Origin of the sequence: Mycobacterium sp. RTGN5, from assembly GCF_033804465.1 — a bacterium.
Classification (GTDB): domain Bacteria; phylum Actinomycetota; class Actinomycetes; order Mycobacteriales; family Mycobacteriaceae; genus Mycobacterium.
This window is the reverse complement of the sequence record NZ_JAPZLA010000005.1, coordinates 115,109-172,443: the sequence shown is the minus strand read 5'-3', so window position 1 is coordinate 172,443 and position 57,335 is coordinate 115,109. Positions and strand designations below refer to the sequence as shown.

General features: G+C 67.1%; 56 protein-coding genes and 1 pseudogene (2 of these 57 running past the window's edge). 16 read left to right on the top strand and 41 right to left on the bottom strand.

Annotated elements, in window-relative coordinates:
- The 6 genes from SLQ31_RS23025 to SLQ31_RS23000 all read right to left on the bottom strand — a co-directional run.
- Window positions 1–896: the 5' portion of a VWA domain-containing protein gene (locus SLQ31_RS23025; RefSeq protein ID WP_319436430.1), read on the bottom strand. The gene continues 112 nt to the left of window position 1, outside the view; 896 of the gene's 1,008 nt are visible here — the first part of the coding sequence; it begins with the start codon at window positions 894–896; its stop codon lies off the left edge, out of view.
- Entirely contained in the window at window positions 893–1,837 is a 945-nt protein-coding gene (locus SLQ31_RS23020) for a DUF58 domain-containing protein (protein ID WP_319436429.1), read from the bottom strand. Before SLQ31_RS23020 ends, SLQ31_RS23025 begins: the two co-directional genes overlap by 4 nt.
- Window positions 1,834–2,952, bottom strand: coding sequence for a MoxR family ATPase (locus SLQ31_RS23015; RefSeq protein ID WP_319436428.1), 1,119 nt, complete (start codon window positions 2,950–2,952; stop codon window positions 1,834–1,836). Before SLQ31_RS23015 ends, SLQ31_RS23020 begins: the two co-directional genes overlap by 4 nt.
- A gap of 174 nt (window positions 2,953–3,126) precedes the next feature.
- Window positions 3,127–3,819, bottom strand: a complete 693-nt coding sequence (gene ripB, locus SLQ31_RS23010) for an NlpC/P60 family peptidoglycan endopeptidase RipB (RefSeq protein WP_413642807.1) — start codon at window positions 3,817–3,819, stop codon at window positions 3,127–3,129.
- Between the two features lie 13 nt (window positions 3,820–3,832).
- A complete protein-coding gene (gene ripA, locus SLQ31_RS23005) occupies window positions 3,833–5,290 on the bottom strand; it encodes an NlpC/P60 family peptidoglycan endopeptidase RipA (protein ID WP_413642805.1) in 1,458 nt (485 codons plus the stop codon).
- 190 nt (window positions 5,291–5,480) lie between these two features.
- Window positions 5,481–6,044 carry a DUF6676 family protein gene (locus SLQ31_RS23000; protein ID WP_319436427.1) on the bottom strand — a complete coding sequence of 188 codons (564 nt, stop codon included), beginning with the start codon at window positions 6,042–6,044 and terminating at the stop codon, window positions 5,481–5,483.
- A 191-nt stretch (window positions 6,045–6,235) separates the two neighbouring features.
- Between SLQ31_RS23000 and acnA the strand changes: the two genes are divergently transcribed.
- Together acnA and SLQ31_RS22990 are read left to right on the top strand one after the other, a co-directional pair.
- The gene (gene acnA, locus SLQ31_RS22995) at window positions 6,236–9,082 is read left to right on the top strand and encodes an aconitate hydratase AcnA (RefSeq protein WP_413642803.1); all 2,847 of its coding nucleotides are present in this window, start codon (window positions 6,236–6,238) and stop codon (window positions 9,080–9,082) included.
- A gap of 6 nt (window positions 9,083–9,088) precedes the next feature.
- Entirely contained in the window at window positions 9,089–9,655 is a 567-nt protein-coding gene (locus tag SLQ31_RS22990; RefSeq protein WP_319436425.1) for a helix-turn-helix domain-containing protein, read from the top strand.
- A 20-nt stretch (window positions 9,656–9,675) separates the two neighbouring features.
- On the opposite strand, the gene SLQ31_RS22985 is transcribed toward SLQ31_RS22990, so the two are convergent.
- From SLQ31_RS22985 to SLQ31_RS22915, 15 genes and pseudogenes are all read right to left on the bottom strand, one after another.
- Window positions 9,676–10,071 (bottom strand): ester cyclase, encoded by a 396-nt coding sequence (locus SLQ31_RS22985; protein ID WP_319436424.1) that lies wholly within the window; start codon window positions 10,069–10,071, stop codon window positions 9,676–9,678.
- Between the two features lie 63 nt (window positions 10,072–10,134).
- On the bottom strand, window positions 10,135–10,323 hold the full coding sequence (locus tag SLQ31_RS22980) for a helix-turn-helix domain-containing protein (RefSeq protein WP_163750543.1): 189 nt from the start codon (window positions 10,321–10,323) through the stop codon (window positions 10,135–10,137).
- Window positions 10,324–10,419: 96 nt separating this feature from the next.
- On the bottom strand, window positions 10,420–12,048 hold the full coding sequence (locus SLQ31_RS22975; protein ID WP_319436423.1) for an ABC-F family ATP-binding cassette domain-containing protein: 1,629 nt from the start codon (window positions 12,046–12,048) through the stop codon (window positions 10,420–10,422).
- An 18-nt stretch (window positions 12,049–12,066) separates the two neighbouring features.
- Window positions 12,067–12,927, bottom strand: a complete 861-nt coding sequence (locus tag SLQ31_RS22970; protein WP_319436631.1) for an enoyl-CoA hydratase — start codon at window positions 12,925–12,927, stop codon at window positions 12,067–12,069.
- On the bottom strand, window positions 12,918–13,277 hold the full coding sequence (gene trxA, locus SLQ31_RS22965; protein ID WP_319436422.1) for a thioredoxin: 360 nt from the start codon (window positions 13,275–13,277) through the stop codon (window positions 12,918–12,920). Before trxA ends, SLQ31_RS22970 begins: the two co-directional genes overlap by 10 nt.
- A gap of 64 nt (window positions 13,278–13,341) precedes the next feature.
- The gene (locus tag SLQ31_RS22960) at window positions 13,342–14,457 is read right to left on the bottom strand and encodes a 12-oxophytodienoate reductase (RefSeq protein WP_319436421.1); all 1,116 of its coding nucleotides are present in this window, start codon (window positions 14,455–14,457) and stop codon (window positions 13,342–13,344) included.
- 44 nt (window positions 14,458–14,501) lie between these two features.
- Window positions 14,502–15,140, bottom strand: a complete 639-nt coding sequence (locus SLQ31_RS22955) for a hypothetical protein (RefSeq protein WP_319436420.1) — start codon at window positions 15,138–15,140, stop codon at window positions 14,502–14,504.
- The gene (locus tag SLQ31_RS22950) at window positions 15,137–15,706 is read right to left on the bottom strand and encodes a hypothetical protein (protein WP_319436419.1); all 570 of its coding nucleotides are present in this window, start codon (window positions 15,704–15,706) and stop codon (window positions 15,137–15,139) included. Before SLQ31_RS22950 ends, SLQ31_RS22955 begins: the two co-directional genes overlap by 4 nt.
- A 9-nt stretch (window positions 15,707–15,715) precedes the next feature.
- Window positions 15,716–16,063 carry a metal-sulfur cluster assembly factor gene (locus SLQ31_RS22945; protein WP_319436418.1) on the bottom strand — a complete coding sequence of 116 codons (348 nt, stop codon included), beginning with the start codon at window positions 16,061–16,063 and terminating at the stop codon, window positions 15,716–15,718.
- The gene (gene sufU, locus SLQ31_RS22940; protein ID WP_319436630.1) at window positions 16,060–16,509 is read right to left on the bottom strand and encodes a Fe-S cluster assembly sulfur transfer protein SufU; all 450 of its coding nucleotides are present in this window, start codon (window positions 16,507–16,509) and stop codon (window positions 16,060–16,062) included. The genes SLQ31_RS22945 and sufU overlap by 4 nt, the downstream gene beginning before the upstream one ends.
- Before the next feature lie 2 nt (window positions 16,510–16,511).
- Window positions 16,512–17,756, bottom strand: a complete 1,245-nt coding sequence (locus tag SLQ31_RS22935; RefSeq protein ID WP_319436417.1) for a cysteine desulfurase — start codon at window positions 17,754–17,756, stop codon at window positions 16,512–16,514.
- Window position 17,757: 1 nt separating this feature from the next.
- Window positions 17,758–18,528, bottom strand: coding sequence for a Fe-S cluster assembly ATPase SufC (gene sufC / locus SLQ31_RS22930; protein WP_319436416.1), 771 nt, complete (start codon window positions 18,526–18,528; stop codon window positions 17,758–17,760).
- A gap of 2 nt (window positions 18,529–18,530) precedes the next feature.
- Complete coding sequence (sufD, locus tag SLQ31_RS22925; RefSeq protein ID WP_319436415.1) at window positions 18,531–19,721, bottom strand: Fe-S cluster assembly protein SufD; 1,191 nt, start codon at window positions 19,719–19,721, stop codon at window positions 18,531–18,533.
- Window positions 19,722–21,164, bottom strand: coding sequence for a Fe-S cluster assembly protein SufB (sufB, locus tag SLQ31_RS22920; RefSeq protein ID WP_319436414.1), 1,443 nt, complete (start codon window positions 21,162–21,164; stop codon window positions 19,722–19,724).
- A gap of 30 nt (window positions 21,165–21,194) precedes the next feature.
- Window positions 21,195–21,939, bottom strand: a pseudogene (locus SLQ31_RS22915) (helix-turn-helix transcriptional regulator); the annotation flags it as partial.
- Window positions 21,940–22,012: 73 nt separating this feature from the next.
- On the opposite strand from SLQ31_RS22915, the gene mptB reads away from it, so the two are divergent.
- The 4 genes from mptB to SLQ31_RS22895 all read left to right on the top strand — a co-directional run bounded on the left by mptB (window position 22,013) and on the right by SLQ31_RS22895 (window position 26,480).
- Window positions 22,013–23,737 (top strand): polyprenol phosphomannose-dependent alpha 1,6 mannosyltransferase MptB, encoded by a 1,725-nt coding sequence (mptB, locus tag SLQ31_RS22910; RefSeq protein WP_319436412.1) that lies wholly within the window; start codon window positions 22,013–22,015, stop codon window positions 23,735–23,737.
- Complete coding sequence (locus SLQ31_RS22905) at window positions 23,734–24,666, top strand: ABC transporter ATP-binding protein (RefSeq protein WP_413642797.1); 933 nt, start codon at window positions 23,734–23,736, stop codon at window positions 24,664–24,666. The genes mptB and SLQ31_RS22905 overlap by 4 nt, the downstream gene beginning before the upstream one ends.
- The gene (locus SLQ31_RS22900; protein WP_319436411.1) at window positions 24,663–25,439 is read left to right on the top strand and encodes an ABC transporter permease; all 777 of its coding nucleotides are present in this window, start codon (window positions 24,663–24,665) and stop codon (window positions 25,437–25,439) included. Before SLQ31_RS22905 ends, SLQ31_RS22900 begins: the two co-directional genes overlap by 4 nt.
- Window positions 25,440–25,550: 111 nt before the next feature.
- Window positions 25,551–26,480, top strand: coding sequence for a heme A synthase (locus tag SLQ31_RS22895; RefSeq protein WP_319436628.1), 930 nt, complete (start codon window positions 25,551–25,553; stop codon window positions 26,478–26,480).
- Here the strand turns inward: SLQ31_RS22895 and SLQ31_RS22890 are convergent.
- The gene (locus SLQ31_RS22890; protein ID WP_319436410.1) at window positions 26,430–27,380 is read right to left on the bottom strand and encodes a hypothetical protein; all 951 of its coding nucleotides are present in this window, start codon (window positions 27,378–27,380) and stop codon (window positions 26,430–26,432) included. The two genes, SLQ31_RS22895 and SLQ31_RS22890, sit on opposite strands and share 51 nt — an antisense overlap.
- 18 nt (window positions 27,381–27,398) lie before the next feature.
- On the opposite strand from SLQ31_RS22890, the gene SLQ31_RS22885 reads away from it, so the two are divergent.
- Window positions 27,399–28,373 (top strand): quinone oxidoreductase, encoded by a 975-nt coding sequence (locus SLQ31_RS22885; protein ID WP_319436409.1) that lies wholly within the window; start codon window positions 27,399–27,401, stop codon window positions 28,371–28,373.
- Between the two features lie 32 nt (window positions 28,374–28,405).
- Here the strand turns inward: SLQ31_RS22885 and SLQ31_RS22880 are convergent, their stop codons facing one another.
- On the bottom strand, window positions 28,406–29,332 hold the full coding sequence (locus SLQ31_RS22880; RefSeq protein ID WP_319436408.1) for a heme o synthase: 927 nt from the start codon (window positions 29,330–29,332) through the stop codon (window positions 28,406–28,408).
- 248 nt (window positions 29,333–29,580) lie between these two features.
- Between SLQ31_RS22880 and tkt the strand changes: the two genes are divergently transcribed.
- Genes tkt through SLQ31_RS22850 form a run of 6 tightly spaced genes read left to right on the top strand, consistent with a single transcriptional unit; the run spans window position 29,581 to window position 36,474 of the window.
- Window positions 29,581–31,674, top strand: a complete 2,094-nt coding sequence (gene tkt, locus SLQ31_RS22875) for a transketolase (protein WP_319436407.1) — start codon at window positions 29,581–29,583, stop codon at window positions 31,672–31,674.
- 30 nt (window positions 31,675–31,704) lie between these two features.
- Window positions 31,705–32,823, top strand: coding sequence for a transaldolase (gene tal / locus SLQ31_RS22870; RefSeq protein ID WP_319436406.1), 1,119 nt, complete (start codon window positions 31,705–31,707; stop codon window positions 32,821–32,823).
- On the top strand, window positions 32,820–34,400 hold the full coding sequence (gene zwf / locus SLQ31_RS22865) for a glucose-6-phosphate dehydrogenase (RefSeq protein WP_319436405.1): 1,581 nt from the start codon (window positions 32,820–32,822) through the stop codon (window positions 34,398–34,400). Before tal ends, zwf begins: the two co-directional genes overlap by 4 nt.
- Window positions 34,401–34,431: 31 nt before the next feature.
- A complete protein-coding gene (opcA, locus tag SLQ31_RS22860) occupies window positions 34,432–35,343 on the top strand; it encodes a glucose-6-phosphate dehydrogenase assembly protein OpcA (protein WP_319436404.1) in 912 nt (303 codons plus the stop codon).
- Window positions 35,340–36,083 carry a 6-phosphogluconolactonase gene (pgl, locus tag SLQ31_RS22855; RefSeq protein WP_319436403.1) on the top strand — a complete coding sequence of 248 codons (744 nt, stop codon included), beginning with the start codon at window positions 35,340–35,342 and terminating at the stop codon, window positions 36,081–36,083. The genes opcA and pgl overlap by 4 nt, the downstream gene beginning before the upstream one ends.
- Window positions 36,084–36,087: 4 nt before the next feature.
- Complete coding sequence (locus SLQ31_RS22850) at window positions 36,088–36,474, top strand: ATPase (RefSeq protein WP_319436402.1); 387 nt, start codon at window positions 36,088–36,090, stop codon at window positions 36,472–36,474.
- On the opposite strand, the gene SLQ31_RS22845 is transcribed toward SLQ31_RS22850, so the two are convergent.
- The 7 genes from SLQ31_RS22845 to ppc form a co-directional block, all read right to left on the bottom strand.
- Window positions 36,471–37,514, bottom strand: a complete 1,044-nt coding sequence (locus tag SLQ31_RS22845; protein WP_319436401.1) for a dihydrodipicolinate reductase — start codon at window positions 37,512–37,514, stop codon at window positions 36,471–36,473. The genes SLQ31_RS22850 and SLQ31_RS22845 overlap by 4 nt on opposite strands.
- A gap of 10 nt (window positions 37,515–37,524) precedes the next feature.
- A complete protein-coding gene (locus SLQ31_RS22840) occupies window positions 37,525–38,112 on the bottom strand; it encodes a TetR/AcrR family transcriptional regulator C-terminal domain-containing protein (protein ID WP_319436400.1) in 588 nt (195 codons plus the stop codon).
- Between the two features lie 13 nt (window positions 38,113–38,125).
- Entirely contained in the window at window positions 38,126–39,862 is a 1,737-nt protein-coding gene (locus SLQ31_RS22835; protein ID WP_319436399.1) for an N-acyl-D-amino-acid deacylase family protein, read from the bottom strand.
- A complete protein-coding gene (locus SLQ31_RS22830; RefSeq protein ID WP_319436398.1) occupies window positions 39,859–40,353 on the bottom strand; it encodes an SRPBCC family protein in 495 nt (164 codons plus the stop codon). The genes SLQ31_RS22835 and SLQ31_RS22830 overlap by 4 nt, the downstream gene beginning before the upstream one ends.
- Complete coding sequence (locus tag SLQ31_RS22825; protein WP_319436627.1) at window positions 40,353–40,982, bottom strand: nitroreductase family protein; 630 nt, start codon at window positions 40,980–40,982, stop codon at window positions 40,353–40,355. The genes SLQ31_RS22830 and SLQ31_RS22825 overlap by 1 nt, the downstream gene beginning before the upstream one ends.
- 267 nt (window positions 40,983–41,249) lie before the next feature.
- Entirely contained in the window at window positions 41,250–41,663 is a 414-nt protein-coding gene (locus tag SLQ31_RS22820) for a DUF309 domain-containing protein (protein ID WP_319436626.1), read from the bottom strand.
- Between the two features lie 94 nt (window positions 41,664–41,757).
- Window positions 41,758–44,565, bottom strand: coding sequence for a phosphoenolpyruvate carboxylase (gene ppc, locus SLQ31_RS22815; protein ID WP_319436397.1), 2,808 nt, complete (start codon window positions 44,563–44,565; stop codon window positions 41,758–41,760).
- A 130-nt stretch (window positions 44,566–44,695) separates the two neighbouring features.
- Between ppc and SLQ31_RS22810 the strand changes: the two genes are divergently transcribed.
- Complete coding sequence (locus tag SLQ31_RS22810; protein ID WP_319436396.1) at window positions 44,696–46,060, top strand: HNH endonuclease signature motif containing protein; 1,365 nt, start codon at window positions 44,696–44,698, stop codon at window positions 46,058–46,060.
- Window positions 46,061–46,118: 58 nt separating this feature from the next.
- Here the strand turns inward: SLQ31_RS22810 and SLQ31_RS22805 are convergent, their stop codons facing one another.
- On the bottom strand, window positions 46,119–46,565 hold the full coding sequence (locus SLQ31_RS22805; protein ID WP_319436395.1) for a MarR family transcriptional regulator: 447 nt from the start codon (window positions 46,563–46,565) through the stop codon (window positions 46,119–46,121).
- A 72-nt stretch (window positions 46,566–46,637) separates the two neighbouring features.
- Here SLQ31_RS22805 and SLQ31_RS22800 point away from each other — a divergent pair, with 72 nt between their 5' ends.
- Window positions 46,638–47,576 (top strand): zinc-binding alcohol dehydrogenase family protein, encoded by a 939-nt coding sequence (locus tag SLQ31_RS22800; RefSeq protein ID WP_319436394.1) that lies wholly within the window; start codon window positions 46,638–46,640, stop codon window positions 47,574–47,576.
- Between the two features lie 4 nt (window positions 47,577–47,580).
- On the opposite strand, the gene secG is transcribed toward SLQ31_RS22800, so the two are convergent.
- Genes secG through SLQ31_RS22770 form a run of 6 tightly spaced genes read right to left on the bottom strand, consistent with a single transcriptional unit; the run spans window position 47,581 to window position 53,125 of the window.
- On the bottom strand, window positions 47,581–47,814 hold the full coding sequence (secG, locus tag SLQ31_RS22795) for a preprotein translocase subunit SecG (protein WP_319436393.1): 234 nt from the start codon (window positions 47,812–47,814) through the stop codon (window positions 47,581–47,583).
- A 30-nt stretch (window positions 47,815–47,844) separates the two neighbouring features.
- A complete protein-coding gene (tpiA, locus tag SLQ31_RS22790) occupies window positions 47,845–48,630 on the bottom strand; it encodes a triose-phosphate isomerase (RefSeq protein ID WP_319436392.1) in 786 nt (261 codons plus the stop codon).
- A gap of 7 nt (window positions 48,631–48,637) precedes the next feature.
- Window positions 48,638–49,858: a phosphoglycerate kinase gene (locus SLQ31_RS22785; RefSeq protein ID WP_319436391.1), complete on the bottom strand. Its 1,221-nt coding sequence runs from the start codon at window positions 49,856–49,858 to the stop codon at window positions 48,638–48,640.
- A gap of 5 nt (window positions 49,859–49,863) precedes the next feature.
- On the bottom strand, window positions 49,864–50,886 hold the full coding sequence (gene gap / locus SLQ31_RS22780; RefSeq protein ID WP_319436390.1) for a type I glyceraldehyde-3-phosphate dehydrogenase: 1,023 nt from the start codon (window positions 50,884–50,886) through the stop codon (window positions 49,864–49,866).
- 51 nt (window positions 50,887–50,937) lie between these two features.
- Window positions 50,938–51,687, bottom strand: coding sequence for an ABC transporter substrate-binding protein (locus tag SLQ31_RS22775; protein WP_319436389.1), 750 nt, complete (start codon window positions 51,685–51,687; stop codon window positions 50,938–50,940).
- Window positions 51,674–53,125, bottom strand: a complete 1,452-nt coding sequence (locus SLQ31_RS22770) for a glycosyltransferase (RefSeq protein WP_319436388.1) — start codon at window positions 53,123–53,125, stop codon at window positions 51,674–51,676. Before SLQ31_RS22770 ends, SLQ31_RS22775 begins: the two co-directional genes overlap by 14 nt.
- Window positions 53,126–53,196: 71 nt before the next feature.
- Here SLQ31_RS22770 and SLQ31_RS22765 point away from each other — a divergent pair, with 71 nt between their 5' ends.
- The gene (locus SLQ31_RS22765) at window positions 53,197–53,868 is read left to right on the top strand and encodes an MOSC domain-containing protein (RefSeq protein ID WP_319436387.1); all 672 of its coding nucleotides are present in this window, start codon (window positions 53,197–53,199) and stop codon (window positions 53,866–53,868) included.
- Here the strand turns inward: SLQ31_RS22765 and whiA are convergent.
- The 4 genes in view from whiA to uvrC are tightly spaced (at most 23 nt apart) and all read right to left on the bottom strand, a layout consistent with a single transcriptional unit that may run on beyond the window.
- Window positions 53,865–54,842: a DNA-binding protein WhiA gene (gene whiA / locus SLQ31_RS22760; RefSeq protein WP_319436625.1), complete on the bottom strand. Its 978-nt coding sequence runs from the start codon at window positions 54,840–54,842 to the stop codon at window positions 53,865–53,867. The two genes, SLQ31_RS22765 and whiA, sit on opposite strands and share 4 nt — an antisense overlap.
- Complete coding sequence (yvcK, locus tag SLQ31_RS22755; RefSeq protein WP_319436386.1) at window positions 54,839–55,912, bottom strand: uridine diphosphate-N-acetylglucosamine-binding protein YvcK; 1,074 nt, start codon at window positions 55,910–55,912, stop codon at window positions 54,839–54,841. Before yvcK ends, whiA begins: the two co-directional genes overlap by 4 nt.
- A complete protein-coding gene (gene rapZ / locus SLQ31_RS22750; RefSeq protein ID WP_319436624.1) occupies window positions 55,909–56,799 on the bottom strand; it encodes an RNase adapter RapZ in 891 nt (296 codons plus the stop codon). Before rapZ ends, yvcK begins: the two co-directional genes overlap by 4 nt.
- Window positions 56,800–56,822: 23 nt before the next feature.
- Window positions 56,823–57,335: the final stretch of an excinuclease ABC subunit UvrC gene (gene uvrC, locus SLQ31_RS22745; protein ID WP_319436385.1), read on the bottom strand. It continues 1,488 nt past the right edge of the window; only the last 513 of its 2,001 coding nucleotides appear in the window; the start codon falls outside the window, past its right edge — the gene reads right to left on this strand; the stop codon is at window positions 56,823–56,825.

Sequence of the window (57,335 nt, the reverse complement as noted above, 5' to 3'; positions counted from 1 at the left end):
CCGATCTGGTCCTGCAGCGAGGTGAAGACCTCCTTGAGCTGCTCCAGGCTCGACGCGGTGTAGGCGTTGCCGCCGGAGAGTTCGGCGATCTTCTTGAGCATCTCGTCGTCGACCGGGACGGGCTGGCGCTGGTCGTTGATCTCGACATAGCCGTACGGCGTGCCGAACGACACCGTGGAGATCGGCACGCCCTGATCCTTGGCCGTGCGGGCGGCGGTGAACGCGCCCTTCGGGTTGTCCGGGTTGGACGGCACGGTTTCCTTGCCGTCGGACATCAGCACGATGCGGGCCGGCGGCGGGGTGTCGCCGCCACCGATGACGGCGCCGACGGTCGCGATGGCTTGCAGCGAGGTGAAGATCGCCTCGCCGGTCGCCGTGCGGTCGGCCAGTTGCAGCTTGTCGATCGCGTTCTTGGTGGCCTCGCGGTTGGTGGTCGGCGACACCAGCACGGTGGCCGTGCCGGCATAGGCGATCAGGCCCAGGTTGATGCCAGGGGTGAGCTGGTCGGCGAACTGCTTGGCGGCCTCCTGCGCGGCGGCCAGCCGGCTGGGCTCGACGTCGGTGGCGCGCATCGACTGCGAGACGTCGATGGTCAGCATCACCACGGCGCGGTTGCGCGGGATACGCACATCGTGGGTCGGTCCTGCCATCGCGATGGTGAGCAACACCAGCGAGGCGATCAGCAGGATGGCCGACAGGTGCCGCCACCGGGTGGGCCGTTTGGGCGCAACGCTTTCCAGCAGTTCCATGTTGGCGAAGCGCAGGATCCGCTTCTGCCTGGCGTACTGGACGACGACGTAGAGGCCGACCAGTCCGGCAATGACGAGCAGGAAAAGAAAGAACCACGGATGTTCGAAGCCGGATAGCGTCATCGGCCCGAGCAACGGGAAAGTCATTGGCGGCCCGCCATGGCGCCGCGTCGACGGGACGCGACGAACCGCACGATGTCGGCGATCCAGTCGCGGTCGGTGCGCAGGGTCATCATCGGCGCGCCGCAGCGGCGGAAGGTGCGCGCCACCTCCTCACGGTGCACCGTGGCGGCCCGGGCGAAGTCGTCGCGCAGCTGCTCGTCGATGGTGAACTCGCGGGTGGCCCCGGACTCGGTGTCCTGCAGGACCACGTCACCGACCGGGGGCAGTTCGACGTCGCGCGGGTCGAGGACCTCGATGCCGAGGACTTCGTGGCGGGCGGCGATCGCGCGCAGCTGACGCATCCAGGTGATCGGGCCGAGGAAGTCACTGATCACCACCGCCATGCCGCGGCGGCGCTCGGGCCGGCGCAGGGCGTCGATCGCGGCGGACAGATCTCCGCGCACTCCGGGCGGCGCCTTCGGCATGGTGGCGATGGTCCGCAGCATCGTCTGCTCGTGGTTGCGGCCGGACAGCGCCGGGACGCGGGTAATCTGGTCGCCGTTGGCGATGATCGCGCCGAGGCGGTTGCCGCCGCCGCTGTTCAGGTAGGTGATCGCCGCCGCCGCGGCCACCGCCAAGTCTCGCTTCTCGCAGCCGGTGGTGCCGAAGTCGAGGCTGGCCGACATGTCGACCACCAGCCACGTCTCCAGCTCGCGGTCGGCGATCATCTGCCGCACGTGCGGCACCTGCGTGCGCGCGGTGACCGACCAATCCATCCGGCGTACGTCGTCGCCCGGTTGGTAGATGCGCGAATCGCCTGGCTCGGAGCCGGGCCCGGGAATCAGGCCGAGATGGTCACCGTGCAGGACCCCGTCGAGCTTGCGCTTGATCGTCAGCTCAAGGGTGCGCAGCGCCGCCGAGAGCTTGGCGTCAGCGATCTCACCGCGTTGGAACGACGGCGGGTGGATGGTTCCCGAGTCGCTCACCGACCGTTGGCACCCGCCCCGGCGGGAACCACCGGCGGCACGGAATGTCCTTGCTGCGGAACGGCATTGACCTGAGGCATCGCAACCGTCTGCAGGATCCGGTTGATCACCGTCTCGGCCTTGATGTCATCGGCGAGCGCGTCGTAGGTCAGCACCAGGCGGTGGCGCAGCACGTCGGGGATCACGTCGATGACGTCCTGCGGGATGACGTAGTCGCGGCCACGCACCAGCGCCAGGGCGCGGGAGGCGGCGATGATGCCGAGCGACGCGCGCGGGGAGGCGCCGAACGCCACCCAGGACTTGACGTCGTTGAGGCCGAACTGCTCGGGCCGGCGGGTCGCGGTGACGACCCGGACCACGTAGTCCACCAGTGCGTGGTGGACGAAGTTGTTGGCGGCGACGTTCTGCAGTCGCAGCAGGTCGCCGGTCTCGAGGATCTGCTTGGGCTCCGGCGGGGTGACACCCATCCGGTAGATGATCTCGCGCTCTTCCTCGGGCGACGGGTAGTCCACGTTGATCTTGAACAGGAAGCGGTCGCGCTGGGCTTCCGGCAGCGGGTAGACGCCCTCGTTCTCGATCGGGTTCTGGGTCGCCATCACCAGGAACGGCTTGGGCAGCTCGTAGGTCTTGCCGCCGATGGAGATCTTGCGCTCGGCCATGACCTCCAGCAGAGCCGACTGCACCTTTGCCGGCGCGCGGTTGATCTCGTCGGCCAGCAGGAAGTTCACGACGACGGGCCCGAGTTCGATGTCGAACTCCTCGCGGCCCTGCCGGTAGATGCGGGTACCGATGATGTCGGTGGGCACCAGGTCGGGGGTGAACTGGATGCGGGCGAACGTGCCGCCGACCACCTTGGCGAAGGTCTCCACCGCCAGCGTCTTGGCGACGCCGGGGACACCTTCGAGCAGCACGTGGCCCTTGGCCAGCAGCCCGACCAGGATGCGCTCGACGAGCAGGTCCTGACCGACGATGATGCGCTTGACCTCGAAGACCGCCCGTTCCAGGGTGTTCAGATCGCTGGCCAGGCCGTTACCGCCGGACGACGGGGCGGCCGGGGCTCCGGCCGGTCCGGCAAACGCTCCGGGGCCTGCGGGCGACCCACCTGGTGACGTCATCGACTTCCTCCACAGCTGTTGGTTGTATCGGGCACCTCGGTACCCGCACACAACTATTCCAGGCGTTCTGGGATCCGTCGACGTGCCCCGTTCGCTGGCGCGTCGACGGGCGGCCGTCGAGTCGACCGATGCCGACGCGAAGCGAGGAGGAGGAGCGAGACAATTGGACGAAGCCTAGGTCTCGATGATGCGCGTCAGGTAGGGCGTCATGCCCGCGGTCCGGACCGGGCTGACGGTCACGTGACCGGCCGCCGACGACGCCTCGAGCATCTGCCCGTTGCCCAGATAAATGGTGACGTGCTGCTTCCCGCCCGGCCCGTAGAAGATCAGATCGCCGCGCTTGGCCTGTGACGGCGGGATGTGCCGACCGGCGTTGTACTGGTCGCCGGAGTACTTGGGAATCTGCACACCCACGCCCGCGAAGGCGTAGCGGGTGAAGCCCGAGCAGTCATAGCCGACCTTGCCTGCGTCCTCTTCCACGCCGGCGCTGGGTCCGTTGATCGCGCCGCCACCCCACGAATAGGGCACCCCCTGCTGGGAGGCGCCCCGGGCGATGACGTATTCGATGGCCTGCGGTCCGCGGACCCGGCTACCGGGCAGCGCGGACGGTGAGCCGCCGCCGAAACCCAAGCCGGCAAGGAATTTGCGACCCAGGTCCATGGTCGCCTGCGTGGCCTGCGCGGTGACTTGCAGCGAGGCGTTGGCCATGGCGACCGGATCACCGGGGGCACCCGCGCTCAGCAGCTTGGGCAGCGTCGGATCCCACTCGCCCGGATCGGCATTCGCCGGACTGGCAAAACCCATTGCCAGCGTCAGTGCCGTCAGGACCGTCCCGACGAAGAGCCGTCGAGAAGCATTGCGAGACATGGGAGCAACTCCGTCAGTATTCGATGAAGCGGATGACGAACGGTGTCATGCCGCTGGTACGCACCGGCGAGATCTTCACGGTCGAGCCGGTGTAGGGAGCCTCGAGCATCTGGCCCTGGCCCAGGTAGAGGGTCACGTGCTGGCTGCCGCCGGGGCCGTAGTAGATGACGTCGCCGCGGCGCATCTGGGACGACGGGATCTTGCGGCCCATGTTGTATTGCGAACCCGAGTAGTGCGGCAGCTTGATGCCGACGCCGGCGAACGCGTAGAGGATCAGCCCGGAGCAGTCGAACCCGACCGTGCCTGCGCCGCTGTCGATGCCGTTGCTGGGGCCGGTGGCGGTCCCGCCACCCCAGGAGTACGGCACACCCATCTGCGACATGGCGCGTTTGATGACGTACTCCGAGGCCTGCGCGCCGTACACGTACGGAATTGCGCCGTTGGTGATCCCGGTGTCGTCGGGCTTCAGGATGCCCAGCTTCTGCAGGAAGGTCTTGCCCATCTGCTTGGTCGCGTTGAGCGAAGACCCCGAGATCTGCAGCACGGCGTTGATGATCTGGATCGGGTCGCCGGAGACGAAGGCGCTGGGCACCATCGGCAGCGTGGTGTCCCATTCCGAGGCGCTGCCGTAGGGCGGAACCTTGCCCGCGTCAGGCGCCTTGGCCGAGCCGGGCGCGGCCGGGTCCCAGCGATCCCCCGGGGTCGCCGGGCCGGTCGCCACCGATTGCGGCACGGCGGCAGGCGAATTCGCCGGCGCCGACCACTGACGGGCGGCGTCGAGTTTCTCCTGGGCCGTCTTGCGCTCAGCTGCCAGCCGGTTGATCTCGGCCTGCTGGTCGCCGAACGTCTGCTGCGCTTGGGTCAGCGCCGAGACCGCGGTCTGCTGACTGGATTCGGCATCGGCGACGGCCTGGTCGGCCTTCTCCTTCGCCAGTCGCGCCGCGGATGCCTTGTTGACCTGCTCGGTGCGGGCCCGCTGGAGGTCGGTCATCACCTGTTCGGAGCTGAGCGCCAGCGCTTGGTTGGCCGACGCGGTGGAGATGATGTCCTCGGGAGTCGACGCCATCAACAGCGACGCCGACGGCCCGTTCATATAGGCCGCCACCGCGAACTCGTCGAATCGCTTCTGTGCGTCGGCAATTGCGGCGTTGGCGTCGTTGACTCCCGCCGCGCTGACGTCGACCTGCTCTTGGGCGGCAACCGCCGCATCCCGGGCGGACTGGACGTCGACGAGTGCCTTGTTGACGCTTTCCTGCTCGGCCTGCACCTTGGCGCCGACGTCCTGCAGCCGCTGGTTGGCGTCGGCGACATCGGCGATCAGCCCGGCGATCGTATTGGGGCCGACCCCGGGCTCGGCGTGGGCCAGTCCGGGCATCGTCAGCGTCATGGCGACGCTGAGTGCCAACGGACACATCGGCTTGACGATGCGGATGGCCGGCCGGACAAGCGAGGCGCGATGGGAACGTCTCATCTGACCCTGGTCTCCTCTGCTCCACGTGCAGTCACGCCAGTAACAGATGTCACATCAGTCACATCTATAACAATGGCGACAACTGCACCGTACGTCACATTTGTCGCAGAGGAAACTTCCGGCAAGAATTACAAGTTTGTCATTTACGGGATGTTGCCGAAAAGTAATCTTATCGATTTGCCAGGTAGGGCTATTTTGCCTGTTCAGACGGTGTGCGGGTATTTTGCGAGCGCCTGGCCCGAAGCTGCAGTAATCGGGTCAAAACGGCCGCCACAGCCACTCCGAACACAAGCGTGATCGTTAATCCGATCCAGGGAAAGTCGGGAGTTTGCAACTGATCGACAAAGGCCTGTGTGCCGACCACCGGATTGGGCGCCGTCTTGGCCACATCCTGGCCCGCCTCGAGCAGTACGCGGTCGTAGGTGGTGCTGTAGGTGCCGGCCCAGCCCGGACTGAGCACCAACACCGTGGCACCGGGGTTGGCGGAACCGATCTCGGTGGCGATATCGCGAAGGGGCGTGTCGATCGGCGGGCTGTCAGCCATGACCACGACCTTGAGATCGACGCCGTGCTGCTGGGCCGCGGCCACCACCTTCTGCAGACCGGCGACATCGGCGGCCGGGGCGGCGACGCCGTCGTTGGCGAGGTCGGCCTTGACGGCCGCCAGGCACTGATCGACCGGCGTCGACGGGGTCAGTCCCACGCTGCTACACACCTCCACCGGGATGAAGGTCGGCGCATGCAGAATCGTCACGATCCGAAACGGTACCTCGCGGCCCTGATCCGGGGTGGCACCCCGCGCCGAGGAGGAGAAGACTGGGCGCCGAGGAAGACAAGACTGAGACCCAGGACCGTTGGCCAGGCTCGGACACCGATCCGCCCGCTTAGCAGGACAACCGTACTGTTAGTATTGGAGACGGATGCCGACACAGCCCGTCGGCATCGATGACAACGCCGGGAGTTGATGTGAGCAGCAATGATTCACTGAATTCGTTTGGAGCGCGCGACACCCTCGAGGTCGGCGACAACAGCTACCAGATCTACCGCCTCGATGCGGTGCCCGGCACCGAGAAACTGCCCTACAGCCTCAAGGTGCTGGCCGAGAACCTGTTGCGCACCGAAGACGGCGCCAACATCACCAAAGACCACATTGACGCGATCGCCAACTGGGATCCCTCGGCTGAGCCGAGCATCGAGATCCAGTTCACCCCGGCCCGCGTCGTCATGCAGGACTTCACCGGCGTGCCGTGCATCGTGGACCTGGCCACCATGCGCGAGGCCGTCGGCGATCTCGGCGGCGACGCCGACAAGGTCAACCCGCTGGCCCCCGCCGAGCTCGTCATCGACCACTCCGTGATCGTCGACGTCTTCGGTAACGCGGGCGCCTTCGAGAAGAACGTCGAGATCGAATACGGCCGCAACGGCGAGCGCTACCAGTTCCTGCGCTGGGGCCAGGGCGCCTTCGACGACTTCAAGGTCGTCCCCCCGGGCACCGGCATCGTGCACCAGGTCAATATCGAATACCTGGCGCAGGTCACCTTTGTCCGCAACGGCGTTGCGTACCCGGACACCTGTGTGGGCACCGACAGCCACACCACGATGGTCAACGGCCTCGGCGTGCTGGGCTGGGGTGTCGGCGGTATCGAGGCCGAGGCCGCCATGCTGGGCCAGCCCGTCTCGATGCTCATCCCCCGCGTTGTCGGCTTCAAGCTGACCGGCGAGATCAAGCCCGGCGTGACCGCCACCGACGTGGTCCTCACCGTCACCGACATGCTGCGCAAGCACGGTGTGGTCGGCAAGTTCGTCGAGTTCTACGGCAAGGGCGTTGCCGAGGTGCCGCTGGCCAACCGCGCCACGCTGGGCAACATGAGCCCCGAATTCGGCTCCACCGCAGCGATCTTCCCCATCGACGAGGTGACCGTCGACTACCTGCGCCTTACCGGGCGTTCCGAGGAGCAGCTGGCGCTGGTCGAGGCGTACGCCAAGGCGCAGGGCATGTGGCACAACCCGGAGAAAGAGCCCGTCTTCTCCGAGTACATGGAGCTCGACCTCTCGACCGTGGTGCCGTCGATCGCGGGCCCGAAGCGTCCGCAGGACCGAATCGAGTTGTCGGACGCCAAGAATGCGTTCCGCAAGGACATCCACAACTACGTCGAAGAAAACATGCCGGCGGAGTGCACCAAGCTCGACGAAGCTGTCGACGAGTCCTTCCCGGCCAGTGATTCGGTCTCGCTGTCCTTCGCCGACGATGACGCCGTGCCGCTGCACTCGGCGGCCAACGGCGCCGCAGGCAGGCCGTCCAAGCCGGTCACGGTGCGCTCGGACGAGCAGGGCGAGTTCGTGCTCGACCACGGCGCGGTCGTCGTCGCGGCGATCACCTCATGTACCAACACCTCCAACCCGTCGGTGATGCTCGGTGCGGCACTGCTGGCCCGCAACGCCGTCGAGAAGGGGCTCACCTCCAAGCCGTGGGTCAAGACGTCGATGGCCCCGGGCTCGCAGGTGGTCAACGACTACTACAACAAGGCGGGCGTCTGGCCGTACCTGGAGAAGCTCGGCTTCTTCCTGGTCGGCTACGGCTGCACCACCTGCATCGGCAACACCGGCCCGCTGCCGGACGCCATCTCCAAGGCCATCAACGAAGAAGACCTGTCAGTCACCGCGGTGCTCTCGGGCAACCGCAACTTCGAGGGCCGCATCTCCCCCGACGTGAAGATGAACTACCTGGCCTCACCGCCGCTGGTGATCGCCTACGCCCTGGCCGGCACCATGGACTTCGACTTCGAGTCCGAGCCGCTTGGCCAGGACCACGACGGCAACGACGTCTTCCTCAAGGACATCTGGCCGTCGGCGAAGGAGATCTCCGACGTGATCGCGTCGTCGATCAACCGGGAGATGTTCACCGACAGCTACGCCGATGTCTTCAAGGGTGACGAGCGCTGGCGGAATCTGCCGACGCCCGAGGGTAAGACCTTCGACTGGGATCCGAAGTCGACGTACGTGCGCAAGCCCCCGTACTTCGACGGCATGCCGGCCGATCCGCAGCCGGTCACCGACATCACCGGCGCCAGAGTTCTTGCGCTGCTTGGCGACTCGGTGACCACCGACCACATCAGCCCGGCAGGCAACATCAAGCAGGGCACGCCCGCGGCGGAGTACCTCGAGGCCAACGGCGTCGACAAGAAGGACTACAACTCCTACGGCTCGCGCCGCGGTAACCACGAGGTGATGATCCGCGGGACCTTCGCCAACATCCGGTTGAAGAACCAGCTGCTCGACGATGTCTCCGGTGGATACACCCGCGACTTCACCCAGGCCGACTCGCCGCAGGCGTTCATCTACGACGCCGCGCAAAACTATGCGGCGCAGAACATTCCGCTGGTGGTGCTGGGCGGCAAGGAGTACGGTTCCGGTTCCTCGCGGGACTGGGCGGCCAAGGGCACCAGCCTGCTGGGCGTGCGCGCGGTCATCACCGAGTCCTTCGAGCGCATCCACCGGTCCAACCTGATCGGCATGGGCGTGATCCCGCTGCAGTTCCCCGTTGGCGAATCGGCGGCGTCGCTCAAACTGGACGGCACCGAGGTCTACGACATCACCGGTATCGAAGATCTCAATAGCGGTAAGACGCCGAAGACCGTTCACGTCAAGGCCACCAAGACAGCCGATGACGCAGTGGAAAGCACAGTCGAGTTCGACGCGGTGGTGCGCATCGACACCCCCGGTGAAGCCGACTACTACCGCAACGGCGGCATCCTGCAGTACGTGCTGCGCAACATGCTGCGGGCCGGCTAGCCGGACGTGCCCCGGGTCAGCGAGGATCATCTGGCCGCGCGCCGTCGCCAGATCCTCGACGGCGCACGGCGCTGCTTTGCCGAGTACGGCTACGACAAAGCAACCGTGCGCCGCCTGGAGCAGACCATCGGTATGTCGCGCGGTGCGATCTTTCATCACTTCCGCGACAAGGACACGCTGTTCTTCGCGCTGGCGCGCGAGGACGCCGCGCGGATGGCCGAGGTCGCCTCGAGTCAGGGCCTCATCCAGGTGATGCGGGACATGCTGGCCGCGCCCGATCAATTCGATTGGCTCGCCACACGTTTGGAGATCGCGCGCAAGCTGCGCAACGACCCGGTGTTCCAGCAGGGTTGGATGGAGCGCTCAGCCGAACTGTCGGCGGCAACCAGCGACCGGCTGCGCAGGCAGAAGCAGGCCGGTCGGCTGCGCGACGACGTGGCCAGCGACGTATTGCAGTGCTATCTGGATCTGGTGCTCGACGGGCTGGTCGCACGATTGGCGACAGGCGAAGATCCCCAGCGACTCTCGGCGGTGCTGGATCTGGTGGAGGATTCGGTGCGCGCGGATCGCTAGCGGTGGCCCAGCCGATCTGTTTAGCTAATTTGCGCTGCGAGTGACGCGAAATCGGCGAGATCCCACACGTGGGTGAACGTGTCGCCCTCGACGCGGTAGATGGTGAACTCCGAGATACTCACCTCACGACCGGTCGGTTCGATTCCCTCGAAGGCACCTCGGTGGGTGCCCGTCACCGAGAAGTTCAGTGAGATGTGCGACGCATCGATGATCATGTTGCGCACGGTCCAGCGCCAGTCCGGAAACGCAGCCACCAGTGGAGCGAACTGCGCCGTGACGGTGTGTGCGGCCATCGGCGCATCGTTGACGTAGAGGGTCGGGGCGTAAAACGTGGTCATGCGATCGAAATCATGATCATTGCACGCCACCAGGTAGTCGAGGTAGAGAGACCGGAGCTGCTCGAAGTTCGGTGCCATGTCATCGATTGTCTCGCAAACCAATTCGACGTGCCCTAAAAGCTAGCGACGGGGCCCCGAAAGCTAGCGACGGGTGACGTGATTGGGCCCACCGCGGCTGCGCATCGTGGTCCCCGACTCGCGCAACAGCGCGTGGATCGAGCCGTACGAGCGGCCCGTCGACGCCACCAGGGTGCGAATACTCGCGCCCCCCTCGTAGGCGTTCCGCAGGTTATTCACCAATTGATCATGAGCTTCGTTTGGCTTCCTCATGATGACCCTCCCCGGTCGATCGCCACCGATATCCCACAGAGTAGGAGCGCTTCTCGGCGGATTGGCCGGAATCACCGAAATGGTTTATGCCAGTTGTCAGGCGAGCTCGATGAGGTCCCGGTACTCGTCGGACCAGAAGTCCTCGGTGCCGTCCGGAAGCAGCACCACCCGTTGCGGGTCGAGCGCTTCGGCGGCACCCGGGTCGTGGGTCACCAGCACCACCGCACCCAGGTAACTGCGCAGCGCGTCGAGAACCTGTTCGCGCGAGGCGGGATCGAGGTTGTTGGTCGGCTCGTCGAGCAGCAGCACGTTGGCCGTCGACGCGACCAGACCCGCGAGAGCCAGGCGGGTCTTCTCACCGCCGGATAGGGTGCCGGCCGGCTGGTCGAGCTGGGGGCCGCTGAACATGAAAGCGCCCAGTAGGCTGCGTAACTCCTGCTCACCGGTGTCTGGGGCGGCGTGGCGGATGTTGTCCCACACCGACGCGTCGCCGTCGATGGTGTCGTGCTCCTGCGCGAAGTAGCCCAGCTTGAGCCCGTGCCCCGGTTCGATGGCACCGGCGTCGGCCTTTTCCACTCCCGCCAGGATCCGGAGCAGCGTGGTCTTGCCCGCACCGTTGAGACCGAGCACGACGACGCGCGAGCCCTTGTCGATCGCCAGGTCGACGCCGGTGAAAATCTCCAACGAGCCGTAGGTCTTGGTCAACCCCTTGGCCACCAACGGCGTGCGCCCGCAGACCGCCGGAGTGGGGAACCTGATCTTGGCCACCTTGTCGGCAACCCGCTCGTCATCGAGCTCGGAGATCATACGCTCGGCCCGGCGCAGCATGTTTTGTGCGGCAACAGCTTTGGTGGCTTTGGCACCCATCTTGGCGGCCTGGGTGCGCAGCGCGGAGGCCTTCTTCTCGGCGTTCGCGCGCTCGCGGCGGCGGCGCTGCTCGTCGGTCGAACGGGCGTCGAGGTACTTCTGCCAACCCATGTTGTAGATGTCGGCCTCACCGCGCACCGCATCGAGGAACCACACCCGGTTGACGACATCGGCAAGGAGTTCGACGTTGTGGCTGATGACCACGAGTCCACCGGTGTGGTTCTGCAGGAAGGTGCGGAGCCAACCGATGGAGTCGGCGTCGAGGTGGTTGGTCGGCTCGTCGAGCAACAACGTCGTTGCCGATCCCGAGCCCGTATCGGACGCGGCGAACAGAATCCGGGACAGCTCGACGCGCCTGCGCTGCCCACCGGACAACGTCCGCAACGGCTGGGTCAGAACCCGTTCCGGCAGGCCGAGGCTCGCGCAGATGCGGCCGGCCTCGCTCTCGGCGGCGTATCCGCCGAGCGCGGCGAACCGCTCCTCGAGGACGCCGTAGCGCCGCACCGCCTTGTCGCGCGCGGCCTCGTCGACTACCTCGGCCATCAACGCCTGCTGCTTTTCCAGATCGCTCAGCAGCGTGTCGAGGCCGCGCGCCGAGAGCACCCGGTCGCGCGCCAGCATGTCGAGGTCACCTTCGCGCGGATCCTGTGGCAGGTAGCCGATCTCACCGGTGCTGGTGATCGAGCCCGAGTACGGCTCGCCCTCCCCCGCCAGGATCCGCATCGTCGTGGTCTTGCCTGCGCCGTTACGCCCGACGAGGCCGATCCGGTCACCGGGCTGGATCCGCAGCGCCGGTCCTTCGGCGGACAGCAGCGTGCGCGCCCCGGCGCGGACCTCGAGGTCCGTTGCGGTGATCACGCGTGCTACTCCTTCGTTCTACGTCTTGTCGTCGGTGAAGACGGGGTCGCGGTTCTCAGCGCGCGCAGCAACCGCCTCTTCGAAGTTGGCGGTGAGCAGGCGCACATAGAGTTGCCCGAGGCCTTCGGCCTGCATATGTCCTTCCAGGCTACCGGCGTCCAGTCCACTCCATAGCGTCCGCTTGGTCAACTCGGTGCCGGGCCGGGAGAACGCTGCGATGCGGGCGGCGATCTCGAAGCAGACCGGCAACAACTCCTCTTCGGGCACCTGCCGCGACACCAAGCCGATCCGTTCGGCCTCCTGTGCGTCGACGTCGCGGCCGGTCAGCATGATCTCGAAGGCCCGCGACGATCCGATCGCCCGTGGCAGCAGGTAACTCAGGCCCAGCTCACTGGCGGTCAGCCCATTGTTGATCCCCGCGGCGCGGAAGTAGGCGCCGCTGGCGGCCACCCGAATGTCGGCGGCCAGAGCCAGGCACAGGCCGCCACCGATGGCCGCGCCGTTGACCGCCGCGATGATCGGCTGGTGCAGCCGCCGCATGGCGAGGATCACATCATCGAGGACCTCCATCGACCGCAGCCCGAACGACGGCCGGGTCAGTCCCGCGACGTGCGGCACCGAGCCGGCGGACTTGTGGTCGGCGCCCGAGGAGAAGCCGCGTCCGGTGCCGGTCAGCACGACCGCACGCACGGAGTTGTCGTAGCTGAGCTCCGTGAGCACTTCCTTGAGCGGCACCATGACGTCGAACGCCATGGAGTTCATCCGCTCAGGCCGGTTCAGGGTCACCAGGGCGACGCCGGCCTGCGGGTTTTCGACGAGGACGAAACCAGAGTCACGAATCACCGTTGCACGGTAACCCGCGGGGCCCGCTACTCGGATTGAGACTGAGACGCGGCTGCCGCGTCGACGTCGAACTCCTTGACCTGGGAGATGAGGTCCTCCAACGCGGCCGGCGGCAGCGCACCGGCCTGATTGAAGACCAGCTTGCCCTTCTTGAACGCCATCAGCGTCGGGATGGAGCGGATCTCGGCGGCGGCCGCCAGTTCCTGCTCGGCCTCGGTGTCGACCTTGCCGTAGACGACGTCCGGGTGCTTCTCCGAGGACGCGTTGAACGTCGGGGCGAACGCCCGACACGGTCCGCACCACGACGCCCAGAAGTCCACCAGCACGATGTCGTTGCCGCTGATGGTGTCGTTGAAGTTCTGCGCGGTGAGGTCTTGGGTAGCCACGTCAGTCCTAACGTCCGATTTTCACTGTCTGTTCCCCGTTCGAACTAATACAAACGGGGCGGAACTAATACAAACGGCCCAGTGCGCTTGCCGCATCGAAACCGCCGAACTCGTCGAGCTTCCCGTCGCGAACCCGGTTCACCCAGCCGGGATCGGCCAGCAGTGCGCGGCCGATCGCGACGATGTCGAATTCGCCGGCCTCGAACTGGTCGAGCAACCCGTCGATGGACGACGGCGGGATCGACCCGCCGCCCTCACCGGGATTGAACTCGGTCTCCAGACCCACCGACCCGACGGCGATGACGGGCAGGCCGGTCATCTTCTTGGTCCAGCCGGCCAGGCTCAATTGCGGGTCCTCGTCAGGGAAGCCGGGCAGGTAGTGCCGCCGCGTCGACGGGTGCAACACGTCCACACCAGCCTCGACCAGCGGCGCCAGCAGTCGCTCGAGTTCTTCTGCGCTGCCGACCACCTGGGCGTCGTAGCGGTTCATCTTCCACTGCGAGAACCGGAAGATGATCGGGTAATCGGGACCCACGGCCGCCCGCACTGCCGCCACGACCTCGGCCGGGAATCGGGTGCGGGCCGCCAGCGAGCCGCCGTACGCGTCGGTGCGGAGATTGGTGTGCTCCCAGAGGAATTGGTCCAGCAGATAGCCGTGCGCGCCGTGGATCTCGACGGCATCGAAGCCGGCGGCCCTGGCGTTGGCGGCGGCCAGCGCGTAGGCCTTCGCCAGCTCGGGCAGCTCCTCGAGGCTCAGTGCCCGCCCGATCGTGTTGCCCGCGAGGTCGATTCCCGACGGGCTGACCGGCACCTGGTCGGTGCCGTCGCCGTCGTGCACGCCGCGTGCGGCGCCCTGATGCCACAACTGGGCGGCGATCGCGCCACCCTCGGCGTGGACGGCCGCGGTGACCGCACGCCAACCGGCGAGCACATCGTCGCCGTCAAGGTTCGGGATGCGGTCCGGCCAGCCGGCGGCCGGGTGCGGGATGCGAATGCCCTCGGTGATGACGAGCCCGGTGCCGCCCGCGGCCCGGCGGGCGTAGTAGGCGGCGACGTCCGATCCCGGGATGCCGTCCGGTGAAGCGGCCCGCGTCATCGGGGCCATCGCGAACCGGTTGTGCACGGTCAGCGATCCGACGGTCAGCGGTGTGAACAGATCCTGCACACGGTCGTCGGCCATGCCGCTATCCAACACCGCTGTGCGCTGTCTTGTTTCCGCGGGGCTTACAGCTTTTCTTCAACCCGGCGAAAGAAGCCGGTGACGTCGGCGGCCAGCGCGTCGACGTCGGTGGCGAGGTCGAGGCCGTGCACGGCGCCGAACGGCGCGTTCCACAGCGGCCCGGTGCGCGGCGCGGTCGCGAAGTCCCACGGCCCGACGTAGGCGTAGGGCAGTTCATGGAAGTCGTCGCCTGCCGAGACGCCGTAGTTGACCTCGCCTGCACTGGCCGCGACGTCGAGGTGCTCGGGCCACAACACCGGATGACCTTCGGGGAGAACAGCATTGATGGCGAAGCCGCCGGCGTACAGGCTCCGGTAGATGACGTCTGCCGCGTCGCCGTCGAGCGCGAGGAAAGTGTCGGGGTCTAGTGCGGCGACCGAGTCGTACACCCCGACCGGCGGGCCGATTTCGATTCCGCTGGCCTGAGCCACTGTGCTGACCGGACCCGCCAGCGCGGTGCTGCCGCCCGGCCACACCAGTGTGGTCCCGTGCACGGCGATCGCCAGCGTGGTCGCGCTGAAGCCATCAAGGCGCACCGCCAGCCGGATCGTTCCCGTCGCGCGGTACTGCGGTCCGGCGATAAAACTCTCGGCGATGCCGTGCAACTGGCGGCGGGTCGCCACGACGGCGGTCGGCGCGGTCACGCCGGCCTCCCCTGGGTGCTGTCGATCAGGCCCAGCGCCCGCTCTTTGGCGCGATCGGCGTTGGCCAGCAATCGGTCTCGCCGACCCGGCCACCAGAACAATTCGAAGCCCATCAGCACGAGATATACCAGGGACGCCACCATGTCGCGCGTCGACCCGAACACCGAGTCCCACACCGCGGCCCCGATGCCGACGGCGAGAGCCAGGGGCAACACCCAGCGAAAGGGGCGGCCGGCCTCCGCGGCCTTGTGCATACCGTCGGCGAAGTCGACCACCGGCTGCGCCAGCGCCGGATCGCCGATCCGCCCACCCCAGTGGGTGACTCCGGCGACCCGCACGCGTTCCTCGCCGGTCAACGCCGAAGCTCCCGGCCAGTACCGAACCATCCGGCGGCCCAACCAGATGCTGTAGGACACCGTCATGATCGCCAGCACGATCAGTGCGGCGAACCAGAGCCCCGAGTCCAGCCACGCCAGCAAGCCGAAGAAGACCCCGGTGCCGAGGCCGACGATGACCGCGCGGGTGAACGCACCGCCCCGCCACACGAAGGCCGGGACGGTCAGCATGCTGCGAGGCTAGACCGTGAAGCCGAGGGCGCGCAGTTGTTCGCGGCCGTCTTCGGTGATCTTGTCGGGACCCCACGGCGGGTTCCACACCCAGTTGATCTTGATCTCGTTGACGAGCCCGGCGCCGACGAGCGCGGTGCGCGTCTGATCCTCGATCACGTCGGTGAGCGGACAGGCGGCCGACGTCAACGTCATGTCGACGAGGGCGACCTTCGAGCCATCGGCGCCTTCGACATTCAGGCCGTAGACCAGCCCGAGGTCGACGACATTGATACCGAGTTCGGGATCGACGACGTCACGCATCGCCTCCTCCAGGTCCGCCATGAACTCCTCAGTCGGTGCGGTTGTTTCGCTCACGGTCGTTCCTCCGAGTCCTTCGCTTGCACGAGTGCATCCTTGAAGGCCATCCATCCGAGCAGCGCGCATTTCACCCGCGCCGGATACTTGGCCACACCGGCGAACGCGATGCCGTCGCCGATCACATCCTCATCACCCTCGATGTTGCCGCGCGACGAGATCATCTCGCTGAACGCGGCCACGGTCTTGAGCGCATCCCCCACCGTCTGCCCGATGATCTGGTCGGTCAGCACCGACGTGGCCGCCTGGCTGATCGAGCAGCCCTGCCCGTCGTATGACACGTCGGTCACCGTCTCGCCGTCCTCGGACAGAGCCACCCGCAACGTCACCTCGTCACCGCACGTCGGGTTGACGTGGTGCACCTCGGTGGCGAACGGTTCGCGCAGCCCGCGATGGTGCGGGTGCTTGTAGTGGTCCAGGATCACTTCCTGGTACATCTGCTCCATTTTCACGAGAAGAACTCCACGGCACGCTTCACACCTGCCACCAAACGATCCACCTCGTCGGCGGTGTTGTACACCGCGAACGATGCCCGTGCGGTCGCGGCGATGCCGAACCGGCGGTGCAGCGGCCAGGCGCAGTGATGCCCGACGCGCACGGCCACTCCATCGTCGTCGAGCACCTGCCCGACGTCGTGGGCGTGTACACCGTCCACCACGAAACTCACCGGCGAACCCCGGTGCTCCAGCGTGGTCGGCCCGATGATGCGCACCTGCGGAATCCCGGCCAACCCCTCCAGCGCCAAGGCCACCAGTTCGTTCTCGTGAGCCTGGACCGCGGTCATCCCCAGCGCGCTGAGATACCGTGCGGCGGCGGCCAATCCGACCACCTGTGAGGTCATCGGCGTGCCGGCCTCGAACCGCTGCGGTGCGGGCGCGTAGGTGGTGGCTTCCATGGTGACGGTCTCGATCATCGACCCGCCGGTGAGGAACGGGGGCATCGCGTCGAGCAGCTCGCGGCGGCCGTAGAGCACTCCGATCCCGGTGGGGCCCAGCATCTTGTGCCCGGAGAATGCGGCGTAGTCGACCGCCAGGCCGTGGAAGTCCACCGGCTGATGCGGTACCGACTGGCAAGCGTCTAAAACAGTCAGCGCACCAACCGCCTTGGCCCGCCTGACGATTTCGCCCACCGGCGCCACCGCACCGGTGACATTCGAATGATGGCTGAACGCGACGACCTTCACCCGCTCGTCGAGCTGCAGCGAATCGAGATCGATACGCCCGTCATCGGTGACGCCGTACCAGCGCAGGGTCGCCCCGGTGCGCTGCGCCAGTTCCTGCCAGGGAACCAGGTTCGCGTGGTGCTCCAGCTCGGTGGTGACGATGATATCGCCGGGCCCGACGGCGCTCTCGAACCGCTTGTCCCCCAGCACATACGAGACGAGATTGAGCGATTCGGTGGCGTTCTTGGTGAACACCAGCTCGTCGGCGTCGGCGCCGACGAATGCGGCGATATCGGCACGCCCTTGTTCGTAGGCGTCGGTCGCCTCCTCCATCAGCTGGTGCGCACCGCGATGCACCGAGCCGTTGGAGGTGGTCAGAAAGTCGCGCTCGGCGTCGAGAACCTGCAGCGGCTTCTGCGACGTCGCCCCGGAATCGAGATACGCCAGCTGATGTCCGCCCCGCATGATCCGATTCAGGATCGGGAAGTCGGCGCGGACGCCCACGACGTCCAGGTCCACCGAGGCGGTCATGTCAGGCTCCCGCCGCCGCCTGGGTGAAGCGCACGTAGCCGTTCTCCTCGAGCTCGTCGGCCAGCTCTGGGCCACCGGACTCCACGATCCGGCCGTCGACGAAGACGTGGACGAACTGCGGTTGGATGTAGCGCAGGATCCGGGTGTAGTGCGTGATCAGCAGGACGCCGGCGTGCTCGGCTTCGGCGAAGCGGTTGACACCTTCACTGACGATGCGCAGCGCGTCGACGTCCAGACCGGAGTCGGTCTCGTCGAGGATGGCGATCTTCGGCTTGAGCAGGCCGAGCTGCAGGATCTCGTGGCGCTTCTTCTCGCCACCCGAAAAGCCTTCGTTGACGCTGCGCTCGGAGAAGGTTGGGTCGATGTCGAGATCGGACATCGCCGCCTTGACCTCTTTGACCCAGTGCCGCAGCTTCGGCGCCTCGCCGCGCACGGCGGTGACGGCGGTCCGCAGGAAGTTCGACATGGAAACGCCGGGCACCTCGACGGGGTACTGCATGGCCAGGAACAGCCCGGCGCGAGCCCGCTCGTCGATGCTCATCGCCAGCACGTCCTCGCCGTCGAGGGTGATCGACCCCGACGTGACGGTGTACTTCGGATGGCCGGCGATCGCGTACGACAGCGTGGACTTGCCAGAACCGTTGGGGCCCATCACCGCATGTGTCTCGCCGGAGCGCACCGTCAGGTCGACACCCTTGAGGATCTCGATATCGGCGGCGCCGCTGGGGTCCTTGACGCTGACGTGCAGGTCTTTGATTTCCAGAGTGGTCATGATCAGTTGCTTCTCGCTTCGGTAATGGCTAGTTCTCGTTCAATAGCTTCGGTGAGGCGCTCACGCACCGCGGGGACGGCGATCTTGGCGATGATCTCGCCGAAGAAGCCACGCACCACCAGGCGCCGGGCCTGCGCCTCGGGGATGCCGCGGGCGCGTAGGTAGAAAAGCTGCTCGTCGTCGAAACGGCCGGTGGCACTGGCGTGTCCGGCCCCGGCGATCTCGCCGGTCTCGATTTCCAGGTTGGGCACCGAATCGGCGCGGGCACCGTCGGTGAGCACCAGATTGCGGTTCGCCTCGTAGGTGTCGGTACCGGTGGCCTCGGCCCTGATGAGCACGTCGCCGATCCACACGGTGTGGGCGTCGGGCTTCTTCGAGTCCGGATCGCCTTGCAGCGCACCCTTGTACAGCACATCGGACTTGCAGTTCGGCACTGCGTGGTCGACCAGCAGGCGTGACTCGAAGAACTGGCCGTCGTCGGCGAAGTAGGTGCCGAGCAGCTGGGCTTCGCCGCCGGGGGCGGTGAATCGCACCGTCGCCGCGGTCCGCACGACCTCACCGCCGAGGGTGACGTTGACGTGCCCGAGCACCGAGTCCTTGCCGAGGCGGGCGTGATGCGCGCTGACATGGACCATGTCGTCGGCCCAGTCGGCGATCCAGATGACACCGAGTCCGGCTGCGTCACCGACGATGATCTCGACGTTGTCCGCATAGGTTCCGCTGCCGCGCAGGTCGACCACCACGATCGCCCTGGACAGCTCCTCGACGCGAATCTGCAGGTGCCCGTAGGCGACGGCACCTTCGCCGGGGCCTGCGACAGTGATTTCGATGGGCTCAGCGACCTCGGTATCACGCTTGACGGTGACGATGGTCGCCGAGTTGAACGACGAGAAAGCCTGGGCCGCAACGCGATCCGATGGCACGCCACCCTGACCGAGACGCTCGTCGCCACGGGCCACGGTCTCGACCGTCACGCCGGGCCGCTCGGTGACGCTGATCTGGGCGGCACCGGTGGCCGGCGCCGAGCCGTCGTGCAGACCGCGCAATCGCTTGAGCGGGGTGAACCGCCACAGTTCGTCGCGGCCGCCGGGTACCTCGAAGGCATCGACATCGAACGAGGCGAAGCGCTCGCCCTTGTTCTTGATGATCCCTGCGGTGCCTTCGACAGCTTCGGTCAGTTGATTCTGAACCATCTAGCCGACCGCGCCTTCCATCTGCAGCTCAATGAGCCGGTTGAGCTCAAGGGCGTATTCCATCGGCAGTTCCCTGGCGATGGGCTCCACGAAGCCGCGCACCACCATGGCCATCGCCTCGTCCTCGGTCATCCCGCGGCTCATCAGGTAGAACAGCTGGTCTTCGCTGACCTTCGACACGGTGGCCTCATGCCCCATCGTGACGTCATCCTCGCGGATGTCGACGTACGGATAGGTATCCGAGCGGCTGATCGAATCGACAAGCAGCGCATCACATTTCACGCTGGAACGCGATCCGTGGGCACCCTTGTTGATCTGCACCAGGCCGCGGTAGGACGAGCGGCCGCCGCCGCGGGCCACCGACTTCGACACGATGTTGCTCGACGTGTTCGGCGCCAGGTGCAGCATCTTCGCGCCGGTGTCCTGGTGCTGGCCCTCGCCGGCGAACGCCACCGAGAGCACCTCGCCCTTGGCGTGCTCGCCGGTCATCCAGACCGCCGGGTACTTCATCGTCACCTTCGAGCCGATGTTGCCGTCGACCCACTCCATGGTGGCGCCGGCCTCGGCCCTGGCCCGCTTGGTGACCAGGTTGTAGACGTTGTTCGACCAGTTCTGGATGGTCGTGTATCGGCAGCGGCCACCGGGCTTCACGATGATCTCCACCACCGCCGAGTGCAGCGAGTCGCTCTTGTAGATCGGCGCCGTGCAGCCCTCGACGTAGTGCACGTAGGCGTCCTCGTCGACGATGATCAGCGTGCGCTCGAACTGGCCCATGTTCTCGGTGTTGATCCGGAAGTAGGCCTGCAGCGGGATGTCGACGTGGACACCCTTGGGGACGTAGATGAACGAGCCACCCGACCACACCGCGGTGTTGAGCGCGGAGAACTTGTTGTCGCCGGCGGGGATCACGGTGCCGAAGTACTGCCTGAACAGGTCCGGGTGTTCCTTCAGCGCGGTGTCGGTGTCCAGGAAGATGACGCCCTGGGCTTCCAGGTCCTCGCGGATGGAGTGGTAGACGACCTCGGACTCGTACTGCGCGGCCACACCCGAGACCAGGCGCTGCTTCTCCGCCTCCGGGATGCCGAGCCGGTCGTAGGTGTTCTTGATATCGGCGGGCAGGTCATCCCATGTCGCGGCCTGCTTCTCGCTGGAGCGCACGAAGTACTTGATGTTGTCGAAGAAGATGCCTTCGAGATTCGATCCCCAGTTCGGCATCGGCTTCTTCTCGAATGTGCGCAGCGCTTTGAGCCGCATGTCGAGCATCCACTGCGGTTCGCTCTTCTTGGCCGAGATGTCACGCACCACCGCCTCGGACAGGCCTCGCTGGGCACTGGCACCGGCGACGTCGGAGTCGGACCAGCCGTAGCCGTAGGTGCCCAGCGAGGCGATCGCCTCGTCCTGGGTCAGCGGCTCAGCCGTCTTGGCTTCCGGTGTGAGTGTCATGGTGACGCTCCTCAATCGATCGTGGCGGCTTCGGTGCGGGCTGAGCGCCGAAGTGGTTCTTGGTCTAGCGGTGTGCCGGCGTGAGCGGCACGTGGGTGGTGCAGGCGCAGTCACCGTTGGCGATCGTCGCCAGGCGCTGAACGTGGGTGCCGAGGACCTCCGACATGGCCTGCTGCTCGGCCTCGCAGAGCTCCGGAAACTCCTCGGCGACGTGCGAGACCGGGCAGTGGTGCTGGCAGATCTCGATACCCGGCATAGGGCCGCGCACCCGCGTCGTCGTCGCCGCGTAGCCGGCCCGCGTGAACGCATCGGCCACCCGCTCAGCAGTAGATTCAACATCGTCGGGGCCCGGCTTTACTCCCGCAAGGATCGCGTCGATGCGGCGGCGGGCGAACGTCTCGACCGCTTCCGTGCCGCCGATCTCACGCAGCTGGCGAATCGCGGCCGAGGCCAGGTCGTCGTAGGTGTGCTCGAGCTTGCCCCGCCCCGCGGCCGTGAGCCGGTAATGCTTGGCGGGCCGTCCGCGGCCGGCCTGCTGCCAGGCCGCCGCGGCGTTGGCTTCGGCGTCACCGGCCTCGATGAGAGCATCGAGGTGCCGGCGCACACCGACGGCGGACAGGCCCAGCCGGCGACCGATATCGGCGGCGGTGATCGATCCCGACTCGACCAGCAGCTGCACAATGGTGCGGCGGGTCTGTCCATCGTGCACAGCAGCGCCCAGCACAGGCACCGGATCTGCAGCGGACGGGATTTCCACAACACCAGTGTTACGCAATTAGCCGGGCGGGTCTAGCAAGGGCACCCTTAGCAGCCACGGGGCCAAAAGGCCCGGCAGTTAGAGTGCTGTGGTGGCAGCCCGCCAACACTCCCTGAGCTCGTCGATCGCCCGCTTGCACGGCGATGAACGCACGGTGGGCTCGCCGCTCAATGACGCCGAACTGCGCGCGATGCGCCGGACCCGAATGTTCGGCGCCACCGGAACCGTACTGATGGCGATCGGTGCGCTGGGCGCAGGCGCCCGTCCCGTCGTGCAGGACCCTACCTTCGGCGTGCGACTACTCAACCTGCCGTCCCGCATCCAGACCGTCTCGTTGACGATGACCACCACCGGCGCGGTGATGATGGCGCTCGCCTGGCTGATGCTGGGCCGCTTCGCACTGGGCAGCCGCCGGATGTCACGCAGTCAGCTTGATCACACCCTGATGTTGTGGATCGTGCCGCTGCTGATCGCGCCGCCGATGTACAGCAAGGACGTCTACTCCTACCTGGCGCAGAGTCAGATCTCCCGCAACGGCCTCAACCCGTACCAGGTCGGGCCGGCCCCCGGGCTGGGGCTCGACCACGTGTTCACCCTCTCGGTGCCCAGCCTGTGGCGCGATACGCCGGCGCCCTACGGGCCGCTGTTCCTGTGGGTCGGCCGCGGCATCTCGGCGCTGACCGGGGAAAACATTGTCGCCGCCGTGCTCAGCCATCGGGTGGTGGTGCTGCTCGGGGTCGGGATGATCGTCTGGGCGGTGCCCCGGCTCGCCCGCCGCTGCGGGGTGGCCGAGGTCAGCGCGTTGTGGCTGGGCGCGGCCAATCCGCTGCTGCTGATGCACCTGGTGGCCGGCATCCACAACGAGGCGCTGATGCTGGGCCTGATGCTGACCGGGGTGGAGTTTGCGATGCGTGGGGTTGACTCCGAGCGATCGCTGGTGCCACGACCGCTGCACTGGCCGCGCGGGCGAGACCAGTGGACGGCGTGGAAACCGCTGACCATGCTGCTCGTCGGCGCCGTCCTGATCGTGCTGTCCTCACAGGTGAAGCTGCCGGGGTTGTTGGCGCTAGGTTTCGTCGGCATGTGGCTGGCCCATCGCTGGGGCACGAGTTTCAAGGCGTTCGTGATGGCCACTGCGCTGATGACGGCGCTATCGCTGGTGGTGATGGCGGTGATCGGCTGGGCCAGCGGACTGGGGTTCGGCTGGATCTTCACCCTCGGTACCGCGAACGTGGTGCGCAGCTGGATGTCGCCGCCGACCCTGCTGGCGCTGGGCACCGGTCAGGTCGGAATCCTGCTCGGGCTGGGCGATCACACCACGGCCGTGCTGTCGCTGACCCGCGCCATGGGCGTGCTGATCATCATGATCACCGTCACCTGGCTGCTGCTGGCGGTGTTCCGCGGACGGCTGCACCCGGTCGGCGGGCTCGGTGTCGCACTCGGCGCGACGGTGCTGCTGTTCCCGGTCGTCCAGCCGTGGTACCTGCTGTGGGCGATCATCCCGCTGGCCGCCTGGGCCACCCGCCCCGGCTTCCGGATCGCCACCATCGCGGTGACGCTCGTCGTGGGCATCTTCGGGCCCACCGCCAACGGCGACCGCTTCGCGCTGTTCCAGATCCTCGACGCCACCCTGGCCAGTTTGGTGATCGTGCTGCTGCTGATGGCGGTGACGTTCAATCACTTGCCGTGGCGCAAGGTGCCCGGCACCAGCGAGGCGTTCAGCGGTCAGGAACCCGACCCGCCGCCACCATCGGAGCCGCCGGCCGAGCCACCGGCGCAACGTCCCGCGCCCGGCGCATACGCTGAGTCACCGTGACTTCCGGCCACCCAATCCCCGTGCGACTGCGCGGGGTGTCCAAGCGCTACGGCACGACGACGGCGGTGTCGGGCCTCGACCTCGAGGTGCACGCCGCTGAAGTGCTGGCGCTGCTGGGCCCCAACGGGGCTGGCAAGACGACCACGGTCGAAATGTGTGAGGGGTTCGTCCGACCGGACGAGGGCACGATCGAGGTGCTGGGCCTTGACCCGGTGACCGACAACGCGCGGCTGCGTGCTCGGATCGGTGTGATGTTGCAGGGCGGCGGTGGCTATCCGGCCGCCAGGGCCGGCGAGATGCTCAAGCTGGTCGCCTCCTACTCCGCGGATCCCCTTGATCCGGCCTGGCTGCTGGACACCCTGGGGCTCACGGATGCCGCTCGCACCACCTACCGACGGCTCTCGGGCGGCCAGCAGCAGCGGCTGGCGCTGGCCTGCGCCCTGGTCGGGCGCCCCGAACTGGTGTTTCTCGACGAGCCGACCGCAGGCATGGACGCCCACGCCCGGCTGGTGGTGTGGGAACTCATCGAGGCGCTACGCCGCGACGGCGTGACGGTGGTGCTGACCACCCACCACCTCAAGGAAGCCGAGGAGCTCGCCGACCGCATCGTCATCATCGACCACGGCGCGGCCGTCGCCGCAGGCACGCCCGCCGAGCTGATGCACAACGGCGCCGAGGGCCAACTGCGGTTCTCCGCACCCCGACAGCTGGACCTCTCACTGCTCATGACCGCACTGCCGGAAGGCTATGTGGCCAGGGAACATTCGCCCGGCGAATACCTGGTCGAGGGTCAGATCGATCCGCAGGTATTGGCCACCGTGACGGCGTGGTGCGCGCGGCTCAACGTCCTGGCCACCGACGTGCGGGTGGAACAGCGCAGCCTCGAAGACGTGTTCCTGGAACTCACCGGCAAGGAGTTGCGGTCATGACGAGGGAGCTGTTCCCGCCCGGCACCTTCGCCCCTGATCCGCGGCCAAGCACGGTGCAGCGGATGCTGGCCGCGCAGTACGGCCTTGAGCTGAAACTGTTGCTGCGCAACGGCGAACAGCTGCTGCTGACGATGTTCATCCCGATCACGCTGCTGATCGGCCTCACCCTGCTGCCGCTGGGCTCATTCGGTCCGCAGCGCGTTGCGGTGTTCGTGCCGGCGATCATGGCGTTGGCGGTGATCTCCACCGCCTTCACCGGCCAGGCCATCGCGGTGGCCTTCGACCGGCGCTACGGGGCACTGAAACGCTTGGGCGCCACCGCACTTCCGGTGTGGGGCATCATCGCCGGAAAATCACTTGCCGTAGTGACCGTGGTGTTCCTGCAGGCACTGCTGCTCGGTGGCATCGGGCTGGCCCTTGGCTGGCGCCCGCATCCGGCCGGTCTGCTGTTGGGCGCGGTCGTCATTGCGCTCGGTACCGCGGGGTTCGCGGCCATGGGTCTACTGCTCGGCGGAACCCTCAAGGCCGAGATCGTGTTGGCCGTGGCCAACCTGCTCTGGTTCGTGTTCGCCGGGCTGGGCGCGCTGACCCTGGAGACCGACGCGATCCCGCGCGGAATTGCCTTGGTGGCCCGGCTGACCCCGTCCGGCGCTCTCACCGAGACGTTGACGCACGCGATGTCGCTGTCGGTGGACTGGTTCGGCATCGCGGTGCTCGCGGTATGGGGTGCCGTTGCGGCGCTTGGCGCGCTGCGCTGGTTCCGTTTCACCTGAGCTGAGCCCTACGCTTCACCTAGTCCCTACGCGCCACCTGATCCCTACTACGGCTTGTAGTTAGACGTCCTCTACGATCGGGCGGTGCCCGTCGGACGGTTTTTCCTGCGGCTGGTGGACCTGCTTCCACTGCCGAGCCTGCGCACTCAGCGCATCATCGCCGCCGCGGTCATCCTCACCCAGGGCGGCATCGCCGTCACCGGCGCGATCGTCCGGGTGACCGCATCCGGGTTGGGCTGCCCGACCTGGCCGCAATGCTTCCCGGGCAGTTTCGTCCCGGTCCCGCACGCCGAGGTGCCCCGCATCCATCAGGCCGTCGAGTTCGGCAACCGGATGATCACCTTCCTGGTCGTGATCACCGCGATCCTGGCCGTGCTGGCCGTGATCCGCGCGCGGCGCCGCCGCGAGGTGCTGGTCTACGCGTGGCTGATGCCGGCGTCGACGGTCTTGCAGGCGGTGCTGGGCGGTATCACCGTGCTGGCCGGGCTGGCCTGGTGGACGGTGGCGATCCATCTGCTGGTTTCGATGGCGATGGTGTGGCTGGCCACCCTGCTCTACGTCAAGATCGGCGAACCCGACGACGGCGTGCCCACCGTGTTGGTGCCCAAGCCGCTACGGCATCTGACCCTGCTCGGCGCGCTGACATTGGCCGCGACGCTGGTGACCGGCACGCTGGTGACCGGTGCGGGTCCGCACGCCGGCGACAAGAGTCCGCAGCGCGCGGTGCCGCGGCTCGAGGTGGAGATCCCCACGCTGGTGCATATGCACTCCACGCTGCTGATCGTCTACCTGGCGCTGCTGGTCGGGTTGGCCGCCGGCCTGCAGGCGGTGTTCGCCCCGCGGCTGATCATGCGACGGCTGGCGGTGCTGGTGGCGCTGGTGCTGGCTCAGGGTTTGGTCGGCACAGTGCAGTTCTTCACCGGCGTGCCCGCGGCACTGGTGGCGTTGCACGTCGCGGGTGCCGCGGCCGCCACCGCGGCCACCGCCGCGCTATGGGCGTCGATGCGGCAGCGGACCGAGCCCAAGACGCTCGCACGCTGACTCGACCGCCAGCGCGAACGTCCGCTGCTGCAGCTCCCGGGTGGCCTCGTCGAGTTGGCCCCAGCCCAGCCCTGGCTCGATCACCTCGAGCTCCAGCAGCACCGGATTGTCGGCGCCACCGATGAGATCCACCCGGGCGTAGAGCAGCTCGCTGGTGGCGATGCCCAGGTGCCCGGCCGCCGCCTCCAGCGCGGCGACGCCCACATCCCACATCGCGAAGTCGGGATCGGCCGATGTCAGCTTCTCGGCCACGTAGGTGCCCGACTCGTCGAGGGTGGCTACCTCGCCTTCGGGCGGCAGCATCGGGCCCTTGGTGAACGCGTGCGACTGCCGGCCGCCGAGGAACACCAGGGCGGTCTCCCCCGCTTCGACGCGGGCGTCATAGGGCTGCACCAGCGCGGTGCGCCCGGAGTCCTGCAGGGCCGCGACGTGGGAGCGGGCGGCGCCGTGGTCGACGAACCGCCCGGTGTCGATCGAGCCGGCGCCGATCGCGGGCTTGACCACGATCTCCCCCTTGGGCAGCGTCACCTTCTGGCCGGGTTCGAAGAAGAACGACGACAGCGTGGGCACGCCCGCGTCGGCCAGGTCCTGCAGGTAGTGCTTGTCACTGTTCCAGGCCACCACCTCCGGCGCGTTCAGCAAGTTGCGCACCCGGCTGGTCCAGGCCAGGAATTCCTCGCGCCGTTCGGCGTAATCCCATGCCGCGCGCAGGATCACCAGGTCAGCACTTTCGGTCTGCGGATCGTCCCAGGACAGCCACCGGGCGTGCAGACCACGGCGGCGCAGTGCCGCGATCAGGCCCTCGTCGTCGCCATCGCCGGAGACCAGTTGCGGGCAGCCGGCCAGCACGATGCTCGGGTGGAAGACATCGGGACGTGCCAGCTTCGACGGTGGGGCCACAGCGGGGATGATAGTGACATGCACGCAATCGAAGTCGCCGAGACGGGCGGCCCCGAGGTCCTGAACTACGTCGAGAAGCCGAAACCCGAACCCGGCCCCGCCGAGGTGCTCATCGAGGCCGACGCGATCGGCGTCAACTACATCGACACGTACTTCCGCTCCGGCCTCTACCCGCGGGAGCTGCCCTTCGTGCTGGGTACCGAGGTGTGCGGGACGGTCGCCGCGGTCGGCGACGAGGTCGCCGCGATCAAGCCCGGCGACCGGGTGGTGACCGCCATGGCGACCGGCGCCTACGCCGACTTCTGCACGGCACCAGCCGATTTCATCGCCTATGTACCCGACAACGTCCCGTCGGATGCGGTCGCCTCGGCACTGCTCAAGGGTATGACGGCGCACTACCTGATCAAGTCGGTGTATCCGGTGCAGGCCCGCGATTACGTGCTCGTGCACGCGGGGGCGGGCGGGGTCGGACTGATCCTGACCCAGTGGGCGACCAGCCTGGGCGCGCGGGTGATCACCACGGCGTCGGGCCCGGAGAAGGCCGAGTTGTCGCGGCAGGCCGGGGCGATCGAGGTGCTCGACTACCCGGAGGACCCTGCCGATTTCGCGGCCACGATCCGTGAGCTCACCCACGGCCACGGGGTCGCCGCCGTGTATGACGGCGTTGGCAAGACCACGTTCGATGCCAGCCTGGCCAGCCTGGCGGTTCGCGGCACGCTGGCCCTGTTCGGCGCCTCCAGCGGGCCCGTCCCGCCCGTCGACCCGCAGCGGCTCAACGCGGCCGGATCGGTGTACCTGACCCGGCCCAACCTCGCGCATTTCACCCGGACGCCCGACGAATTCGCTTGGCGAGCAGGTGAATTACTGGATGCGATCTCGACCGGCTCGATCACGATCACCGTCGGCGGCCACTACCCGCTGGCCGACGCCGGCCAGGCACATCGCGATCTGCAGGGCCGCAAGACCACCGGCTCGATCGTGCTGCTGCCCTAGAAGAGCGTCGCGCCCTAGAAAAGAGTGGCGCCCTACAAAAGAGTGGGCAGCGCCAGCACCGAATCGACCGCCAGCGCGACGAACACCACGGCGAGGTAGTTGTTCGACTGCAGGAACAGCTTCAGCGGCTTCACCGGGTTCCCGCGGCGCACCCCGGCGTGCAGGGTGTGCGCCATCACCAGGAACCAGGCACCGGCCAGCGCCGCCACCGAGGCGTACAGCCAGCCGGCCGCCGGGATCAGCGCCAGCGTGGCGAGCACGGTGAGCCAGGTGTAGATCAGGATCTGCTTGGTGACCTGCAGCTCGGTGGCGACCACCGGCAGCATCGGCACACCCGCGGCGGCGTAGTCGTCCTTGTACTTCATGGCCAGCGCCCAGGTGTGCGGCGGTGTCCAGAAGAAGATGATCGCGAACATCACCAGCGCCTGCCAGCCGATCGTGTCGGTCACCGCCGACCAGCCGATCATCACCGGCATGCAGCCGGCCGCGCCGCCCCACACCACGTTCTGCGAGGTGCGGCGCTTCAGCAGCAGGGTGTAGACCAGCACGTAGAACGCGATGGTGGCCCCGGCCAGATGCGCCGAGAGCATGTTCGTCGTCCACCACAGCCAGAAGAACGACGCCACCGACAGCGCCAGCCCGAACACCAGCGCGTGGCTGCGGGGCACCGTGGCCCTGGCCAGCGTCCGGCGCTCGGTGCGCTTCATCAGCTTGTCGATGTCGGCGTCGGCCACGCAGTTGAGCGTGTTGGCGCCTGCCGCGGCCAGCAGGCCGCCGAACAGGGTGTTGAGAATCAGCGGGAGGTCGACGGTGCCGCGGCCGGCCAGCAGCATGGCCGGAATGGTGGTGACGAGCAGCAGCTCGATGACGCGGGGCTTGGTCAGATTGATGTATCCGAGGAGCCTGTCGCGGAATCGAATCGGCACCCCGTCAACGAGGTGCACTTCGCGAACTCTCACGCAACCGACTCCTGACACACGGCAATGCCGACGATCTACTACAGAGGATGGTAGACGCCGCCGCTGGACTAGCAGAACCGAAGGGTCGATTCACGGCGATTACATCGTGACGACACAGTTTCAGGTGCCGCGCTTCACCCGCGGGCAATGCTGGTCGCAGCACTATGCAGCAAGGGACCGACCGGCATTAGGGTGAACAAGGACCACCCCAGCTTGCCAGCCAATCTGACGATGCCAGGAGCGAGTGAGTGACAACTGTCGAAGAGATTGCCACGCTGACCCAGCCGCACCACCCCGAGGACTGGGCGGAGGTGGATTCGCAAGCCGTCGACACGGTGCGGGTCCTCGCCGCCGATGCGGTGCAGAAGGTCGGCAACGGACATCCGGGTACCGCGATGAGCTTGGCTCCCCTGGCGTACACGCTGTTTCAGCGGGTGATGCGGCATGACCCGAGCGACACCCATTGGCTGGGCCGCGACCGGTTCGTCCTGTCCTGCGGGCACAGCAGCCTGACCCTGTACCTGCAGCTGTATCTCGGCGGGTTCGGCCTGGAGCTCTCCGATATCGAGTCGCTGCGCACCTGGGGTTCGAAGACGCCGGGTCACCCGGAGTTCCGGCACACCAAGGGCGTGGAGATCACCACCGGCCCGCTGGGCCAGGGCCTGGCCTCGGCGGTCGGCATGGCGATGGCGGCGCGCTACGAGCGCGGGCTGTTCGACCCGGACGCCCCCGCGGGCACCAGCCCGTTCGACCACTACATCTACGTGATCGCCTCCGACGGCGACATGGAAGAGGGCGTCACCTCCGAGGCGTCGTCGATCGCGGGTACCCAGCAGCTGGGCAACCTGATCGTGTTCTGGGACAACAACGAGATCTCGATCGAGCACAACACCAACATCGCGTTCACCGAGAACACCCCGGCCCGCTACGAGGCCTACGGCTGGCACGTCCAGGTCGTCGAGGGCGGCGAGAACGTCGTCGGGATCCAGGCGGCGATCGAGGAAGCCAAGAAGGTCACCGACAAGCCGTCGTTCATCGCGGTGCGCACGATCATCGGCTATCCCGCTCCCACCAAGATGAACACCGGCGGTGTGCACGGCTCGGCGCTGGGCGCCGACGAGGTCGCCGCCACCAAGAAGGTGCTGGGCTTCGACCCCGACAAGTCGTTCGACGTGAGCGACAAGGTCATCGAGCACACCCGCAAGCTCGTCGACCGGGGCCGGGAGGCTCACGACAAGTGGCAGGGCGAGTTCGACGCCTGGGCAGAGCGGGAACCGGAGCGCAAGGCCCTGCTGGACCGGCTGTTGGCCAACGAGCTGCCAGACGGCTGGGACGCCGACATTACCTACTGGGAGCCGGGTTCCAAGCCGCTGGCCACCCGCGCCGCGTTCGGCAAGGTGCTCAACGACGTCGCGCCGAAGTTGCCCGAACTGTGGGGCGGCTCGGCTGATCTGGCCGGCAGCAACAACACCACCATCGAGGGCGTGAAATCGTTTGGCCCACCGTCGATCTCGACGGAGGACTACACCGCGGACTGGTACGGCCGGGTGCTGCACTTCGGCATCCGCGAGCACGCGATGGGCTCGATCCTGTCGGGCATCGTGCTGCATGGGCCGACCCGTGCGTTCGGTGGCACCTTCCTGCAGTTCGCCGACTATATGCGCGGCGCGGTCCGGCTGGCCTCGCTGATGGACATCGACACCATCTACATCTGGACCCACGACTCGATCGGTCTTGGCGAGGACGGCCCGACGCATCAGCCCATCGAACACCTGGCCGCGCTGCGCGCGATCCCGCGGCTGTCGGTGGTGCGTCCTGGTGACCCGAACGAGACCGCCTACGCCTGGCGCAGCATCATCGCCCGCGGAAACGGAAGCGGCCCGGTCGGTTTCATCCTGACCCGCCAGGGCATCCCGGTACTGGAGGGCACCAGCTCCGAGGGCGTGGCCAAGGGCGGCTATGTGCTCGGCGGCGGCAACCCCGCCGACGACGCCGACGTCATCATCATCGCCACCGGTTCCGAACTGCAGCTGGCCGTCGAAGCTCAAAAGCTGCTGGCGGACAAGGACATCAGGGCCTACGTGGTGTCGATGCCCTGTGTCGAGTGGTTCGATTCGCAGCCGCAGGAGTACCGCGACAGCGTGCTGCCGCCGGACGTGTCGGCCCGCGTCGCCGTGGAAGCGGGTATCGCCCAGAGTTGGTACAAGTACGTCGGCGACACCGGCGAGATCGTCTCCATCGAGCACTACGGCGAATCCGCCGATGACAAGACCCTGTTCCGCGAGTTCGGGTTCACCCCGGAGGCCGTCGCCGCGGCCGCGGAACGCGCAATCGACAACTGATCACCTGACCAACAACGAGGAGCAACCGTCATGGCGCAGAATCCCAACCTCGCGGCGCTGTCCGCCGCCGGCGTGTCCGTCTGGCTCGATGATCTATCCCGCACCCGGCTGCGGACCGGCAACCTGCAGAAGTTGATCGACACGGTCAGCGTGGTCGGTGTCACCACCAACCCGTCGATCTTCCAGGCCGCGCTGTCCCACGGCGATGCCTACGACGCACAGGTTTCCGAGCTCGCCGAGCGCGGCGCGGACGTCGACGCCACCATCCGCACCGTCACCACCGATGACGTCCGCGAGGCCTGCGACGTGCTGCGTCCACAATGGGAATCCTCCGACGGCATCGACGGGCGGGTCTCGATCGAGGTCGACCCGCGGCTGGCCCACGACACCGACAAGACCGTCCTGCAGGCCATCGAGCTGTGGAAGATCGTCGACCGGCCGAACCTGCTGATCAAGATCCCCGCCACCGAGGCAGGCCTGCCCGCGATCACCGCGGTTCTGGCCGAGGGCATTTCGGTCAACGTCACCCTGATCTTCTCGGTGGAGCGCCACCGCGCTGTGATGGACGCCTACCTCGCCGGGCTGGAGGCAGCCAAGCAGGCCGGCCACGACATCTCCAAGATCCATTCGGTCGCTTCGTTTTTCGTGTCCCGGGTGGACACCGAGATCGACAAGCGACTGGAGACGATCGGCTCCGACGAGGCGCTGGCACTGCGCGGGCAGGCCGGCGTTGCCAACGCGCGGCTGGCCTACGCCGCCTACGAAGAGGTGTTCGTCGGCGGTGAACGTTTCGCCCCGCTGGCCGAGGCGGGCGCGCTGGTGCAGCGACCACTGTGGGCGTCGACGGGCGTCAAGAACCCCGACTACTCCGACACCCTCTACGTCACCGAGCTGGTCGGCCCCAACACGGTGAACACCATGCCGGAGAAGACGATTGACGCGGTCGCCGATCACGGCGTCATCACCGGTGACACCCTCAGCGGTACCGCCACGGCGGCCCAGGAGGTGTTCGACGAGCTCGAGGCCGTCGGCATCGACCTGACCGACGTGTTCATCGTCCTGGAGAACGAGGGCGTGGACAAGTTCGAGAAGTCGTGGCAGGAACTGCTCGACGCGACCCAAGAACAGCTCAACACCGCGGCCAAATGACCGACGCAGCCACCCCGGCGGTGACCTGCGCGGGTGCGCCCGCAGATTGGCAGAACCCGTTGCGGGACAAGCGCGATAAGCGCATGCCCCGCATTGCAGGCCCGTGCGGGGTGGTGATCTTCGGCGTCACGGGTGACCTTGCCACCAAGAAGTTGATGCCGGCGATCTACGACCTGGCCAACCGTGGTCTGCTGCCGCCCACGTTCGCGCTGATCGGTTTCGCTCGGCGCGACTGGGCGGATGAGGACTTCGGCAATATCGTGCTGACCGCTGTCAAAGCGCATGCCCGCACCCCTTTTCGCCAAGAGGTGTGGGACCGGATCGCCGAGGGAATCCGCTTCGTACAGGGCGCTTTTGATGACGATGCCGCGTTCGAACGGTTGGCCGACACTCTGAAGAAGCTCGACGTGGAGCGCGGCACCGGCGGCAATCACGCGTTCTACCTGTCGATCCCGCCGAAGGCGTTCCCGCAGGTGCTCGAACAGTTGTCGAAATCAGGCCTGGCCACCAAACCCGAGGGCTGCTGGAGCCGGGTGGTGATCGAGAAGCCTTTCGGCCACGACCTGCGCAGTGCCGAAGAGCTGAACACGTTGGTCAACAGCGTCTTTCCCGAATCGTCGGTGTTCCGCATCGACCACTACCTCGGCAAAGAGACCGTGCAGAACATCCTGGCGCTGCGCTTTGCCAACCAGTTGTTCGACCCGATCTGGAATGCGCATTACGTCGACCACGTCCAGATCACGATGGCCGAGGACATCGGGCTCGGTGGCCGTGGGGGCTATTACGACGGTGTGGGTGCGGCACGCGACGTGATCCAGAATCACCTGTTGCAGCTGCTGGCGCTCACGGCGATGGAGGAGCCGGTCAGCTTCAGCCCCCAAGAGCTGCAAGCCGAGAAGATCAAGGTGCTCTCGGCCACGCGGCTGGTGGAACCGTTGGATGACAACACATCCCGCGGGCAGTACACCGCAGGGTGGCAGGGCAATGAGCAGGTTGTCGGATTGCTCGAGGAAGAGGGTTTCTCGACGACCTCCACCACCGAGACGTACGCCGCGATCACGCTCGACGTGGACACCCGCCGATGGGCCGGTGTGCCCTTTTATCTGCGGACCGGAAAACGCTTGGGTCGCAGGGTGACTGAGATTGCCCTGGTGTTCAAACGGGCCCCGCATCTGCCGTTCGACGACACCATGACCGACGAGCTCGGCAAGAACGCACTGGTGATCCGGGTGCAACCCGACGAGGGCATCACGCTGCGGTTCGGTTCCAAGGTACCCGGCCATGCCATGGAGGTCCGCGACGTCAACATGGACTTCTCCTATGGTGCGGCATTCGCTGAGGATTCACCCGAGGCCTATGAGCGACTGATCCTCGATGTTCTGCTGGGCGAGCCTTCGCTGTTTCCGGTCAACCAGGAAGTCGAATTGGCCTGGAAGATCCTCGATCCCGCGCTGGACAACTGGGCTCGATCTTCTGGCACATTGACACCCCCCGAGCCGTACGAGTCCGGCGGTTGGGGGCCGGAATCCGCGTTCGAGATGTTGCGCCGATCTGGGCGCGAATGGAGGCGCCCGTGATGAGCGTCAGCGAAGAGCGGAGACAGCAGAAGTGATCGTCGATTTGCTGGATACCACCACGAGTACGGTCAACAAGAAGCTGGATTCGCTGCGCAACGAGGGGGGCGCGATCACGATGGCCCGGGTGTTGACCCTGGTCATCGCACCCGATACCAGCGCCATTCTGGAAGAGTCGATCGAGGCGGCCAACAGTGCCAGTCACGAACACCCCTGCCGGGTGATCGTGGTGGTGCCCGAAGATCCGGACGCGACCGAACCCAAACTGGACGCTCAGATCCGCGTCGGCCACGACGCCGGCTCAGGTGAGGTCGTCGTGCTCAAGCTGTCGGGACCGCTGGCCAAACAGGCCAGCAGCGTTGTGACGCCGTTCCTGCTGCCCGACACTCCGGTGGTGGCGTGGTGGCCCGCGGTCGCCCCTGCTATTCCAGCCCAGGATCCATTGGGGCAGTTGGCGATTCGCAGGATCACCGATGCCACAAATGGCGCGGCCCCGCTGGAGTCGATCAAGAGTCGCCTCGAGGGATACACCGCCGGCGATACCGACCTGGCGTGGAGCCGGATCACCTACTGGCGGGCGTTGCTCACCTCGACATTGGACCAGGCACCGTTCGAGCCCATCACGTCAGCACTGGTTTCAGGCCTGAAAACCGAACCTTCCCTTGATGTCTTGGCCGGCTGGTTGGCCACCCGGATCGATGGACCGGTACAGCGGGCGGTCGGCGATCTGAAGGTTGAGCTGGTTCGCCCGACCGAGACGATCACATTGAGCCGCCCGCAGACGGAGGTGACCGCAACGCTGACGCGCACCGCCCGTCCCGACGCCAAGGTGCCGCTGGCACGCAGGGAGACCGGTGAATGCCTCGCCGAGGATCTGCGTAGGCTCGATGCCGACGAGATCTACCTTTCCGCACTCCAGGGAATCGACAAGGTGCAGTACATATGACCGAGATCATCGAGACCTACCCCGATACCGAAGCCCTGGTCGCTGCCGTCGGGGACCGGCTGGTTCTCGCGATCGTGGCCGCGATCGCGGCCCGTGGGCAGGCGTTCATCGTATTGACCGGCGGCGGAACGGGTATCGGCCTGCTCAAGCACGTGGGCGCGCACGACGAGGCGATCGACTGGCCCAAGGTGCACATCTACTGGGGTGACGACCGCTTCGTGCCTGCCGACGACGCCGAGCGCAATGACAAGCAGGCCCGCGAGGCCCTGCTCGATCACGTCGACATCCCGGCCGCCAACGTGCACGCGATGGCGGCCAGCGACGGTGAGTTCGGCGACGACCTGGACGCCGCGGCGCTGGACTACGAGGGCGTGCTGGCGGCGACCGCCGAGCCGGGTGAACCCACACCGGCCTTCGACGTGCACCTACTCGGGATGGGCCCCGAAGGCCATATCAACTCGCTGTTCCCGGACACCCCCGCCACCGCGGAGACCACCCGCCTGGTCGTCGGCGTCGAAGACTCCCCCAAGCCGCCGCCCCGGCGGATCACACTGACGCTGCCCGCCGTCACCCGCTCACGCGAAGTGTGGCTGGTGGTGTCGGGCGCGGCCAAGGCCGACGCCGTGGCGGCGGCCATCGGCGGCGCCAGCCCGGACGACGTTCCCGCGGCCGGTGCCGTGGGCCGAGAGGCCACGGTTTGGCTTCTCGACACCGAGGCAGCGAGCAAGCTGCAAGACTGAGCTCATGGTTGACAAGACGCCACCGCCCCGCACCGGCCGCGACCGGATCAAGACGCTGGCGCAGGCAGCGCTCAACGCCGACGTGACCGTCGACCAGCTCGACACCATCCTGACCGGGATGAGCGACGCCCTCACCGACCTCAACACGACGATGAGCGGAATGAAAGGCACCCTCGGGTATTTCGAGGAGACCCTGGTCGTGTTCAACTCCACACTGGCGCGTATCGACGATTTGGCACCCAGGCTGGATGCGGTCGTCGCGCGGATGGAAGGGATCGTCGAGCGGGTCGAGCGCATCGTGGGAATCGGCGAGGCGGTGTTGTCGCCGCTGGCTGCCACCGAGTCCGCGGTGCGCGGCGTGGTCAACGCGGTGCGCCGCGCGGGCCGTTAGCTGCCGCTCGGCGTCTGCACCCGTCCTCGAGCGGTGACCATCGGAAGTTCGGCGATCGAGCGCACGCCACTCGGTGCCGCCACCACCGCCGTCACAGCGTTGATCGCGGGCATCGCCGTCGTCGTGCCGATATCGAACGTCGTGAAATCGTCGGGGCGAAACGCGAGCTTGAGTGTCACGTTCGGCTCCCCCGTCACGTCAATCCGATACCCGTGCAGCAACTTCCACGCCGGCTCTTGCTGGGCGCCGGATAAGCCGCCGAGGGTCCAGATTGTGCGCATCTGCGCGATCGCAGTTCCCTGGCTGCGACCAGTCCAGGTCGCGTCGACACCACACACGGTGCCGGCGTCGATACGCATGAAGTCGAGATCGCGGTCGGCGACGGCGACGGCGCAGTCCACGGCGAGGTCATAATCGTCGACATCCAGGCCGATGCCTTGCGCGAGGCTGTCCAACGCCTCGCGATAATCGGGCTCGGCCTCCCAGAGGATTTCCCGAAGCCGGTCAGTGTCTGGCGGTCCGCCGAATCCGTAGCCCTCCCACATGGCGGCGCTGGCATACAGCCCGCAGTCCATCGACTCGGTGACGCGGATCGACCACACTTCGCGGCACATCGCGGTGGCGGCGAGCGCAAGCGACGGAACGTAGGCGGGGTTCATCCCCGTCCCGACCAGGGTCACCTCCCCCGCCAGAGCGGCCGCCCGGAGGCGAGCCCCCGCACCTGCCGGGTAGTGCTCGCCACTGACCAGTCGAGCGGTGGTCACCACGTTGATGCCTGCCCGAAGAATCCGTTCGAGCATGTCCACCTCGGGCCAATGTGGCATGTACACCACGCAATCCGGTTTCAGCGCAAGCAGGGCAGCCACGTCGTCGGTGGCGATGATCCCGGTGTCGGCCCGGCCGGCCAAAGCGCCGGCGTCGCAACCCACCTTGTCGGGTCCGTGCGCGAAAACTCCGACGAGTTCCAGGCGATCGTCGTCGAGGATCGCCCGAAGCGCGGAGGCACCGACGATCCCCGTCGTCCACTGCACGACCCGCACCGGCGCCATCTCACGCCTCCCAAACAGCGTCGAGGCCGGCGATCAACAGATCGAGTCCCTGCTCGAACCGGGTGTCCGGCGCCACTGTGAGTTGATGCGGCAGGCCGTCGAGAGCCTGCTCGAACGACACCGACCCCAGGACGAAGATCATCATCAGGACCCGGGCCGATTCGCGCCGCGATGGCGGCACGCCCGCATCGATGATCAGTTGCTGCATCAGCGTATCCGTTTGTTGGGCAGCCCCTTTGGCGGGATGCGTCTGCAGAACATAGGCGATGCCGTCGATACGAAGCATTGCCTTCCGCGCGCTGTGGGCGAACACCCGGATTCGCTGCTGCCATGAACCCGACTCCGGTAGCTCGACCGACGCCAGCGTGGCCTCGGCGATCAGGTTGAGGAGTTCCGCCTTGCCCTCGACGTACCGGTACATCGCCGTCGTCGACAGGCCGAGTTCGTTGGCGAGTGCCCGTACGGTCACACTCCGTATACCGCTTCGCTCGGCCAGGCGAACCGCCGCCGCCACGACGACGCTGCGGTCCAGCTCGCCGTACCGGAGTGCCTTGGACTTGGTATTCGATTGAGAGTCAGCGACATTCATGTTCCGGCACCGCCTATCTGGCGCCGCGGACGAGGGTTCCCGGCCGGGCGTCGGTGAGTTCGCCGTCGGCGACGATGGTCTGGCCGAGCACCATGGTTTCGATATAGCCGTCGGAACGCTGAATGAGTCGTCCGGCGCCGGCGGGCAGATCCTCCACCCGCTCCGGGTAGTGCAGTGCCAGGTTGTCGAGGTCGATCAGGTTGATGTCCGCTCGCTTACCGGGTGACAGGTTGCCGCGATCACCGAGTCCGTAAAACCGCGCCGGGTCACCGGTGAGGCGATGCACTGCGGTCTCCAGCGGAATGCGCGGGCCGCGGGTTCGGTCACGGACCCAATACGACATCAGGTAGGTGGTCATGCTGGCATCGCACACGATGCCGCAGTGCGCTCCCCCGTCACCAAGTCCCTGCAGGCTCAACGGATCCGACATCATGTCATGCAGATGGTGGTAGTCGTTGCCCGCATAGTTCAGCAGTGGGAACAGCAGGAACTCTCGACCCTCGGCGCCGAGCAGCGTGTCGTAGGTGACCTCCCACGGATCGCGCCGTTCCCGCTCCGCGATGGCTGCGATGCTGTCCTCCGCCGATGGCTCATAGTCGAGTCGATTCCCCAGCGGATAAACACGTTTGAAGGTGTGCCGATTGAGCTGATCCGCTGAGGGAACGGCACCCGCGTCGGGAGTCTCCGCCAGAATCCGGGCCTTCATCTCCGGATCACGAAGAGCTCGGACACGTTGGACCAGTGGCAGATCCATCAGTGGGCGGTAGCTGGGCCGGTGCCGGAACGGATTCATCCGCGACTGGTGGCCCATCAGCATTCCGAAGGCGCGGCTGGCCACCTGCGGTCGCACATTCGCGCCGGCCGCATTCGCGGCGCGCACGGCGCCGAACCAGCGCTGCCAGTCGTGGGGATCCTGTTCGTTGACCATCGCCAAGAAAGTCAGCGGAATCCGGAATCGTTCGCCCAGCCGGCTGATCCAGTCAATTTCGGCGTCGATGGAATGCCGGTGGTCACCGCCCATCTCGCCGCCCACACCAGCTGGCACCACTTGCAGAACACCGGTTCCCGCGTCGGCCATCGCGCCCATCAGAGCGATCAGCTCGTCTTCCTCGGAATACGTTCCCGGCACCGGCTGTCCGCTGGCGCTGCGATGTCCGGCGGTGCGGCCGAAGGACATGCCGAGCGCGCCGGCACGTAGACCGTCGGTGACGGCGCGTGTCATGGCGCTCAGGTCGTCGCCGGTGGGGGCATCGAGGGCGCGATCGCCCATGACGTACGCGCGCAACGCGGCGTGTGGGATCTGGGTGCCGACGTCCACGGCACGCGGCATTCGCTCAAGTGCGTCGAGGTACTCGGCGAAGGTCTCCCACTCCCAGGTGATCCCCTCCGCCAGCGCACTTCCGGGGATATCCTCCACGCCCTCCATCAACTCGATGAGCCAGTCGTGCCGATCTGCTCGCACCGGTGCGAATCCGATGCCGCAGTTGCCCATGATGGCGGTGGTCACCCCGTGCCAGCAGGACGGCGTCAGATGCGGATCCCAGGTGGCCTGACCGTCGAAATGGGTATGCACGTCGACGAATCCCGGTGTGACCGTGAGGCCGTCGGCATCGATCGTGCGCCGGGCCATGCCATCAACCCGACCCACCTCGACGATCATTCCGTCCAGCACGGCGACGTCGGCGGTGCGTGGCGGTGATCCCGAACCGTCGACGACCGTGCCACCGCGAATGATCAAGTCGTAGCTCATAACACCCTTTTCGTTCGTCCCGCATAACCGAGCACCTGCTCGTAGGTGGCGAGGTTGTCCGCTGAGATCTTGGCGTGCACACGGCGCTCGAGAAGGGCGCGCAAGACCGGGTTGTAGGCATGGTAGGTCTCGTGAAACACGAGAAGCGTTGTCCCGTCGGGCTGTTCGTGGAGCTCGTGGTAACCCTCCGCGCGGGACCACAACGGCTTGCTGATGGACACGTAACGGGACAGTTCGTTGATCTTCGCTTCGGTGACGGTCTCCCACGACCTCGCCTTGCCGCCCGATAACAGGTACCGGGGCACGTCGAAGACACAGGTCCGCACCAGCCCCTGCCCCGCTTCGTCGCCCTCATTCAGGATTTCGATGGTGCCCCCGGGATAATGAATTGTTCGGGGCAGAGTCGCCTCAGGGGGCGGCGGTGGATGCAACACTCGCCATACCCTTCGCGCCGGAGCCTCGACGACGAATTTCACGGTGAAGGCCTGCACTAGTGCTGACCCCAGGAGTTCCACGATGTGAAGGTCTCCGCCGGCGGCCGCGCGGCGGGCTTGAAGTCGGTCCCGATCGTGTACGCCACCGGGAACAGCGCGGCCTGCGTCACGGTGTCCGGGATCCCGAGCAATTCGGCCACTTCGCGTTCCCTGGCCAGATGGAGGGTGGTCCACACCGAGCCCAGGCCCCTGGCGCGCAGCGCGAGCATGAAGCTCCATCCGGCGGGAATGATCGACGCCCACGCCGACGCGGCGACGATCAACCCGGCGTCGTCGAAGCGTCGCTCGATACACGGAATCACCAGGACGGGAACCTTGGCCAGCGTCTGGGTGAGTGCGTAGGCGCTCTCGTACACCCGCTTCATCTGCGGCTCCGCGGCAGCATCCGCTGCACTCTTGAGGTAGTCCTCGCCGGCCCGGCGATAGATGTCCGCGATCGCCGCGCGCTTATCCGCGTCGGTGACCACCAACCAGCGCCAGTTCTGCTCATTGCTGGCAGTGGGAGCCTGCATTGCCAGACGCAGGCACTCCATGATGACCTCGCGCTCGACCGGGCGGGTGAGGTCCAAGCGCCGCCGGACAGCCCTCGTCGTCGAAAGCACTTCGTCGATCGACTCGATGTCCACGCTGTCCTGTCCTGCCGGCGTGCCGGGTGTCGGCCCCTGACTGAACCTCAATATTTACACTGTTAATTTTCATCCGACAAGAGAGGTCTGTGGTCGCCTCTCACCACCAGCCGTCGTCGGGATCGGCGACGTCCCAGTCGGCCAGCACGGGCGGGGCGACCGGCGGCAGCGGGCCGATCAGTTCAGCCGTGTTCTCCAGTGAGCAGTCGGGTTGTGTCATAACGATTTTGACGCATCGAACCGTCAGCGGGTTCCCGTCGGATGTGATTATCGGATCAGCAGGGGTCGCAGACGCGACGGCGTGATCGGCGTGCCCGCTGTGACATCGTCAGCGAGCGCGTTCGCTGCGGCGATCAGCCCGGCGATGTCGATGTCGTACATCGGCCGCCCGGCAATCGGGGTCAGGTGGTCCGATGCGCGCCGCAGCAACGCGGCCGCACCCTTGTGGTTGCCGCGCTGCACGTGAGTGATGCCGACGGCGAGCTGGGCCAGCCCCTGCCAAAGCATCACCTCGTCATCCGGGCCGTTCTTCCATGCCGATTCGAACACTTCGTGGGCATTGAAGGCGAGACCCCGGTTCAGCAGATCCTGCCCGTAGGCAAGTGTTTCGGCGGGAGAGAGCTGGAGGTCGTCCGGGATACGGTCGACCCCAACGACGCCTTCCGGCAGCGGTCGCCCCAGCGCGTCACGGGCCCTCGCGTTGCGGGGCCGGCCTGATTCATCACGGTCGCGATTGGTGGTATCGACCTAGTCATCCTAGGTCTTCCGGATGGGCCTAGCCGCTGTTGCGCAGGGCCGACGCCAATCCGCTCATCGTCAGCAGGATGCCGCGTTGCACCAGCTCGTCTTCGTCGCCGGACCGAAAGCGGCGCAGCAGCTCGACCTGAAGGTGGTTGAGCGGCTCCAGGTACGGGAACCGGTTGAACACCGAGCGGGCCAGCGCCGGGTTGTCGGCGAGCAGATCGTCCTGTCCGGTGATGAGCTTGTGCATGCGGATGGTGCGCTCGTGTTCGGCGGCGATCTTGTCGAACACCCGGTGCCGCAGCTCCTCGTCCTCGACCAGCTCGGAATACCGTGCCGCCAGACCCAAATCCGACTTGGCCAGCACCTGCGCCATATTCGACAGCACGGTGGCGAAGAACGGCCATTTCGCGTAGAGATCCTGCAGCACCTCGAGGCGGGCCTCCGGTGTTTCAGGACCCTCAGCGATCCACTCCTCGAATGCGGTACCCGTGCCGTACCAGCCGGGCAGCATGACGCGCGACTGGCTCCAGGCCAGCACCCATGGGATGGCGCGCAGGTCGGCGATCGACGTGGTGGGTTTGCGCGACGTCGGACGGCTACCGATGTTGAGTGAGCCGATCTCACTGACCGGCGTGGACTCCTTGAAGTACTCCACGAAACCCGGTGTCTCGTGGACTAATTCGGCATACGCGCGCTGGGCGCGAGCGGCGAGGTCGTCGAGCACGTCGTAGGCGCTTTGGGCCAGGTCGCCTAAGCCCTCGGTGTCCAGCAGCGTCGACTCGAGCGTGGCCGCAAGCAGCGTCTCCAGGTTGCGGTGGGCGATGCGCGGCTCGGCGTACTTGGCCGCGATGATCTCGCCCTGCTCGGTCAGGCGCAGGGACCCCTTCACCGCCCCCGGCGGCTGGGCCAGAATCGCGTCGTAGCTCGGACCGCCACCGCGGCCGACCGTTCCACCGCGGCCGTGGAACAACCGCAGCCGGATACCGGTTTTGCGGGCCGACTCCACCAGATCCAGTTCGGCCCGGTACAGCGCCCAGTTGGCGGCCAGATATCCGCCGTCCTTATTGGAGTCGGAGTAGCCGAGCATGACTTCCTGGCTCTCGCCGCGGGCGTGCACCATCGCGCGGTAGAGCGGAAGGTCCAGCACCGATTCCAGGATGGCCGAACCGCGTTGCAGGTCGTCGATCGTCTCGAACAGCGGCACAATGCCCACTGGGGCGTAGACCTGCTCGCCGGAAACATCCAGCAGCCCAGCCTCTTTGAGAAGAATCCCGGCTTCCAGCATATCGGAGACCGACTGGCACATGGAGATGATGTAGTTGGGCACCGCCGCCGGGCCGAACACCCGGACCGCCCGGGCGGCCGCGAAGACGATGTCGAGTTCCTTGCGAGCCAACTCCGAGAGCTCGGAGTCGTCACGGACCAGCGGGCGTCGGGTGGCCAGCTCCCTTGCCAGCACCTCGACACGCTCCGGCTCGGACAGCGATGCGTAGTCGGGGTGCACCCCGGCCCAGGACAGCAGTTCGGCGATGACCTCCTCGTGCACGTCGGAGTTCTGCCGCATGTCCAGGCCGCTGAGGTGAAAACCGAAGACTTCCACCGCGTCCCGGAGTCGGGCCAGCCGATCGTCGGCCAGCAGCGCGCTGCCGTTGGCGCGCAGCGAGGCGTCGATGACGTCGAGGTCGGCCCGCAACTCGGCCGGGGTTTCGTACGGCGCCATGCCGAGATCGAGAGTGTGCGCCGGCGTGCGGTCCAGAATGTCCTTGCCGGTGGCGGTCAGCCGGGCGTGGACCACGCGCAGCGCCCGCCGGTAGGGCTCGTCCAGCCGGGCCGGTTCGTTGCAGGAGTCAGCCAACGCGATCAGCTCGTCGGTGGTCTTCACCAGCCGCGCCGACAGCGACAGCTCCTGCTCGAGATGCGTCAGTTCGGCGAAATAGTGCCCCAACGCGGTGTACGCGGCGCCGCCGGTGGCCAGCCGCACCACCTCGGCGGTGACGTTCGGGTTGCCGTCGCGGTCACCGCCGATCCACGAGCCGGGGCGCAGGATTGGCGCGGCCAGCAACTCGGTGTCGGGCCAGCGGGCCCGCAGCGCGTCGCGCACTTCGGCGTTCACCTTCGGGATCACCTCGAAGAACGCGGCCGGGTAATACCGCAACCCCACTTCGATCTCATCCTGAATCTTCAAGCGGGACAACCGGATCAGCGCCGTCTGCCACAGCGTCAGGATCTGCCGGCGCAGTTCGGTTTCGACCGGCTGGCCGTCCTCGGTTTCGTCGTGGCCGCGCAGCCGCACCCGCATCAGCTGGGTGATGCGGTGCTGGGTGTCGAACACAGTGCGGCGCCGGGTCTCGGTCGGATGCGCGGTGATCACCGGCGACACCAATGCGCCGCGCAGTGCGTCGGCGACGGTGGCCGACTCCAGCTGCGCGGCATCCAGCTTTTCGTACGTGGCGGCAAGGGTGCTGTTCTGCGGCGGTTCGCCGGCGGCGACGTGGATGGCCCGGCGGCGTTCGCGGTGGATGTCCTCGGCAACGTTGGCCAGCAGCGCGAAGTGGGTGAAGGCGCGGATCACCGGAATGGCCTGATGGATGTCGATGCCGTCGAAAAGCCTGGCCAGTTCGGACCGGTCGATTTCGGATCGGCGCACCCGGAACGATTCGACGCGGGCCTGCTCGACGAGGTCGAACACCTCCTCGCCGTTCTGCTCGCGCACGGTGTCGCCGAGGATCGTGCCGAGCAGCCGGATGTCCTCGCGCATCGGCTCGGTGGCCTCCCGGCCGACCTTGGTGCGGGTGACCGCGCCGATCGGCTCCAGGGACACGTCGGGGACATCAGCCATCCCTCAAGTATCGGGGTGCGGGATGGGGGCTGCAGAGCGAGGCCTCGTGGGGTTGTCCACAGACCCGGATTCATCCACAGATTGGATTCTTGGCCGTTGTATTCGAATGTGTGTTCGATAACGTGGAGTCATGACCTGCGAACCCCTCACCGCCCAGGCGGTACATGACCGGGTCCGCGCCGAACTCAAGGCTGTCGACGCCGCGTACGACCGCTTACGGTCGGTCTGTACCGATTTGGCCGGCAATGCCTTCCGGATCGAGGTGGCCGAACGCCTGGAGGGTCAGCACCGGGTGAACCGGGGCCTGTCGTATCGGATGTTCGGTGAGATCGCCGAACCGGTTGACGGCGGGACCATGCCCGCCGGGGTCAAGGTCCGCGACGTGCTGACCGCCCGGTTGCACCTGACCGCCGGGGAGGTGAAACGGCGGTTCCGCGTGGCATCACGCATCCGCAACCGCCGGTCGCTGACCGGGCCGCCACTGCCGCCCGAGCTCCCGGCGCTGGCGGCCGCCGTCGAGGCGGGCGAGGTCGGCGAGGACCATATCGAGGCGGTGTGTCGTGCGCTCGACCGGCTGCCGTCCGCGGTGGCGCCGGCCGATCGCGACGCCGCCGAGCGGGTATTGGTACGCCATGCGCGGGAACAGGATTCAGCGTTCGTCGCCGCGATCGGCACCGAGATCGCCGACGTACTCAATCCGGATGGCACCTTCACCGACGAGGATCGTGCGCGGCGCCGCGGAGTGGTTCTGGGCCGACAGGGGCCGGACGGGATGAGCAGGATTTCGGGCTGGCTGGATCCCGAGTGCCGCGCGTATCTGGAGGCGGTGACGGCCGCGCAACGGCCTGGGCGACATGTTCCCGACGGCGTCGACGGGCGAGACACCCGCACGCCCGAACAGCGCTGCCACGACGGACTGAAACAAGGGTTGAAGGCCGGGGTGGAATCCGGGGCCCTTGGTCAGCACCGCGGCCTGCCGGTCACGGTGATCGTGACGACGACGCTGGGCGAGCTGGAGCAGGCGGCGGGCTGGGCCCGCACCGGCGGAACCGGCCGGCTCCCGATGAGCGACGTCATCCGGATGGCCGCCGAATCGGTCCAGTACTTGGCGGTGTTCGAGGATCACTCCGCGCGACCGCTGTACCTGGGCCGGGCCAAACGCCTTGCGACAGCTGATCATCGGATCATCTGCTACGCGAGGGATCGCGGCTGCACCAAACCGAACTGCTTCGAACCGGGCTACCACTCCGAGGTGCACCATGCACGGCCGTGGAGCCAAGGTGGTCCGACCGACGCGGACAACCTGTACTTCGGCTGTGCCTGTGACCACATGATGGCCACCGAAGGCAAGTACACGACCACCGTCACCGAGGATGGCCGGATCGCCTGGGGCGACGGCACCGGTCCCCCACGCGTGAACGACGCACACCATCCGGAACGGCTGCTCGAGGAAGACGACGAGCCGCCGGACCCGAATCACGAGTCCCCGCCATAGCGTCCTCACTAACGGTCGACCCGCTGCGGCTCGACCAAATCCGAGTACTGGGCACGGTTTACGAGGGCCGCTGGTTCCCGTCCGGCTGATCGAGCATCGCGACGAGCAGCGTCGTCAGGCGCTTCTGTTCGGCGGTGGACAGCCGGCTGGTCATCGGCGCCAGCAGATCCGCCACCTCACCGCCGACCTGCTCGGCCAGCCGGTGCCCGGCGGCGGTGAGGCTGACGTGGACGGCGCGGCCGTCGTCGGCGCTGACAGTGCGGCGCACCAAGCCCCGGCGCACCGCGCGGTCCATCAACCCGCTCACCGACGACCGCTCCAAGCCCAGGAACTCAGCCAGCTGGGCCATCGTGGGCTCGCGGTCGCGCAGGATCGCCAGCGCCCTCAGCTGCGTCAGCGACACGTCGTGCTCGGCGGCGGTACGGGTCAGCAGCGCGATCACCGTGAACGACGTCTGCGCCAGACCGTCGACCAGCTCACCTGACACCCGGTCCGCATCCGACATGGCCATAGCGTAACCGATTAGTTCGTATTACCATCTAATTAGTTCGCAATACCACTTAAATGAGGAGCTGCCATGCACGCCGCTGTCGTCACCGATTTCGCTCACCCGCCCGCTTATCGCGAGTTTCCCGAGCCGCACCCGGCCACCCCGGACAACGTCGTCGTCGACGTCATCGCCGCCGGGTTGCACCCGCTGGTGCGCTCCCGCGCGGCCGGAACGCACTACACCAGCACCGGCGAACTGCCCTTGGTACCCGGCATCGACGGCGTCGGCCGCGCCCCCGACGGCACGGTGCGCTACTTCGTCGTGGCCACTGCCGTGGGCGCGATGGCCGAGCGGACGGTGGTCGATCTGCGCCGCAGCATCGTCCTGCCCGACGACGCCGACCCGGTTGCGATCGCCGCCGCGATGAACCCCGCCATGTCGTCGTGGGTGGCGTTGCGCCGCCGCGCCAGCCTGCAGCCCGGGCAGACCGTCGTGGTCCTGGGTGCGACCGGCAGCGCCGGGCGATTGGCCGTCCAGACCGCCAAGCACCTGGGCGCGGGCACGGTGCTCGGCATCGGCCGAGATCGCCGGCAGTTGGACGCGCTGCCGGACCTGGGCGCCGACGATGTCATCGCGCTCGAGGAGACGGCCGCGAACCTCGACCGGGTGATGGGCGCCGACATCGTGATCGACTACCTCTGGGGTGCGCCCGCCGCCGAGCTGATGGCCGGCTTCGCCCGCGGCCGCCACGACTGCGCGCAACCGCTGACCTGGATTCAGATCGGTTCGATGGCCGGCGCAGAAGCCGATATCCCGTCGGCGGCGCTGCGGTCCATGCCGCTGCAGATCGTCGGCAGCGGCATCGGCTCGGTATCGGTGGCCGACATCGTGGCCGAGTTGCCGGAACTGGCGGTCGAGATCTCGCGGGGAACCCTGCGGACGCAGGCGCGCGCCGTCCCGCTCAGCGAAGTCGAACAGGTGTGGCAGCAGCCGGAGAACGGTCAGCGGGTCGTTTTCACGCCCTGACGGGTCAGCTGTACTTGATCTGCAGTGCCATGCCGACGATGGACACCACCCAGATACCGGTGACGAACAGCGTGAGGCGGTCGAGGTTCTTCTCCACCACGGTCGAGCCGGACAGGCTGGACTGCACACCGCCGCCGAACAGCGTCGACAAGCCGCCACCCTTGGCGCGGTGCAGCAGCACCAGCAACACCACCAGCACGCTGGTGACACACAGGATGATCTGCAGGGTCAAAACCATGGCGCCCAGAATACCTGCTCTGGGAGCCGGTTACGGCAGGGGCCCACCTGCGGCGATCGCCGACAGGATGGCGAACTGCTCGCCGTCCAGCGACGCTCCGCCGACCAGCGCGCCGTCGACATCCTTCTGTCCGACGAGCTCGCCCACATTCTTGGCGTTCACCGAGCCGCCGTAGAGCACCCGGACACCGTCGGCGATCTGCGGTGTCGCGATATTCGCCACCTCGGCGCGGATCGCCCCACACACTTCCTGCGCGTCGGCGGCACTGGCCACCCGCCCGGTGCCGATGGCCCACACCGGCTCGTAGGCGATCACGACGTCGGTCAGCTGCTCGTTGGTCAGCCCGGCCAGCGAGCCACGCAACGAATCCACACAGAACTCGACGTGGCTGCCGGCTTCGCGCACCTCGAGCTGCTCGCCGATGCACACGATCGGCGTCAGTCCGTGCCGGAACGCCGCGGCCGCCTTCTCGGCGACCACCGCGTCGTCCTCGTGGTGATAGGTACGGCGCTCGGAGTGCCCGACCACCGCGAACGTGCAGCCCAGCTTGGCAAGGAACGCACCGCTGATATCGCCGGTGTAGGCGCCCGAATCGTGCGGCGACAGGTCCTGCGCGCCGTAGGTCAGCCGCAGCTTGTCGCCGTCGACCAGGGTCTGCACACTGCGCAGGTCGGTGAACGGCGGGATGACCGTGACGTCGACCTTGTCGAAGTACTTGTCGGGCAACGAGAACGCGATCTTCTGGACGAGCGCGATGGCCTCGAAGTGGTTGAGGTTCATCTTCCAGTTGCCCGCGATCAGCGGTTTACGAGACACAAGACTCCTAATTCAACACATCAATGCCGGGCAGAGCTTTGCCCTCAAGGTATTCCAGCGATGCACCACCGCCGGTGGAAATGTGCGAGAAACCGTCGTCCGGCAGGCCCAGCTGGCGCACCGCGGCCGCGGAATCGCCCCCGCCCACAACGCTGAACGCGCCCTTGGCAGTGGCACCGACGATGGCCTCGGCCACCCCCTTGGTGCCCGCCGCGAACGCCGGGAACTCGAACACGCCCATCGGGCCGTTCCAGAAGATCGTGCGCGCGTTGGACAGCAACTTGGTGAACCGCTTCACCGACTCCGGACCGATGTCCAGACCCATCTTGTCGGCCGGAATCTGGTCAGCCCATACGGTTTCCGGTGCGGAATCGGCCGCGAACTTCTCGGTGACGACGATGTCCACCGGCAGATGGATGACGTCGCCGTAGGTCTCCAGCAGCTGCCGGCAGGTGTCGATCATCTCCTCCTGCAGCAGCGAGGTGCCTACCGAAACCCCTTGTGCGGCAAGGAAGGTGAAGCACATGCCGCCGCCGATGACGATACTGTCCGCCTTGGTGGCGAGGTTCTCGATGACGGCCAGCTTGTCCGACACCTTGGACCCGCCCAGCACCACGGCGTAGGGCCGCTCGGTCGAGCTGGTCAGCTGCTCGAGCACGTCGACCTCGGCGGCCACCAGCGTGCCCGCGTAGTGCGGCAGCAGCGTGGCCACGTCGTACACCGAGGCCTGCTTGCGATGCACCACACCGAAGCCGTCGGAGACGAAAGCACCGTCCTCCCCGACCAATTCGACCAGCGCCTTGGCCAGCGCCAGCCGCTCGGCGTCGTCCTTGCTGGTCTCCCGCGGATCGAACCGGATGTTCTCCAGCAGCAGGACGTCGCCGTCGGTCAACCCCTCGGCGCGGGCCAGCGCGTCGGTACCGACCACATCACCGGCCAGCTGAACGTGCCTGCCCAGCGCCTCCCCCAGCGCGGCGGCGACCGGCGCCAACGAGAACGCCGGGTCCGGTCCGCCCTTGGGGCGGCCCAGGTGCGCGGTCACCACAACCTTGGCGCCGGCGTCGGCCAGCGCCTTCAGCGTGGGGACCGACGCGATGATGCGGCCCGGATCGGTGATGTTGCCGTCGTCGTCGAGCGGGACGTTGAGGTCGGAGCGGACTAATACGCCCCGACCCGCTACCCCTTCAGCGCCGTCGGCCAGCAGGTCAGCGAGTGTCTTGACGGCCATCGCTGTTAGAGCGACTTGCCGACCAGCGCGACCAGGTCGACCAGACGGTTGGAGTAGCCCCACTCGTTGTCGTACCAGGACACCACCTTGGCCTGATCGTCGATGACCTTGGTCAGACCCGAGTCGAAGATCGAGCTGTGCGGGTCGGTGACGATGTCGCTCGACACGATCGGTGCGTCGTAGTACTTGAGGATGCCCTTGAGCGGACCATCGGCGGCGGCCTTCATCGCGGCGTTGATCTCCGCGGCGGTGGCCTTCTTGCTCAGCTGTGCGGTCAGGTCGGTGACCGAGCCGGTGGGGATCGGTACCCGCAGCGCGTAGCCGTCCAGCTTGCCCTTGAGCTCGGGCAGCACCAGGCCGATGGCCTTGGCGGCACCGGTCGAGGTGGGCACGATGTTCAGCGCCGCGGCGCGCGCCCGGCGCAGGTCGCTGTGCGGCCCGTCCTGCAGGTTCTGGTCCTGGGTGTAGGCGTGGATGGTGGTCATCAGGCCCTTGATGATGCCGAACTCGTCGTTGAGGACCTTGGCCAGCGGGCCGAGGCAGTTCGTGGTGCACGACGCGTTCGAGATGATGTTCTGGCTGCCGTCGTACTTGTCGTCGTTGACGCCCAGCACGATCGTGATGTCCTCGTCGGTGGCCGGCGCGGAGATGATGACCTTCTTGGCGCCCGCGTCGAGGTGGCCCTTGGCCTTGCCGGCGTTGGTGAAGATGCCGGTCGATTCGACGACGACGTCGACACCGAGGTCACCCCACGGAAGTTCAGCCAGCGGACCCTTGTGCTCCAGCGCCTTGATCTTGGTGTTGCCGATGACGATCGTGTCCTCGCCCTCGAGGCTCACGTCTTCGGCCAGGCGGCCCAGGATTGAGTCGAACTTCAGCAGGTGCGCGAGGGTGGCGTTGTCGGTGAGATCGTTGACGGCCACGATCTCGATGTCCTTGGCCTTACCTGCGGCCTGCTGGGTTGCCAGGGCCCGGTAGAAGTTGCGTCCAATGCGGCCGAAGCCGTTAACGCCAACCCGGATGGTCACGTTCTCTCCTCTTGTAGCTTCTCAGTACCCGTGCCCAGCCTAATAGCGTGCTCACCGGCGTGCGCGACCGCCCGGAAGTCGCCCGATCTGAGGCCCGCTCTGGTCCGCGCGGGGCGAGCCGGTCCAGCGTTCCCGGATCGCGGGCAGCGTGCCGTCCTGCTCCAGCGTGGCCTGCGCGACGTTGATCCGGCCCAGGAGCGCGGTGTCGGTGGTGGGCACCGCGATCGCGATCTTCTCCGTGGTGATACCGCGCTGCACGACGGTGACGCCCGGCACCGTATCGGCCAGTCGGCTCAGCACCGGGTCCAGCTTCATGAACGCGTCGCAGCGGCCGGTGGTCAGGTCCCGCAGTGCGGTGCGGATGCTGCCGTAGTCGTAGACCCGCACCCGGGCGACCTTCTCATCGGCCAGCAGCCGGTTGGCGATCGGCTGGCTGGTGTTGCCCTCCTGGACGCCGATCGTCAGGCCGTCGAGGTCGTCGATCGATCCGACGTCGGGCAGCCGGGTGGCGTCGACGGCCAGTGCCTGACCGGAGATCAGGTACGGGTCGCAGAACGCCGCCTTGAGCGCGCGGGAGCCGGTGATGCTGGTGCCCGATGCGACGCAGTCGTAGTCGCCGGAATCCAGCGCGTCGAAGATGTTGTTGAAGTCGCGGCCCGCGTAGCGGACGAATTGCACCTCGGCGCCCAGCTGCCCGGCGATGGCGGTGAGGAGGTCAATGTCGAGGCCGGCATTGCGAACATCGTTGAAGGGTGGGTCCGGGAACGCGGCGCCGACGCGCAGCAGTTCACCACCGGACATGACGCAACGGTAGCCCGTCGCTGCGTCGTTGAGTTCGTCGTTGAGTCTGACCGCCGAGGAACGCCAGCCAGCCCAGTACCGCCCCGGCGTGCAGCAGCAAGGTGAACGTCAGCGGCTCGATCACCATCGCCGCGACCGCGGCGGGCAGGCTGGCCCGACCCGGATCGCCCACCCAGCGTCGGTAGCGGCGCAGCGCCCACATCCCGAACGCCACATCGATGGCGAGCTTGCCGACGATCACCACCAGCACGGGTGCCAACACCGCGAGATCGCGGGTCGCCAGGAAGTACACCAGCAGCCCGAACGCGGTGAGCCCGTACAGCGGTGCCACCGTGTCGATCGCCTTCACCGGCAACATGACGAGGCCCAGCCGGCCGAACCGAGGATCGCCGACCATGCTGCGATACCACCAGTGGGTCTGCAGGAAACCGCCGAACCAGCGGCGCCGCTGCCGCAGGAACGCCGGCACCGACGCCGGCGCCTCGGTGTGGGCCTGCGCGTCACCGAGTACTCGAAACCCCCAGTCCAGCCGCTGTTCTCCGGCGAACCGGCGCATCCGGGCCACCAGCTCGTAATCCTCGACCAGGCAGGCGTCGTCGAATCCGCCGACGGCCGTGACGGCTTCCCGACGGAAACCGGCGAACGCCCCGGAGATCAACTGCAGGCACTCCACTCGCATCCAGGCATACCGGCCCAGGAAGTTGCGGATGTACTCGTAGGTCTGGAACCACTGCATGGCGCGGCCCAGCGCGGTGGGCGGGCATCGCGGCGTGATGACGCCGGTGACGGCGACCAGTTGCGGTTCACGCGAAAAGGCTTGCCGCACTGCGCCGATCGCCCCGCGCTCCGCCACGGTGTCGGCGTCGACGGTGAGGATGACGTCTGCGCCGGTGCGCATCAGCGCGGCATTGAGGGCTGCCGATTTACCCCCGTGCGGTAGACGCAGCCAGCGCAGCACGGTCGAACCCACCCGCACCGGAGCGCTGAGCTGCCCCTCCGGTGGGACCGCGAAACCATAATTCCCGCAGAGCAATTCGGCGGTCGCATCGGTGGACCCGTCGTCGGCGATGATGATCTCGTCGGGCTTGTCAGCCTGCCCGAGCAGCGCCCCCACGGTGTCCGGCAACGCGCTCGCCTCGTTGCGCGCCGCGACGATGACGGCCAACGTCAGCCGGGCGGTGACAGCTTCAGCCGGCGGCGCGCTACGGCCGATCTGGCGGATCTGCCAGCCGGTGAAAATCTGCAGCGCGGCGTCGTAGCCCAGGTAGGCCAGGCCGACCGACCAGGCCAGCACGCCGCCGCGGCCGAAGGCCAGCAGGAACAACGTGACCCACAGCGCGAACACCAGCACGTGAATGAGCACGCTGACAGCCGGAGTCCCCGGCCGCACGAGCCGTGCGGACGCGCGGCTCAGCGCGGGTGTCAATGATTCTGTCAACGGTTCGATGATAGAAGAACGGCATTGCGGCTGACTCGGTTCGAATGCCGCGTCCCCATTACCCTGTTGTGATGGCACGTGTTCTGTCGGTGAACCTGTCGGCTCACGCGCGGGAGAACCCGGACACGAAGGCGCCGAAACCGACGGGCATCGACAAGACCAGCATCCCCGAGCCCATCCTGGTGCGCGCGCCTGGCCCGATGCGCGAGGGCCTGGGCAGCGGCCTGGTCGGCGACACCATCGGTAACCAGAAACTGCATGGCGGTGACGACCAGGCCGTCTACGCCTACGCCCGCGAGGACCTCGACGACTGGGAGGGTCGGCTCTCGCGCCCGCTGGCCAACGGGATGTTCGGGGAGAACCTCACGACCGCCGGCATCGACGTCACCAATGCCCGCATCGGCGAACGCTGGCGGGTCGGCACGTCAGGGCTGCTGCTCGAAGTCTCCGCGCCCCGTACCCCGTGCCGCACGTTCGCGGCGTTCCTGGACATCCGCGGCTGGATCAAGACGTTCACCGACGCCGGTAAGCCCGGTGCATATCTGCGGGTCATCTCGCCGGGGACCGTACAGGCCGGCGACACCATCGAGATCGTGCACCGCCCCGATCACGACGTGACGATCAGCCTGGTCTACCGCGCCAAGATGTCGGACCCCAGCCTGCTGCCCCAACTGCTGGCAGCTGACGCGCTCTCCGCTGAACTCAAGGCCTATGCAGCCAAGAGAGTGGCTAAGTCGATCTAAGCATCTTCCAGTAGATCAGGGGTGACGGCCGACTCGGTGTCGGGAATGCCGTCCTGCTTGGCCTTGCGGTCGGCCATCGACAGCAGCCGCCGAATACGGCCGGCCACAGCATCTTTGGTCATCGGCGGGTCGGCCAGCCGGCCCAGCTCCTCCAGTGAGGCCTGACGGTGTTCGACCCGCAGCCGGCCAGCATTGGCCAGGTGGTCGGGCACCGTGTCAGCCAGGATCTCCAATGCCCGCTCGACGCGGGCCGCGGCGGCCACCGCGGCACGGGCTGAGCGGCGCAGGTTCGCGTCGTCGAAGTTGGCCAGCCGGTTGGCGGTGGCGCGCACCTCGCGGCGCATCCGCCGTTCCTCCCACGTCAGCCGGGTGTCCTGGGCGCCCATCCGGGTCAGCAGCGCACCGATGGCCTCGCCGTCGCGCACCACGACCCGGTCGATCCCGCGCACCTCGCGCGCCTTCGCACTGACCCCGAGCCGCCGAGCGGCGCCGACCAGGGCCAGCGCGGCTTCCGGTCCGGGACAACTGACTTCGAGCGCGGACGAGCGCCCGGGCTCGGTCAGTGAGCCGTGCGCGAGGAAAGCACCGCGCCATGCCGCCTCGGCGTCGCCGACGCTGCCGCCGACCACCTGGGCAGGCAGCCCCCGCACCGGCCGGCCGCGCATGTCGAGCAGGCCGGTCTGCCGGGCCAAGGCTTCCCCGTCTTTGGCGACCCGCACCAGATATCGGGTGCTCTTGCGGATGCCGCTGGCCGACAGCACGTGCACCACCGCGTTGTAGCCGTAGAGGTCGTAGATGTCCTTGCGCAGCCGCCGGGCGATGACGCCCAGGTCCACTTCGGCCTCGACGACCACCCGGCCCGACACGATGTGCAGGCCGCCGGCGAAGCGCAACAGCGACGCCACCTCCGCGCGGCGGGCCGACACAGAATTGACCGCCAACCGGCTGAGTTCGTCCTTCACCTCAGCAGTCATCGCCACGGGTCGTCACCTCTCGGTCCGTTGCCAGCAGGTCCCTGTACCCCATCGCCCTGCACCCCATCCCCCTGTCGAGTCCCCCCGGCCGGTGACGCAGCAGACGGGAGGGAAGATGCCGCGGGAATCGTATTCCGGGTACGCACACCGTCAAGCGCTGCGGCCAGCTTCGCCGGGTCATGTAAAGGTGTACCAGGTCTGGAGACGTCGGCAAACCGAACTGACGCTTCCAGCAGGCTTGCGGTACGCCCGAGTTGCTCACGCTCCCGGTCAGACGGGACGCGGGCGGCGTCCACGACGATCTCGTCGATGACGAATCCCGGCGCGTGCTGAGCGAGAACATGCAAATGGCGCTCGGCGGAGAAGCCGGCGGTCTCCCCCGGCTCGGCGGCCAGGTTCAGCACCAGGGCACGGCTCGCGGTCGTCGCTTTCAGTGCCGCCGCCAACTCCGGGACCAGTACGTGCGGGATGACACTCGTGAACCAGGAACCCGGTCCGAGCACGACCAGATCGGCGGTCATGATGGCGTCGATGGCCTGGCGGGTGGCGGGCGGATCGCCGGGCAGCAGGCGCACCCGCCGCACCTTGCCCGGGGTGGTGGCCACCGCCACCTGACCGCGGATCACCCGGCTCATTCGAGGATCGTCGTCCAGACCCGACACGTCGGCTTCGATCTGCAGGGCGATCGGGCACATCGGCAGGACCCTGCCCTTGACCCCGAGGATCCGACCCAGTTCGTCGAGCGCGGCCACCGGATCGGCGAGCACCTCGTTGAGCCCGGCCAGCATCAGGTTGCCGATCGGGTGCCCGGCCAGCGCACCGCTTCCACCGAACCGGTGCTGCAGGATGGTGGCCCACAGCCGACCGTGTGGGCTGTCAGAAGCCAAGGCGGCCAACGCCATTCGCAGGTCACCTGGAGGCACGACGCCGAGTTCGTTACGCAGCCGCCCTGACGATCCGCCGTCATCGGCGACAGTGACCACCGCGGTGATGTGCGGGGTGAGGCGGCGCGCCGCCGACAGCGTCGCATACAAACCGTGCCCACCGCCGAGGGCGACGATACGAGTCATTCGCGACCCAGGTCGCGGTGCAGCACGCGGACGGACAGGTGCTCGTTGTGCTCCAGCAGTCCCACGAGCGCTTCGGCCATGGCCACACTGCGGTGCTTGCCGCCGGTGCAGCCGATGGCCACGGTCATGTATCGCTTTCCCTCCCGGCTGTAGCCGTCGACAACGAGCCTCAGCAGCTGATGGTAGGTCTGCAAGAACTCCGCGGCACCCGGTTGACTCAGGACGTACTCGCGGACCGCCGCGTGCTGACCGGTGTACGGCCGGAGCTCGTCGACCCAGTGCGGGTTGGGCAGGAAGCGGACATCCATCACCATGTCGGCATCCATCGGCAGGCCGTACTTGAAGCCGAATGACTCGACGGTCACGCTCGTCTGCGCGACGGCCTCCCCGCCGAAGGCCCGTTCGATGCTTTCCCGCAGGGCGCGCACCGACAGGGTCGAGGTGTCGATGACCAGATCCGCCGACGCCCGCACGGGGGCCAGCATCGCCCGTTCGGCGGCCAGGCCCTCCGCCAGCGTCTGGTTGCCCTGCAATGGATGACTGCGCCGGTTGTTCTCGTACCGGCGCACCAGGATGTCGTCGGAGGCCTCCATGAACAGCACCCGCGGATGGATGTCGCGGGTGGCCAGCTCGGTGCGCACCGAGTCCAGGTCTCCGGTGAAACCACGAGACCGCACGTCCATCACCACCGCCAGCTGGGTGATCCGCGAGCCGGCGGCCAGGCCGAAGTCCACCATCCGTGTGATGAGTTCGGGCGGCAGATTGTCGGCCACATACCAGCCGAGATCTTCGAGCACTTTCGCCGCGGTCCCCCGGCCGGCGCCGGACAGGCCCGTCACCAAGACCACGTCGATACCCGATTCTTCGCCGGTCTGTCCGGTGTGCATGTCTTCGCCTGTGCTGTTTTCTGTCATCGCGTCGCCTGTTCAGCAGACTGATCTTCACCGACGTGGGCGTCCTGCGCAGCCGATACCGCCGAATCCACCGTCACGCCTAGCGCTTCCAGCACTGCGGCTGCGGTCGCGGCGCCGATCCCCGGCACCGACGTGATCTCGTCGACGCTGGCCTGACGCAACCGGGCCAGCGATCCGAAGTGGGTCACGAGCGCCTTGCGCCGGATGTCCCCGAGCCCGGGCACCGAGTCCAGTGCCGACGCCGTCATCCGCTTGGATCGCTTGCTGCGGTGGTAGGTGATGGCGAAGCGGTGGGCTTCGTCACGGATCCGCTGCAACAGGTAGAGACCCTCGCTGTTCCTGGGGAAGATCAGCGGATCCGGTTCAGCGGGTACCCACACCTCCTCGAGGCGCTTGGCAAGCCCAATCACCGCGACGTCGGTGACGCCGAGGTCGTCGAGCACCGCCTGGGCGGCGTTGACCTGGGGGGCACCGCCGTCGACGACGTACAGGTTCGGCGGGTACGCGAA

Coding starts and splice junctions, on each gene's coding strand:
- SLQ31_RS23015 (WP_319436428.1), bottom strand. CDS start 2,952: ATGACGTCACCAGGTGGGTCGCCCGCAGGCCCCGGAGCGTTTGCCGGA.
- ripB (WP_413642807.1), bottom strand. CDS start 3,819: ATGTCTCGCAATGCTTCTCGACGGCTCTTCGTCGGGACGGTCCTGACG.
- ripA (WP_413642805.1), bottom strand. CDS start 5,290: ATGAGACGTTCCCATCGCGCCTCGCTTGTCCGGCCGGCCATCCGCATC.
- acnA (WP_413642803.1), top strand. CDS start 6,236: ATGACAACGCCGGGAGTTGATGTGAGCAGCAATGATTCACTGAATTCG.
- SLQ31_RS22985 (WP_319436424.1), bottom strand. CDS start 10,071: ATGGCACCGAACTTCGAGCAGCTCCGGTCTCTCTACCTCGACTACCTG.
- SLQ31_RS22980 (WP_163750543.1), bottom strand. CDS start 10,323: ATGAGGAAGCCAAACGAAGCTCATGATCAATTGGTGAATAACCTGCGG.
- SLQ31_RS22960 (WP_319436421.1), bottom strand. CDS start 14,457: ATGGCCGACGACCGTGTGCAGGATCTGTTCACACCGCTGACCGTCGGA.
- SLQ31_RS22950 (WP_319436419.1), bottom strand. CDS start 15,706: ATGCTGACCGTCCCGGCCTTCGTGTGGCGGGGCGGTGCGTTCACCCGC.
- sufU (WP_319436630.1), bottom strand. CDS start 16,509: ATGGAGCAGATGTACCAGGAAGTGATCCTGGACCACTACAAGCACCCG.
- SLQ31_RS22935 (WP_319436417.1), bottom strand. CDS start 17,756: ATGACCGCCTCGGTGGACCTGGACGTCGTGGGCGTCCGCGCCGACTTC.
- sufC (WP_319436416.1), bottom strand. CDS start 18,528: ATGACCACTCTGGAAATCAAAGACCTGCACGTCAGCGTCAAGGACCCC.
- sufD (WP_319436415.1), bottom strand. CDS start 19,721: ATGGTTCAGAATCAACTGACCGAAGCTGTCGAAGGCACCGCAGGGATC.
- sufB (WP_319436414.1), bottom strand. CDS start 21,164: ATGACACTCACACCGGAAGCCAAGACGGCTGAGCCGCTGACCCAGGAC.
- SLQ31_RS22900 (WP_319436411.1), top strand. CDS start 24,663: ATGACGAGGGAGCTGTTCCCGCCCGGCACCTTCGCCCCTGATCCGCGG.
- SLQ31_RS22885 (WP_319436409.1), top strand. CDS start 27,399: ATGCACGCAATCGAAGTCGCCGAGACGGGCGGCCCCGAGGTCCTGAAC.
- tal (WP_319436406.1), top strand. CDS start 31,705: ATGGCGCAGAATCCCAACCTCGCGGCGCTGTCCGCCGCCGGCGTGTCC.
- zwf (WP_319436405.1), top strand. CDS start 32,820: ATGACCGACGCAGCCACCCCGGCGGTGACCTGCGCGGGTGCGCCCGCA.
- pgl (WP_319436403.1), top strand. CDS start 35,340: ATGACCGAGATCATCGAGACCTACCCCGATACCGAAGCCCTGGTCGCT.
- SLQ31_RS22850 (WP_319436402.1), top strand. CDS start 36,088: ATGGTTGACAAGACGCCACCGCCCCGCACCGGCCGCGACCGGATCAAG.
- SLQ31_RS22840 (WP_319436400.1), bottom strand. CDS start 38,112: ATGAATGTCGCTGACTCTCAATCGAATACCAAGTCCAAGGCACTCCGG.
- SLQ31_RS22835 (WP_319436399.1), bottom strand. CDS start 39,862: ATGAGCTACGACTTGATCATTCGCGGTGGCACGGTCGTCGACGGTTCG.
- ppc (WP_319436397.1), bottom strand. CDS start 44,565: ATGGCTGATGTCCCCGACGTGTCCCTGGAGCCGATCGGCGCGGTCACC.
- SLQ31_RS22810 (WP_319436396.1), top strand. CDS start 44,696: ATGACCTGCGAACCCCTCACCGCCCAGGCGGTACATGACCGGGTCCGC.
- SLQ31_RS22805 (WP_319436395.1), bottom strand. CDS start 46,565: ATGTCGGATGCGGACCGGGTGTCAGGTGAGCTGGTCGACGGTCTGGCG.
- SLQ31_RS22800 (WP_319436394.1), top strand. CDS start 46,638: ATGCACGCCGCTGTCGTCACCGATTTCGCTCACCCGCCCGCTTATCGC.
- secG (WP_319436393.1), bottom strand. CDS start 47,814: ATGGTTTTGACCCTGCAGATCATCCTGTGTGTCACCAGCGTGCTGGTG.
- SLQ31_RS22785 (WP_319436391.1), bottom strand. CDS start 49,858: ATGGCCGTCAAGACACTCGCTGACCTGCTGGCCGACGGCGCTGAAGGG.
- SLQ31_RS22775 (WP_319436389.1), bottom strand. CDS start 51,687: ATGTCCGGTGGTGAACTGCTGCGCGTCGGCGCCGCGTTCCCGGACCCA.
- SLQ31_RS22765 (WP_319436387.1), top strand. CDS start 53,197: ATGGCACGTGTTCTGTCGGTGAACCTGTCGGCTCACGCGCGGGAGAAC.
- whiA (WP_319436625.1), bottom strand. CDS start 54,842: ATGACTGCTGAGGTGAAGGACGAACTCAGCCGGTTGGCGGTCAATTCT.
- yvcK (WP_319436386.1), bottom strand. CDS start 55,912: ATGACTCGTATCGTCGCCCTCGGCGGTGGGCACGGTTTGTATGCGACG.
- rapZ (WP_319436624.1), bottom strand. CDS start 56,799: ATGCACACCGGACAGACCGGCGAAGAATCGGGTATCGACGTGGTCTTG.